Below are 57,671 nucleotides of genomic sequence, written 5' to 3'. Positions count from 1 at the left end.
TTTATGAAGTCTCTAAACGTCCCCGTTATGAAGGAACTTTTATTCATGGAAAAGAAACGGGAATATTTAAGTTTTTTGATGATACCAAAAAAGGAGATGTAATTGCTACACGCGATTTTAGTGCAAATGACGGAAGTGCTTACAATATTTTTTACGATCAGAATAAAAACAAGGTAAGTGAAGGAAAAGTGATTGGCAAAAATTACGAAGGCGAATGGAAGTATTATCATAAAGCATCCAAAATTCTTATGGCCGTTGAAAATTATAAAAACGGAAAATTAGAAGGTCCAAGAAAAGTTTATTATCCAAATGAAAAAGTTGCCGAAGAAATGACGTATGTAAACGGAAAGAAAGAAGGTATTTATAAAAAATTTGGACAAAACGGAATCATTTTAGAGCAGACAACATATAAAAATGACGAGTACAATGGTGACGCAATTTTTTATGACTCTGATGGAGTAGTAGCTTCTGAAGGTAAATTTTTAAAAGGAAAAAAAGCAGGAATTTGGAAGTTTTACGTAAAAGGTAAGCTAACTAAGGAAATAAACATGAGCGATCCGAAAAATGTCAATAAAATTTCTGAAAAAAGCGGAACCAAAAAAAATCTGCCCGAAAAAAAGCAGTAAAAAGTGCATATTCAATGAAAGGACAAAAACCTGCAATGGAATTTAATGCGTACGATGAAAAAGCATTTTATTGGACGGATGGCAAGAATGTATTTTTTCGTGAAATGGTAATCAAAAATGCTGATATTGATTCTTTTGAACATTTTCCGGGATCATGGGCAAAGGATAATAAATATTGCTATTCAGGAGCTACAAAGATAAAAGGGGCAGATGTTACCACTTTTAGTGTGCTGAATTTTGCATATGCAAAAGATAAATCTCATGTCTGGACGCTGGCAGGTCTGATTCCACAAGCTGACCCGGAAACTTTTGAAGTTTGTGACAGCGGTAAAAAATCATTAGGAATCACTTTTTATCCCTCAAATAATAATAAAAAAAACAGATTTGAATCTTTTGTGCCATACGGATTCGCTAAGGATTTAAATAATGTGTATTACTACGACTTTCAGGGTACTGCAAAGATTATAAAGCAAGCCAATGCAGCATCTTTTCAATCTTTAGATGATGGCTATTTTGGTTTTGATGAGAAGTCTGTCTTCTGTGGAAGCCGGGTACTCCCGAAAGCAAAACCGGAAACATGGAATAAATTGCAGGCAGGATATTTTTATTCTCAGGACAGCAACAGGATTTATTATTTTAATAGATTAATGAAACAAGCAGATGCAGCTTCTTTTGAAATTGTAGTTGTTTCTTCTGTATTTGAAACTCCAACCCAATATGCCAGGGATAAAAACCATTATTATTTTACTGATCAGATTTGTTCAAAAGATGATTTTGATAAATGGACAGAAGAAGAAACTGCCCAAAATCAAAAGTATATTGAGGAAAATAAAATACAATAGCTTTTATCTACTTTAGCATTGTATAAACTAATTAAAACTACTGTAATTATATAGATTTTGGCTTACCTTTGCACCCTTGTAAAAATATAAACGAGTTAAAATGAAACGTGTAGTTGTTGGACTTTCTGGTGGTGTTGATTCTAGTGTTGCAGCCTATTTATTGCAGCAGCAGGGATACGAAGTTATTGGCCTTTTTATGAAAAACTGGCATGATGATTCGGTTACAATCTCCAACGAATGTCCTTGGTTAGAAGATAGTAACGATGCCTTGTTAGTGGCTGAAAAACTAGGTATACCGTTTCAGACCGTTGATTTAAGCGAAGAATACAAAGAAAAAATCGTTGATTACATGTTCAACGAATATGAAAAAGGAAGAACTCCAAATCCTGATGTACTTTGTAACCGCGAAATCAAGTTTGATGTTTTTATGAAAATTGCTTTAAGTCTTGGCGCTGATTATGTGGCAACAGGACATTATTGCCAAAAAAGCGAAATTGAAGTTGATGGAAAACCGGTATATCAGTTAATTGCCGGAGCAGATAATAACAAAGATCAATCTTATTTTTTATGTCAGCTGTCTCAGGAACAATTGGCAAAATCATTGTTTCCGATTGGTGCCCTGACAAAACCCGAAGTACGTGAAATTGCTGCTGATATGGATTTGGTTACAGCAGAAAAGAAAGATTCTCAAGGATTATGTTTCATTGGAAAAGTGCGTTTACCTGAATTCTTGCAACAAAAACTGCAGCCTAAAGAAGGTAAAATTGTTCAGATTGATAAAAATGATCCAATTTATAATTTCGAAAAACCAGTTGGTTTAACCTTAGAAGAAGAGTTAAAAATAGAATCTCAGAAATTAAGCTATCTTCCAACAATGGGCAAAGTAGTGGGTAAACATCAGGGGGCACATTATTTTACAATCGGACAGAGAAAAGGACTTAATGTTGGCGGAACAACAGATCCGTTATTTATTATAGCTACAAACGTCGAGACCAATACTATTTATACTGGTTTGACAAGTTTGCACCCCGGATTATTTAAAAAATCTTTATTTATAGAAAAATCAGAAGTGCACTGGATTCGTACTGATTTGGCTTTAAAAACAGGAGAAAGTATGGAAGTAATGGCAAGAATCCGTTACAGACAGCCTTTGCAAAAAGCTACATTATATCAGTTTGAAGACGGAATGTACGTTCGTTTTGATGAACCTCAATCGGCTATTACTGAAGGTCAGTTTGTTGCCTGGTATTTTGGTAATGAATTAGTTGGTTCGGGAGTAATTTCTTAGCTTTATACTTTTTAAAAAGGATTCCTTTTAAAAGTATACTATGAAACACAACTACTTTATATTTATCATGCTATTGTTTTCTTCTGCGATGTTTTCGCAAGAAGATGCTTGGGTTTATTTTTCAGGTAAGCCAAACGCTCAGCAATATTTAGATGCTCCGTTAACCATGCTTTCACAGAAAGCTTTAGATCGCAGGACCAATCAAAATATTGCTTTGGATATTACAGATACCCCTGTAGAGAAATCCTATGTCGACCAAATAAAATCAAGTACAGGAATAATGATCATGGCGCAGTCAAAATGGCTGAATGCTTTGCATATTAGTGGCAGTCAGGCAAACATTAATGCTTTAAAATTGCTGCCTATAGTTAGTAAAGTAGTTTTTGCAGACAGGACATTAAATACTTCAAAAAAAGTTCCGGCTGTAACATCAAACACAAATAAAAGACTTAAAACTGCTGTTGATTATAATTACGGAAGTTCTGCAACTCAGATACAAATGCTGAACGGCCATATTTTGCACCAACAAAATTATACAGGTTCAGGTAAAACAATTGCAGTCTTAGATGCTGGTTTTCCCGGAGTCAATACAGCACAGCCTTTTGAGAACCTCAGAAATAACGGCCGAATTCTAGGAGGGTATGATTATACAACCAGAAGTGATAATTTCTATAGAGGAAGCGATCACGGAACTTTAGTTTTGTCTACAATGGGCGGATACAAAGAAAATGCCTTAATAGGGACTGCTCCGGATGCGTCTTATTACCTCTTTATCACAGAAATTGATGCCTTTGAAAATCCATTGGAAGAGTCACTCTGGGTCGAAGCGGCAGAAAAAGCAGACAGTTTAGGGGTTGATATCATAACTACATCTCTAGGCTATTTTGGTGAAAGGGATGAACCAAGATACAATCATACCTATAGCGACATGAATGGAATAACAAATTTTGTTTCGATAGGTGCAGATGCTGCTTTTAGTAAAGGAATAGTTGTTCTGGCCTCAGCAGGCAATGAAGGTGATACTGGAGAACCACATGTTGGCAGTCCGGCAGACGCCGTTTCTGTACTTGCGGTAGGCTCGGTTATGGCTTCAAAAACCAGATCAGACTTTAGTTCAGTCGGACCAAGTTATGATAACAGAATAAAGCCGGATATAATGGCAATGGGAAGCGCCACAGTGGTTTCAGGTGCTACAGGAACTATAAGAACTTCAAACGGTACTTCTTTTTCATGTCCTGTTATGGCCGGAATGGTTGCTTGTTTGTGGCAGGCGTTTCCATCAAAAACCAGTAAAGAAATCAGACAAATGGTTTTAGAATCATCAGACAGATATACAGTTCCCAATAACAATTATGGCTATGGGATTCCTAATTTTGGGGCTGCACTGGGAACAGAAAGTTTTATCTCAGAGAATGTTTTTTCGGTTTATCCAAATCCGGTAAAAAATGATCTTTCTTTTTCATTTCTTAATGAAACAGGAACAGCTAAAGTTTCTATTTATTCTGTTTTAGGACAAAAAATAATTGAAAAACAAATTACCAGCCAAAATCCAATTCTTTCTGTACAATCTTTAAAAGGCGGTCTCTATTTTTATACTTTTGATGCCGATGGTTTGTACAAAACAGGAAAGATAATCAAACAATAACTACACTTTTAAATGAATAAGATTACCCAGCTTTTTAATATAAAATATCCAATAATTCAGGGAGGAATGATTTGGAACAGTGGTTACAAATTAGCAAGTGCCGTAAGTAATGCAGGAGGATTAGGGCTTATTGGCGCGGGTTCTATGTATCCCGATGTATTACGCGAGCATATTCAGAAATGTAAAAAAGCTACAGATAAGCCTTTTGGAGTCAATATTCCGATGTTATACCCGAACATCGAGGAAATTATGACTATTGTTGTTGAAGAAGGGGTAAAGATTGTTTTTACATCTGCTGGAAATCCTAAAACATGGACTTCTTATTTAAAAGAAAAAGGAATAACTGTAGTTCATGTAGTAAGCAGCAGTGTTTTTGCCTTAAAAGCGCAGGAAGCAGGAGTTGATGCAATTGTGGCAGAAGGTTTTGAAGCTGGAGGACATAACGGCCGGGATGAAACCACAACACTGACTTTAATTCCGATGGTAAAGGAAAAAATTCAGGTTCCGATTATCGCTGCCGGCGGAATTGCAACCGGAAGAGGAATGCTGGCTGCCATGGTTTTGGGAGCCGATGGAGTACAGGTAGGAAGCCGTTTTGCCGCATCAAAAGAGTCGTCGGCACACAATAATTTTAAAGAAACTATAGTTAATATAAAAGAGGGAGATACGCAATTGACTCTTAAGGAGTTGGCTCCGGTAAGATTGATTAAAAATAAATTTTATCAGGATGTTCAGAAATTGTATGAGAAGTGCCCGTCAAAAGAAGAGTTAGTAGCCCTTTTAGGCAGAGCAAGAGCAAAAAAAGGAATGTTTGAAGGTGATTTGGAAGAAGGAGAACTGGAAATTGGTCAAATTGCCGGACTTATTCATGAAATTTTGCCTGTTGAAAAGATTATTCAGCAAATGATGAACGATTTTGAAATTGCCTGCAAAGAAAAAGCTAAATTTGAGTTTTAATAGCCCTAAAATAAATGAATACTTTACGTAACTATATATTAATCCTTTTTTTAGGACTTTGTTTTCAGCAATCTTACAGTCAGTCATATCGCTTTAAAACATCAGGTTTTAGCGTGCTGGAAAAGAATGAAAGAGGAAAATGGGGCGAATGGTCAAATCTTGATTTGGTAAATCTTTCTGTAATTCTTGATACAGATAAGCACCGAATTGTCGTGTATTCTCAGGAAATCCAACTATTTAACATTATTGAATATATAGAAAGGGAAGAAAATGATACCGATATTGTTTATTCTTTTTTGTGTAAAGACAATAATGGCAATGATTGTAAGCTTTCAATAATTACCAGAAAGAAACAGGATTATCGTAAGCAGCTTTATATAAACTATGATGATCAGATTGTTGTCTATAATATTTTTACGGTTTAACAAAACAAACCCGGCAGTTTTTTAAAAACTGCCTGGTTTGTTTTTATGCGCTATTTTTAAACTCAGAAACTTATCATCTTAGGATTCGACATCCTTTATAAACTCATCATATTCCAGATAAAACATTTCCAGGGCATGCATGTTTTCGTTGAAGAAATCAAAAATGGCATCCCAATTATTTTTATTACTAAAGCCAATTCCTTGTTTCTCAACCCAGATTCTGCTAATAGTTTTACCACTTTCTAAAGTATAATTTTTTTCGAAAACCAAATCTTTAATAAATTCCTCTTCCAGTATATTTTTTAAAGCTTCTAATTTTTCAAAATAGGCAATTCTTTTCTCATCACTTCGGTGTTCAATATCGATTAAAACCTGAGCTTTTTTATTGTCTACATAAAACTTAAAAGAGAAATCCTTAATTTTAGTATCATAAAGCACCCATTTTCGTGGATATTTTTCGGCGAAAGCCACCCAAAACTCTCTTTTCATTCTTTGTGATTCTTCTCTGCTGTACATTTATTATGGCTTTAGATTCGGGAAAACTTGTGAAAACGCGTTTTCTGGACTATATTTATATTTTATTTGAAAGTACAAAAATAAACTTTGAATATGGATTTTCAAGATTTTTTGCAATATGTTCCTAATATAATTCCGGTGAAACTGCCGGCTACTTCGGCCCACCTGAAAATGGCTCCAAAAGAACGGGCAGAGGGTTTGAAAAATTTAGATATAAACGCATTAAATCCCAGAATTGCCGCAGTTATGATGTTGCTTTATCCTAAAAACAAGGAAACACATTTGGTTTTAATCGTTCGTAATGCTTACGATGGGGTGCATTCTTCTCAAATTGCCTTTCCTGGTGGAAAATACGAAACAACAGATTCTGGTTTTGAAGAAACAGCCTTAAGAGAAACACATGAAGAAATTGGTGTTTTGCCCGAAAATATCAAAGTCATAAGGGAATTTAGCCCGATGTTTATTCCTCCAAGTAATTTTTTAGTACATCCTTTTCTGGGTATTTCATCAGAAGAACTTTCGTTTTATCCTGATGCACGTGAGGTTGCTTCAGTTATAGAATTGCCGCTTTCTGTTTTTTTGGATGATGAAATTATTATCGAAGCCACATTGTCAACTTCTTACGGAGCCAATATTCTCGTTCCTGCATTTAATATTCAAAATCATATAGTGTGGGGGGCAACGGCGATGATATTAAGTGAATTAAGAGAAGTTTTGAAAATAACTTTTGAGGAAAATCTGCAAAACCAATAAATTAACAATTTGATAATCATTACGATAACGATTTATCTTCAAAATTGCGTAAAGATTTTGCCAAATGAATAAATTTTGTATGTTTGCGACTTAACTAACAAAACACAATATAGAGCTATGGGATTGTTTAAACGAAATCCTTTCGGACATATATTATTCATCAAGAAATGGTTAATCCGTATTTTGGGTGCCATGACTCACCGAAGATATAGAGGTTTTAATGACTTACAGATTGAAGGATCTGAAATCATAAAAACGTTGCCGGATACCAATGTTTTGTTTATATCTAACCATCAGACTTATTTTGCAGATGTTGTGGCCATGTTTCATGTTTTTAATGCGAGCTTAAGCGGCCGTCAGGATAATATTAAAAACATTGGTTATTTATGGCAGCCCAAAATGAATTTGTATTATGTGGCCGCAAAAGAAACGATGCAAGCGGGATTATTACCAAGAATTCTGGCTTATGTTGGTGCTATTACAGTAGAGAGAACCTGGCGCGCAAAAGGAGTTGATGTTACAGAAAAACGTGATGTGAACCCTAATGATACCGAAAATATTAAAATTGCTCTCGAAGATGGCTGGGTAATTACTTTTCCGCAGGGAACTACAAAGTCGTTTAAGCCAGTTCGCAAAGGGACAGCCCACATTATAAAACAGCACAAACCTATTGTAATCCCAATCGTAATTGACGGTTTCCGCCGTTCTTTTGATAAGAAAGGTTTACGAATGAAAAAGAAAGGCATACTTCAGTCCTTTATTATCAAAGAACCTCTTGATATTGATTATGAAAATGATACAATCGAACAAATCGTTGAAAAAGTAGAATATGCAATTGAGCAACACCCATCATTTTTAAAAGTTATTCCGGCAGAAGAATTAAAAATACAGGAAGAACTGAATCAAATGAGACGCTGGGACTACTAAATAGTTTAGATTTCTGATTTTAGATTTTAGAGTTTAGATTTTTTGTTTCAAGTTTCAGGTTTCAGGTTTCAGGTTGAAATAGGCGTAAAAGCTAGCATCAAACCTTTGAACCTTTGTCGCTTAGAGCCTTAGTCCCTTACTTAAAAATCTATCTTTTTCAGCTCTTTATAATTTGCATATAATCTGCGTAAAAGTGTTCCGTATAATAATCTGTAAAAACACCAGAAAACACCTAAAAACGCTAAAGTTACCAAAATTAAAATTCCGCCTGTTACAAACATTGCTTTACCGTTTGTGGCTATCTTATCTCGTAAAAAGGTCATATCAGGGTTGTATACAAATGCAATGAAAAAGCTAATTATAGAACTTATCACTGCCATTCCCAAGTTGTACCAAACATAATACTGAACCGTTTTTCGTGTTTTTAAAATACTGCTCATCAGTAATTTTGTAGATTCTGTAGTAGAAATAGTCTTGTAATTTTTGTAAAAGAAATAAACAAATATCAGAACGACAACATAATTAAAGTATGTTAACACTTCCAGATAAAAAATCATTTCCGGATGTTTTATCTTAATTAACATTTCATCAGTGCTAAAAAATAAATTGGAGACTGTCCAGAATAAAATTTCTAAAATGCTTATAATCAAAATCCACTTCACGATTGAAGATGATTTTTTATGAATCATTTTATAAATTTCGGTTTCAGAAATTTGTTGAAAAGAATCGGCATTCTTTTTCCAGTCTTTTTTTAGTAAATCCAGTTCTTTCATAATAATTTTTAAGGATTTAATATTTTTTTAAGTTTCCCTTTAATTCTGTTCATTTTCACACGTGCATTCACTTCGCTGATTCCTAAGGTTTCTGCTATTTCTTGATAATCTTTGTCTTCTAAATACATAAAAACTAATGCTTTTTCGATGTCATTAAGCTGATAAACTGCTTTGTACATCAGTTTAATCTGCTCTTCCTCTTCATAATTATAGTCTACGTCTTTTACGAAATGCTGATGGCTTTCATAATCTACGGTAGATATGGTTCTTTTGGTTTTTCGATATAAGGTAATGGCTGTATTTAACGCAACACGATACGTCCAGGTCGAAAATTTACTATCGCCTCTAAATTTAGGATACGCCTTCCATAACTGAATGGTAATTTCCTGAAACAAGTCTTTATGAGCATCTTCCCCAGCAGTATATAATCTACAAATCTTGTGGATTATATTCTGATTTGCCTGCAATTGCGCAACAAATGACTGTTCTAGATTTTCGCTCATATAACTATTAGTAGTGATGAAATGATTTTTGTTACAGTTGATCTAAAGTTTTCTTGTTTTATAATAATTCAACGTTAAATCTATAAATTTACTATAACTCTCCATGCCATCTTTCTGGTTGTTTGATTTTAAAAAACTATCATAAAGAAAGTGAAAACCCTCATCAATAAAGGTGTCGTATTTTTTCCAGAAATCCTGACTTTCCTGATAATTTTTTAATACACCGGTATTTATTTGTTTTTTTAATCCCTTAAAGACCCTTTCATTTTTATATTGCCAGATTCCCATGCAATAACGCAAAGTAAAGCTGTATCCTGCATATTTATAATACAAATTATCATTTTTAACGGATGCTAAAACGCCAATAAAATTGCATTCATTTTCGCTGGCAAAACCAATCTGATGAGCCATTTCGTGAGCTGTAGTCAGTGGAAAAGTGTACATAGGCAACAAATCATTAACCTGAGCCTCATTAGTAAACGGATTTAGATAACCGCCAAATCCCATATAAGTTAAGGGAACACTGAATAATGATTTTTTTACACTCAGAACTTTGTATTTAAAATAAGGGTGTTCTTTTGCTAAGTTATCATAACCGTTTAAAATCATTTGAAAAGATTCTTTTTGATAATACGGAAAAACAATCCTCGCAGTGTCGTTTTTTGTAATCTGGTGTTGAATCTCGTTCGTTTTTACAATTAATCTTTTTGTAAAAGCTAAAAGATCGGCATCAGAATATTCCCGTTTGATTTCCATCTTTTGAAAAAGAGGTTCCCGATAATAATTAAAAGCCCAAAGGAGATGAAAGAAAAAGTAAAAAACAGAAATTTTGCCTAACATTTTTAAAAGATGATCTTTCCAGTCTGTTTTCCATGTTTTTCTGATTTTCCAAAGCCAGCTAATTACAGAAATCATTAAAACAGCATAAATACAGTCTCCTACAGAAAACGGAATTCTGCCTAAAAGGCCTCTGGAAAAATGCGAAATCCTGCTGTATAAATTGTTGCTGTAAAAGCCTTCAACAAAATCTGGAAAATACGGCAGTATTCTTAAAAAGATAATTTGAACAAGAAGGAAGAGAGGTAAAATATATTTTCGTTTCACAGTTAAATTTTTAGATACGTAAATATAAATACAATATTAACTGATTAAAAAAAGTTAGCCACAAATTCCACTAATTTTTTGATTTAATAAAACATAGGATCTTCTATAATCAAATTTTAGAGCCATTATAATTAGTACTTATTCGGGAAATTTGTGGCAAAAAAGAATTTAAACTTTGTAACTTTGGAACTCTTAATTGTTAAACTTCAAACAAAATATAATGAGTCAGGAAATAAGAAATCTGGAGCCAAAAGCACTTTGGAATAAATTTGCAGATTTAAACGCAGTTCCGCGTCCGTCTAAGAAAGAAGAACGTGTGATTGAGTTTATGAAAAACTTTGGTAACAGCTTAGGTTTAGAAACTTTTGAAGACGATATCCGAAACGTAATCATCAGAAAACCGGCAACACCGGGAATGGAAAATCGAAAAGCGATCGTCTTGCAAGGACATCTTGATATGGTTCACCAAAAGAATGCTGATACCGTTTTTGATTTCGATACTCAAGGCATTGATATGTATGTTGACGGAGACTGGGTTCGTGCCCGCGGTACGACGCTGGGAGCCGACAATGGATTGGGAGTGGCGACAATTATGGCTATTTTAGAAAGTAAAGATATACCGCATCCTGCAATTGAAGCATTATTTACGATTGATGAAGAAACCGGAATGACTGGTGCTTTAAATTTGAAAGGCGGAATTCTTCAGGGGCAGATTTTATTAAACCTTGATACAGAAGAAGATGATGAAATTGATATAGGTTGCGCAGGCGGAATTGATGTAACAGCTACAAGGACTTATCATGAAGAAGAAGTTCCGGAAGGTTCTGTTGGATATATTATTACCGTAAAAGGTCTTAATGGAGGTCATTCGGGAATGGATATTCATAAAGGTTTAGGAAATGCTAATAAGATTATGAACCGTTTGTTGTTTGATGCTTTTGAAAACTTTGGTTTACAGGTTGCTGAAATTAATGGCGGAAGCTTACGAAACGCAATTCCGAGAGAAAGTGTTGCAAAAGTGATTATTTCTGAAATGTTTGATGAAGCTTACATTTTTGATATGCAGGAAATTATCAATGATATCAAAGCTGAATATAAAACAACAGAACCAAATCTTTCTATCGAGATCATAAAATCTGATTTGCCGGAAAAAGTAATGGATTTAGGTGTTCAGGAAGGTATTATAAGAGCAATTTATGCCGCTCACAACGGAGTTTACCGAATGAGTGCTGATATGGATGATTTGGTAGAAACTTCAAATAATATAGCCAGAGTAATTGTAAAAGATGGCGAAATCCTGGTAGGCTGTTTAACGCGTTCATCTATTGAAAGTTCAAAATTTGATTTGGCTAACTCATTACGTTCTGCTTTTGAATTGGTTGGCTGTGAGGTTGAGCTTGCTGGTTCCTATCCTGGCTGGACACCAAATGTAAATTCTGAAATATTAGAAGTTTTAAAAGATATTTACGAAAAACAAAATAATGAAAAACCTAAGGTTGTGGCTTGTCATGCAGGTTTAGAATGTGGAATCCTGGGAACCAATTATCCGGATATGGATATGATTTCTTTTGGGCCGACAATTCACGGAGCGCATTCTCCGGATGAGAGAGCAAGTATCTCATCAGCTCAGAAATATTGGAAATTTGTTTTGGAAATTCTTTCGAATATTCCGGTAAAATAATTTTATTGTTCAGTCACAGTCTCAGTATTCAGTTTCAAAAAACTGCAAACTGAGACTGTAAAACTGAGATTTTAATCTCTTTTAGGAGAATTTTTCTTTTCTCTTTTTTCTTCTTTCTTTTCTTTAGCTGTTTTCAACGGTTCTTTTTTAACCGTTTTTTTAGCGTCTTGACTCTTTGCCATGATATTTAAATTTAGTTATTTCTTTTTTTGATATAAGTAAATATAACTATAATATTCTGATTTTGTTTAGAATATTACTTTAAAAAGTCACCATCAATGATTAACAGCTCTACACCTTTTGTAGTGATAGAACGGTGAGAGCTTGCATCATCAGAAACTACATACGTCATTCCTTTTGAAAGTGTAAATTTTTGACCATCCTCTAATTCGCTGATAAATTCTCCTTCCAGACAATGTACAATATGTCCTTTTTGGCACCAATGATCTGCAATATAGTTTTCAGAGTAAGTAACTTTTCGAATTCGTAAACTGCTTAATTGTAGTGTTTGCCAATAAGCAATTCCGGTTTCTCCTGAATGTTCTGTTTTTTCAATTTGACTCCAATCGATAGTTTGAAAAGGTATTGTATTCATAATTTTTCGTTTTTGGCTTGATGGATGGTTTTAAAACAAAAATCCTCAATTACTAATAGTAAATGAGGACCTTGATTTTTATTTAAAAATAATAATTAATTACGTTTTAGTACTTTATATTGTTCATAACAGGCACTGATAGCATCCATAATCTGCAAATCGTTTGCTGTTTGGATAAAAGAATCTGAATAGTTACAGCGGTGCATAATTTCAGGAATCTCATCTTTGCTTATTCCTAATAGTACAGCAACGGTTTCGCGGTCGTATTTAGATTCAAGTAAGTTTCTCACGGTATCATCTTTTTTCATTTCCTTTAGTTTCTTGAGCTCTTTTCCGTTTTTACCAAAAAAACCATAAAGGACGTCTGCAGGATTAAAAATAGACCCCAGCACTTTTCCAAAAGCATTTGGAGAATATTCTCCTGCTTCATAACCTTGCGTAAGGCCGGAAATACTGTAACGGTAATTTTCTTTAGTTGGAATTAGCTTAGAATCGACTTCAAGATAACCTGTAAGGTTAAAAGGAGCAATAACAACTTCTTCTAATGCAATTGCTTTTTCAGTAAGCTGAATTCTGGTTACTTTGTTTTTTATCCAGTCATTTGTTACTCTGATTCTTAGCGATTGAAATCCTAAGATGGAGAAATGTAGTGTATCATTTACTTGTACATCAATTTCAAAATATCCTTTTTCATCAGATCTTGCTCCTCGTACTTTATTGGTATTAATGACATTTACGCCAGATAAAGGTTGTTTACTGTTGTCGTTGATAATGTAACCTGAAACTCTTTGTGGAACTGTTGTCTCTATGTCTTGTGAAAAGCCAATTGTAGAGAATAGCATGAAAAAGAAAACTGCGAAATATTTCATATCCTGATTTAAAGCACTAAAAGTAGTAAATCAGGATTAAATATTTCGCAGTCTCCGAATATAATTATCAGAAAATTAACAAAGCAGGATATGCTGCTTTTAGTATTGAAGTAAAAAGGATTAAGGAGATTTAAATTTTGTTTGAATTACAGGACACGTCATTCAGAAGAACGTTTTATATAAAAAAAATCCCAAATTCCAAGTATGTCTGGAATTTGGGATTTTGTATTTTAAGATATTGACTTATTAGTCTCTTCTTGGTCTTCTTGGTCTTGGTGAATCACCAAAGCTTTCAGAACGTCTTGGAGCTCTGTCTGAACTTCCTTCGCTTCTTGGAGCCGAACTTCTAAAACCACCTTCTCTTTTTGGAGCAGATGAATTTCTGTCGCTTCTAAAACCGCCTTCTCTTGGAGCTGAGCTTCTGTCGCTTCTGAAACCACCTCCAGAACCTTCACGTCTTGGAGCAAAATTTCCTTCTCTTCTTGGTCCGCCAGAACTTCTTCCGCCACCAGAACGTCCGTTATGGTCACGTCTTCCGCCACCGTCATTTTTAGAAATTTCAACATTAATACGACGTCCTTCTAATTGTACGTTGTTTAATACTTCCATAACTTTGTCAGTATGTTCAGGATCAGTGTTAAAGAAAGAGAAACCTTCTTTTACATCTACTTTGAAAACGTCATCACGACCTAAGTCTAATGTCTCTTTCAAATAATCCTTAAGAGTCATCCAATCGAAATTATCTCTTGAACCGATGTTTACAAAATAACGAACTGCTCCGTTATTATTGAATTCTCTTGGTTCAGAATCAGTTCTTTCGCGTCTTTCTCCAGATTGAGCAGATATATCTCTGTTCTTTTTGTAGTAAGCAATAAAACGGTTAAATTCTACTGAAACCATTTTCTTGATCAGTTCTTCTTTTGATAAACCTTCAAGAACGTTATTGATTGCTGGTAAATAGTTGTCAATTTCGTGATCAACTTCAGTATCTTTAATTTTTGTTGCTAAGTGCAATAATTGAATTTCGCAGATCTCAATTCCAGACGGGATCGTTTTTTCTTCGAATTTTTGTTTGATGATTCTTTCGATAGAAGAAATTTTACGCAACTCACTTTTTGTAACAATTACAATAGAAGTTCCTAATTTTCCGGCTCTACCAGTACGTCCAGAACGGTGATTGTACGTTTCAATCTCGTCAGGAAGTTGGTAATTTACTACGTGAGTAATATTATCAACGTCAATACCACGTGCAGCAACGTCAGTTGCAACAAGCATCTGAATTTGTCTTCCACGGAAAGATTTCATTACACCATCACGTTGCGCCTGAGACAAATCTCCGTGCAATGCAGCAGCACTGTATCCATCTTCAATTAATTTTTCGGCTACAGCCTGAGTATCTCTTTTAGTACGACAGAAAACCACAGAGAAAATGTCCGGGTTAGCATCGGCTAAACGTTTTAAAGCTTCGTAACGATCACGAGCGTTTACTAAGTAAAATTCGTGAGAAACTGTTGCAGAACCAGAGTTCTTAGCTCCAACAGTAATTTCAACAGGGTCGCTCATAAATTGTTTTGCAATTCTGGCAACCTCTTGTGGCATAGTTGCAGAGAACAACCATGTACTTTTTTGATCAGGAGTATCAGATAAAATTGATACGATATCCTCATAAAATCCCATGTTTAACATTTCGTCAGCCTCATCAAGAATACAGTAATCTATATTTTTAATGTTAACCAAACCTCTGTTGATCATGTCTTGCATTCTTCCCGGAGTAGCCACAATAATTTGTGCTCCTCTCTTAATGTCCCTAGCTTGCTCTGTAATACTAGCCCCGCCGTAAACTGCTACCACATTGATACCTTTCTCGTATTTTGCGTAGTTTTTAAGTTCGTTGGTAATCTGTAAACAAAGTTCTCGTGTTGGCGATAAAACTAATGCTTGTGTGTTTCTATTGTCAGCATCAATTTTTTGAATTAGCGGAAAACCGAAAGCTGCCGTTTTCCCTGTCCCTGTCTGAGCCAACGCAACCATATCTGTATCTTTTTCCAATAATAGGGGAATCGCTTTCTCCTGTACTTCTGACGGATTCTCAAATCCTAGATCTAAAATCGCCTTCAGTAACGATTCATTCAATCCTAATTGTTCAAATTTATTCATATGTATTTTTAAAATAGGGTGCAAAATTACTGTTAATTATTCAGATAAACTAATGGTATTTTAAGAATTATCTATTTCTTATGATTTGATTATCAAAATGTTATCTTTAATGTAAAATCATTTTTACTGCAAATTGAATAATTTTGAAAAAAAAAGCGTCATGAAATATCAATTTTGCCTCCTAAAATGTTGTATTTTAAACAATTATTTTGTGGAGTTCAGAAAATCAATTAGTTGCTGGGTTGCCTTGGCGCGATGACTAATTTTATTTTTTATTTCTGAAGATAGTTCTGCAAATGTTTCGTTATAAGTTTCAGGCAAAAAGACAGGATCGTATCCAAAGCCGTGATTTCCAGTTTTATCAAAAGTAATTTCTCCTTTTGCAATTCCCGTAAACAAATGTTGTCTGCCTTTTATATTCAAAGCAATTACAGTCTTAAATTGTGCACTTCTGTCTGATTGGTCTTTTAGAGCCTCCAAAAGTTTGTTCATATTATCGTCGGCATTTTTTTGCTCACCTGCATAACGTGCAGAATATACACCTGGAGCGCCATTTAATGCCTTAACCTCCAGTCCTGTATCATCTGCGAAACAATCATAACCATATTTTTCCGTTACATAATTGGCTTTCAAAATAGCATTCCCCTCAATAGTGTCAGCTGTTTCCGGAATTTCTTCGTGGCAGCCAATATCAGACAGGCTTAGTAACGAAATGGAACCCTTTAGAATACTTTGAATTTCTTTGATTTTATTTAAATTATTAGAAGCGAAAACAAGTTGCATAGTGATGTATTTAAGAGAGATTATTTTAAAAACACAAATTTAGAATTCTTTTTGGAATTTGCATTTTGACAGGATTGGCTCAGAACTTTCGCTTGATTAGCGTATTCGCAATTTCTTGTAAAATTTTTAGTTTTATCAAGTACGGCTATCCTAAGATGTGATATTCCGGTGTTTTAGAATAATTTTTTTCAATACTAAAAACAACTGCAATTCCAAAAGTATAAGCCAGAATATCACTCCAAAGAAAACCTTGTCCCAGAACATATCTTCCAAAAAGTGTTTTTCTAAGTTCGATCATCCAGTTGCCTTGGTAAAGCTGCAGAAACTCAATTGTGTAACAAATCAATAAAGACAGAAATAATATCGACGTAGATTTTTTAAGGGGAAATAGTATTCTAACCAAAAAATAAATCATAACAGCATACAGAAAATCACCTGTATACAAAGGAACAAATGAAATTTTTCTGGAAAGAATTCCAAGAAAAATTGTAGAGAGAAATAAAATGAAATATTGGAGCCTGAGTTTGTTCAAACCCTTTTCAAATAGAAACATTTGTACTTTTTAGGTCAACAAAAATACAAAGATTCGAATAGGTTTACTTTATTTTATAAATTTATCAGTTCTATCAACTTCTATTTTTAATCACATGATGACAAAAATTTCTGTTTTGATTACTTTGACCTTGTTTCTGGCTGTAAATCAAAATTATGCTCAAAAAAAAGTTTCGTTTAGTATCGATAAACAACTGCAATATTGTGCAGAACAAGCAACAAAAACGTTAAAAGTAATTCCAAATGACGGGACTTCTCCAAGAACAGTTCCCAACGGAAGTAAAGAATGGAAATTTGTAAATTATAAAGACTGGACAAGCGGTTTCTGGCCGGGAGAATTATGGTATTTATGCGAGGCAACAGGAGACAAAAAATGGGAAAAAGAAGCTGATAAGTTTAGCCGGTTTTTAACACCTTTGTCTGTTAGCAAAGCCAATGATCACGATTTGGGTTTTCAGATATTCAATAGTTTTGGAAACGGGTATCGATTAACCAAAAATCCCGAATACAAAGAAATTATATTGAAAACAGCCGATACTCTCGCAACACTTTTCAATCCAAAGGTGGGTACCATTTTATCCTGGCCGCACAATAAATATGGTGGTCATAATACGATCATCGATAATATGATGAATTTGGAGCTATTATTTTGGGCTTCTAAAAACGGAGAAAATAAAAAGCTATATGATATTGCAGTAAAACATGCAGAAACCACCATGAATAATCATTTTAGAGCAGATTACTCTTCTTATCATGTTTTGATTTATGATTATGAAACCGGCAAGAAGATAAAAGGAATTACTGCGCAGGGCTACAGTGACGAAAGTATGTGGGCGAGGGGCCAGGCTTGGGCTATTTATGGGTTTACCATGGTTTACAGGGAAACCAAAGATCCAAAATTTTTAGATTTTGCCCATAAATTGTCGCGTGTTTATTTAGATAAATTAACAACAGAAGATTTAATTCCGTATTGGGATTTTAATGCTCCTGATATACCAAATGCTCCCAGAGATGCTTCTGCAGCTGCAATTGTTTCTTCTGCACTTATAGAATTGAGTTCTTTTACCAAAGACAAGGCTTTAAAAAATGAATATCAGACAAAAGCAAAAAAAATGATTGTTTCACTTTCAGATCATTATCAAAGCCGTGATGCAAATTCGGCATTTTTATTACATGCTACCGGACACAAACCAGCTGGAAGTGAAATAGATTGCTCTATAAATTATGCAGATTATTATTATTTGGAGGCTCTTTTGAGACTTCAAAAATTAAAATAATACATTAAAAAGGTTCTTAAAAAACAAAGAACCTTTTTTTATGCCAAAAAGTTAATAAACCGCTTTCATTTTGAAATCAGGTCTTGTTAAAATTCTTACAAAACAATAGTTTTTTGAAATAAGGTAAATAGTATTTAATCAAATGGTTATCAGTAAATTATTCCCTGTTTAGGTATAGGAAATGACATGAAAAAAACTTATGTTTGAGACAACAAAATCTATTAACCTAAACCAAAAACAAAAAACCTATGAGAAAAAATTACGCTAAGATTTTATTGGTTATCGTCGTTCAGCTTTTACTTATAAGCTGTCAAAACACGAAACAAAAGATCCAGAAACATGTAAATGTGTACAACAGCTCTGCTGAACAATTTAAAGGCGACAATATTACCGGTACTACAGCAAAAGGATTTTTGGCCGCGAGCAAAATTGAGATCAGAATTTTAACTGACTTAGAGCAAAATGAAACAAACAAACTTGCTGCAGGTAAAAGATTTCCTGGTTTATTATCTGAAATGATTAAGAAAGACCAGATTTCCAAAACATTAATCGAAGAAGGAGTGGCTTTCGATGTTTACTTTTTGGCCAATAACAATACAATTTTTGCCCAACACTTTATTGACAAAGAAGAATTGGCGGTTTTAGAAAACACAAACAGTTCTCCACAAAATAAAGAAACTGCAAAACTTTAACCTAAAAAAGACTGTATAGTAAATTTTAATAAAAGCAGCCTCTTTGCTCTAGTATAGAAGAGGCTGTTTTCTTTTCGTTAAGAATACTAATTATTTTGTTTTGCAGCTATCAATAAAGTATGTTTGTTGTAAAATTCTACCTAATAAATCTAAAATTATGATTAAAAAAATTACTCAAATCTCTTTTGCAATTACTATCGCATTGTTTTTAGTAAGTTGTAAAAACACTAAACAAAAAATGCAGGATTATGTAAACTCTTATAATAATTCTACTTCCCTGATGCAGGACGAAGTTATTACCCATACAAGTGCAAAAGCACTTTTGCAGGATAATAAAATCGAAATAAGAATTGATACCAATTTAGATCAAAGTGCATCAAACAAATCTATTTATAAGGACATGTTTCCTGCTTTTCTTGGTGAAACAATGAGAAAAGATCCTGCTTCGGTAGAACTAATTAATGAAGGTGTCACATTCGAAATATATTTTCTGGCAAACAACAGTACTGTTCTTGCTGAATTAATAGTTGATCGTGAAGAATTAAAAAAATTAATGGCTAAAAGCAGTGCCAATTCTTTAAATAAAGAAAACACAGATTCTGATTCTGGCAGTGAAATCCAGCAAATGCTTGCATTGATGAATCAAAATATGCCAATCGTAAATGAAGACGGAACAAAAGTATTAAAAATTGATATTAGCGATAAAAACGAACTTGTTTATAAGATTGAAGTACCAAAACAGTATTCGGAAATTCTTAAAGGGGACGGAGCAAAAGTTTTGATGAAAGAAAATATTTTGAGAAGCAGTGATTTAAAAAATATTATCGGTTCTATCAAACGTTACGGAATAACAACAATAAAATACATTTATCAGGATACCAAAGGACAACTTGTAAATGATATTATCCTGACCGAAAAAGACCTGAAGTAATCATGGATGACAGACCAGCATGGAAAACTGTCTTAGGTTTTATTGTTCCCGTTTTTTTGTTTATCAGGTTATTGTACACTTGTTCTAATACTAGTTCTAATTCGTCTAATCTTGATCTTAAAAAAAGCTTTGAAGAATCTCAGGCAATTATGAAGGAAAGTCTTGAAAGACAAAAAACTCTTGAAAGAATAATTTCAACGAAGATGTTATATTTTGATTATAAGGCTCTTGATAGTTTGTCGGTTTTGCAAAAATTGAACCATGGAATTGTAAAAGTAAAAAAAGATTCACTGGTTTATATAGCTTTGGACGGTCAGATGAAAATACCAAAGGACTATTATATCCAGAATAATCATGATGAGTTACTAAGAATTGCATTTAAATCGCCGGATAATTTGAATATTTTTATCCATGATTTTGAATCGAAAGAGGATATTGAACAAAGTTTTAAACAATTAAAAAGTGATAGCAATCTTCAAAAATATAAAGTAGAAAGTACTATAGGAGAGGTCAAAACGGTGTCATACAAAATAACCAGGGAAGATAAAAGATATAACGGTTATGCCTTATGTCTTAGGGATGACGGAATCCACACTTTTTATGAATTTGAAAGCAGCGTACTTCCAATTGATAAACTAAAAATTAGGGCTATACTTTTCCTTTCTCAAAATATGAAGGAAAAAAAGTAATCACCTTTTGATAAAAAATATCAGCCTCTTTGAATTAACAAAGAGGCTGATTTATTTAGTTTCTTTTGGTAACATTTTTTAAATTATCAGGAAAATATAATTCTGATAAATTAGTAAATTCATCTCCTCGCATGAATATATTAACATCTACATCGGCGAAGCTTTTCTTTCCTGCGGCAGCCAGAAGCTCATTTGCAGCATGCAATGTGTTTTTATGAAAATGGTAGACACGCTCCGATTTATCTGTTACAACCAAACCTTTCATAAGCATTTTGTTTTGCGTTGCAACTCCGGTCGGACACTCGTTATTGTGACAACGCAGCGCCTGAATGCAGCCTAAAGAAAACATAAAACCACGGGCACTGTTACACATATCTGCACCCAGTGCAACGGCATGCAGAATAGAATAACCTGAAATTATTTTTCCACTACCTATAATGCGTATTTTGTCCCGGATATTTAATCCGATCAAAGTCTTATTTACAAAAATCAGGGCAGGTTCAAAAGGCATTCCAACACCATCTGCAAATTCCAAAGGAGCAGCTCCGGTTCCTCCTTCGGCCCCGTCAACCGTTATAAAATCAGGATAAATGTCCTCTGCAATCATTTCGTGGCAAAGAGCCTCAAATTCGGCTGTATTTCCAATACATAATTTAAATCCGATTGGTTTTCCGTTTGACAGCTCACGCAATTGTTTAATGAAGTAAATTAATCCTTTTGAATCAGAAAAGGCAGTATGACCAGGAGGAGAAAGAATCATAGTATGTGGTTCAACCCCTCTTATCTTGGCAATAAACTCTGTGTTTTTAGCAGCTGGAAGTACCCCGCCATGACCAGGTTTGGCACCTTGCGAAAGTTTAATTTCGATCATTTTTACATTAGGAAGATTTGCTTTTTCTGAGAATTTATCAGGGCTAAAATTTCCTTCTGCATCACGGCATCCAAAATATCCTGTACCAATCTGCCATGTAATATCGCCACCGCCGGCAAGATGAAACTCTGTTAAACCGCCTTCTCCTGTATTTTGATAAAAATTTCCTTTTTTTGCACCAATGTTTATGGCACGAACCGCGTTTTCGCTTAGCGAACCAAAACTCATTGCCGAAACATTAAATAAAGACGCCAGATAAGGCTGCCTGCAATCTTTTCCGCCCACTAATACACGAGGCAGCTCTTCATTTACTTTTGCCGGAAAAATAGAATGTTTAATCCCTTCATAACCATCATGGTTTAGGTTTTGCTGGGTTCCAAAAGGTGTGCTTGAATCAATATTTTTTGCTCTTTGATAAACCAGAGAGCGTTGATTTCTGGAAAAAGGTTTTCCGTCTGTAGATCTTTCAATAAAATACTGTTGGATTTCGGGAGCGATCATTTCAAATAAATATCTGAAATAGCCTAAAACCGGAAAGTTTCGCAGGATGGCATGTTTTTTCTGAATTGCGTTATAAACACCAACCACCAATAAAATAGGTAAAACAATAACAAGTAAAAAACCGCGTCCTGAATAATAATAAACTGCGGCAACAATTAGAAACAATAAGAATCCGTAAATAAAGAATTTCTTTCTCATGTTTTTTAAAAAAATTAAATAGGTAATAAATTTGAAATTAATTGTATCTCAAGCGAACGTAAACGTGTTTGATTCCTTTTTTATCTGATTCCCTTTCGTCGATTTCCAGAATATCAGTTAATGATTTGAGCATTGGTGTAAGTTTAGAAAAACCATAATTTCGCGGATCAAATTCGGGTTTTTTCTTTACGATCAAATTTCCTACATCACCCAGAAATGCCCAGCCGTCGTCATCTTCAATATCTTCAATTGTAGCTTCAATAAGCTCAATAGTTTGTTTGTCAATTTTATGCAATGCTTTTTCAGCAGGTTTTTCAACAGGTTTTTTTACATCTGCAGTTTTTATCTTCTTTTTCTGTATAGCACCATCCAGAACTTCGATGTAGATAAATCGGTCACAGGCAACAATAAAAGAGTTTGGAGTTTTCTTTTCTCCAATACCGATAACCTTCATTCCCGATTCTCTAAGCCTTATTGCTAATCGTGTAAAATCGCTATCACTTGATACAATACAAAAACCATCCAGTTTACCTGAATAAAGCAAATCCATAGCATCAATAATTAATGCAGAATCTGATGAGTTTTTGCCAACTGTATAACTATATTGCTGTATAGGAGTAATTGCATGTTCCAGCAAAACACCTTTCCATCCGTTAGAATTCGGTTTCGTCCAGTCGGCATAAATGCGTTTAGTGGTCGGAGTTCCAAATTTTGTTATTTCTTCCATCATACCTTTTACATTACTATAAGGTACATTATCGGCATCGATGAGAACAGCTAATTTTAAATCTTTTGAGTTGCTTAAAGGCATATTAGGATATTAAAAATTTACATACTTCCAAAGGTAAAACTAAAATTGGTTTTATTATTTGCATTGTATAAATTATTCTGTTTATAAATAAGTGTTTCTTTATGAAAATTAATTAAAGATAATTTTGTCTTTAATTGCAATTTAAATATATTTGTATAGAATTTAATCATTGTATATATGTTTTCAAAAGCGTGCGAGTATGGCATTCGGGCTTCTATATTTATAGCCACCAAATCATCAGAAGGAATTCGGGTAGGAATAAAAGATGTGGCCAAAGAAATTGATTCGCCAGAACCTTTTACTGCCAAAATCATGCAGATTTTGACCAAAAACGGGATTATCGCTTCGGCCAAAGGAGTGGGTGGTGGATTTGAAGTTTCTAATGAAGCTGTGAAATCTATAAAACTAATTCAGATTGTTGATGCAATCGACGGAAACAATATATATAAAGGTTGTGGAATTGGGTTAAAAGAATGTTCTGAGATACAGCCTTGTCCTGTTCATAATGAATTTAAAAAAATACGTGAATTGCTTTTGGCAATGTTGACCAATACCACTCTCGAACAGCTTGCTACGGGCGTAAATGCCGGTGATTTTTATCTGAAAATACCAAATATAAAGGAATAAAATTTTTATAAACTAAATATATAATAATGAATAAAAAAGCCAAAATTTCAATGATAATGCTAATGGGGACTTTAGCTATTACTTCATGCGGAAAAAAAGAAACCACAACAATTGAAGAACCACAGGTAACAGAAACACCATCTGAGGAAGGGCAAAAAGCTGCCGTAAGTAATGTTTTGGTTATTGAAGGAAATGATCAAATGCAATTTAGCACCAATGAATTAAGAGCCGAAGCCGGAAAACCAATTAAGCTGACTTTAAAGCACGTGGGTAAAATCCCGAAAGAAGCAATGGGGCATAATTTGGTTATTTTGCAGGAAGGTACAGACGAAGCAGCTTTTGCCGCAAAAGCAATAAACGCAAAAGACACAGATTATATTCCGGCTTCAGAAAAAGCATCAATTGTTGCTCACACTAAATTGCTTGGTGGAGGAGAAGAAGATACAATAGAATTTACTGTAGACAAAAAAGGGACTTATAATTTTTTATGTACTTTTCCAGGCCATGTTTCTATGATGAAAGGTGTACTAATTGTAGAGTAAATATGAACTCTGATGCTTTTGGGTATCAGAGTTTTTTTATAATACAATAAAAGATAATTTTGTCTTTTATTGATAAGGAATTAATAATTTAATTTAAATAATATGGAAAATTTAAAAGATAAAACTATTGGGGCATTTGTAGCTCAGGATTTTAGAACAGCAGCTGTGTTTTCAAAATATCAAATTGATTTTTGCTGCAAAGGAAACAGAACAATCAATGAAGTTTGCGAAAAACAAGATATTGATTCAGATACTTTGCTTCAAAATGTATACGATGTTTTGCAGTCAGAAAATAATAACGGTATAGATTTTAATTCGTGGCCATTAGATTTATTGGTTGATTATATCGAGAAAACGCATCATCGCTATGTTGAAGAAAAAACAGGAATTATTCTGCAGTTTTTGAATAAATTATGCAGCGTGCACGGAGCAAATCATCCTGAGTTGTTTAAAATAAACGAATTGTTTGCAGCGGGTGCAGGAGAATTGTCCCAGCACATGAAAAAAGAAGAATTAATGTTGTTTCCTTTCATTAAGAGAATGGTAAAAACCAAAGAATCAAAAGGTATTTTGTTACAACCTTCTTTTGGTACAGTTTCTAATCCAATCGCAATGATGATGCAGGAACATGACAATGAAGGTGACCGTTTTCGTGAAATTGCAAATCTTACTAATAATTATACTCCTCCCGCAGATGGTTGTACCACTTATAAAGTAGCGTTTGCCATGCTGCAGGAATTTGAGCAGGATTTGCACAAACACATTCATTTAGAGAATAATATTCTTTTTCCCAAAGCAGTAATTTTAGAAAAAGAGTTTGCATAAAAAATAATTTTAAAAATGAATGCACCAACAGAATCAAATTAAAATTGATAACTGTTGGTGCATTTTTAATGGTAAGAAATGAAAGTATTGATTAAGATAAACTCACAAAGAAGCTGGATAATTTGTTGTCTTTTTAATTTTGTTGTTGCCGCAAGTATGGGATTATTGATGCGTTTTATCTATTTATTTCCTCTCAAAGGCATCAATTATATGTATTTGCTTCATGCGCATTCCCACGTTGCAATGCTGGGTTGGGCTTACCTGATGATGTATGTTTTAATCGTTCATTTTTTTATCCCGAAAGAAAAAAGCGATAAACCAATTTACAATCAATTATTCTGGACAACTGAATTTGCAGTTATCGGGATGATGATAAGTTTTCCAATTCAGGGATATGCTTTGTTTTCTATTGTATTTTCTACACTGCATATTTTATTGAGTTATGTTTTTTGCTGGCTGGTTTGGAGAGATTGTCCAAAAAATAAAAATGCTCCTGAAAAATTATTAATAGCTTCAATTTTATTTTTGATTTTGTCAACATTTGGAGTCTGGTGTTTGGGACCAGCGCTTAATATGTTAGGAAAACAAAGTGCTTTTTATCAGATTGCTATTCAGTTTTTTCTTCATTTTCAATTTAATGGCTGGTTTTTATTTGCGGTTTTGGCTTTGTTTATAAAACAGTTTAAAAATAAAATTGAATTAAAGAAGTTCAGAATCTTCATTGTATTGTTGATTTTAGGAACAATCTTTACTCTGGCATTTCCGATAAGCTGGTTTGTAAAAAATCAGATTTTTGAGCGTTTAAATACTTTTGGCGTTTTATTAGAGTTAATTTCTTTTGTCTTTTTCTATCAAATGCTTCGGCCTCAGATAAATCAATTTATAGCCACTTTCAATTCAGTAACCAGGATGGTTTATGCTTTAGCATTAGGGTCTTTATTTTTAAAGATAATGATACAATTAATAGTTCTTTTTCCAAATTTGGCCGAAGTTTCCCATCAAATCAGAAATTGGGTAATTGGATTTATCCATTTGACAACGCTCGGAATTATTACCGGATTTTTGTTTGGAATATTACTTCACAATAATCTCCTTCCGCGAAAAGCTTATTTATTAAAAATAGGAATAAAGTATTTTTTCTGCGGGTATTGTATTACTGAGATTCTTTTATTTCTTCAGGGAATATTCTATTTCCTGGGTAAAGGATTACTTTTTGGCTATTACGAAGCAATTTTTGGCGCCAGTATCTTTCTTGTTGCCGGGTTATTATTAATTTTGATTTCAGTGTTAAAAACAAAAACAAGGCTCGATTAATCAAAATCTCCCCCTGTTTTTCACCTAATCAACCTATTTAAATTTTTGCTGCCTCTTCATTTATTTTATTAACAGTCTGGTCATTATTTACTCCCAAACCTTCCTGTTGGTATATTAATTCTCCTTTTGGATTAAAGACACTAATGATATTAGAATGCGAAAATTCCATTGGAGAAATTTGTTTGTAATTGACAGCCAGAATAGCGGCAAATTCACGGGTATTATCTTCTGTTGATCTTAAAAAAAGCCAGGGATCATTGTCCATTTTGTTAGCAATCGCAAATGACTTAAGTTTCTGAGGAGTATCTGTAACAGGATCAATGCTTACCAAAATAAGTTTGACATTTTTTTTAGTTTTTTTATTCAGCTTTGCCTCAATATTTCTCATATCGGCCACCAATCGGGGACAGGCAGATTTGCAGGAAGTATAAATCATGACCATCACAAGTACATTTCCGTTAAGGCTTTTTAGTTCAATGTTTTTTCCATCTTGTGTAGTCCATTCAGAAGGTAAATTGTAAATCGACAAATCACTTATTTCTTTGTTTTTAAGAGCTTCGGTATTTGTTTTTTGGTTATCATTACAGCTTTGCAAAGCAAAGAGAAGTAAAACTGCAATTATTATTTTTTTCATTTAATACATTTTAAGATTAAAGCTTCGTTGTACTGGCACATCGAAAACCAAGATTGCGTGTTGAATATTGGGCTTTCAGGCTTCCTCTAAAGGCATATCGCATAAAAGCAGCATAATTCATCAAATCGGTAGCATTTACTGATGACGCACCGCAAAAAAGATTCTTGTCTGCACTTTTGTCTTTTCTGGATTCTCCGGATAAAAAAATGCTGTTAAAATCGGCCGTCCATTCCCATACTAATCCGTGCATATCATAAACGCCCCAATAATTTTTAAAGGTTTTTCCAATAGGATTTTCATACGTTTTTGATTTTTCATACCAGGATAAAATGTAACTATTAAACTCTCTTTTGGTTCTGGCGTCTGTTTTTTTCTCGTCTGCCATTGCTACATATTCCCATTCATCCATTGTAGGGAGTCTTTTTCCCTGACATTCGCAATATTTTTTTGCTGCAAACCATGAAACATTAGTTACAGGAGATTTTGGTTTTGCATTTCCAAAACCAAAATCATTTTTCCAATATGCCAGATAACTCTCGTCGGCAAATAGTCCTTTTATTTTAGATTTGCCGAACTCTGGATGTTTTTTAACGAAATTTAAAAATTCGTTGTTTGTTACCGGATACACATCTATAAAAAAGGATTTTACAAGTACAGGTTTTTTTGATGTGGCTCCGTAAAGAGGGACAAAATTGCCCTCTTGTACCGGAACCATTTTCGATTCCTGAGCTCCTAAGAATTCAATCTGAGCTAAGAAAAGAAAAATAATGTAAATGCTTTTTCGCATAATTGAGATATTAACGCAATGCTTTTACCATTTCGGGCGTAATTTCTGTTTTGTTATTTCCCCAACTGCTGTAAACGTAAGTCAGCACATTGGCTATTTCATCATCAGATAAATTTTGAGCCGGCATAACGCTGTTGAATTTTTTGCCATTTACAGTAACTTCTCCGGTTAAACCGTGTAGGATTGTTTTAATGGCTCTTTTTGAGTCTGCATTCAAATAATCTGATTTTGCAAGAGGAGGGAAGCTATTCGGGATTCCTTGCCCTTCAGATTGGTGACAGGCAAAACAAGTTGTTCCAAAAATCTGTTTTCCAATAGTTATTTTCTCTGCCAGGGTTCTTTTAGGAATTGTTGTTTTTCCTGTTGCACTCTCAGGCATTTTCTGAATCGTTCCTCCTTCAGGCAAATAAATTCCTTCCTGAATAGTTCCAGAATAGATTTTTTTATTTTCATCGCCTTCAACTTTTAAAATTCCCAGTGCACCTTTATTAAAAGCTCTAAAAATAGAGTGATCCACCATGATGAAATTTCCGGGAGTTTCTACTTTAAAATCAACAATTGCAGAACCGCCGGCAGGAATCAAAGTGGTTTGCACGTTTTTATTCATAAGTGCCCCGCCTTCAACATGAACATTATCAAAAATTTCACCAATGACATGGAAAGATGAAACCAAATTTGGCCCTCCATTTCCAACAAATAAGCGAACCGTTTCTCCAACTTTTGCAGTTAGTTCATTTCCGTTTGTCATCGAACCAACTTTTCCATTAAAAACAACATAATCAGGTGTTTCCTTAATAGCTTTATTCATATCAAAAGCCTGAAGACCTTTGGCCCCATATTCGCCCTGAGTATAAAAATCGCCTTGCATTACATAATATTCTTTGTCAACTTTAGGTAATCCGCCTTCTGGTTCAACCAGAATCAGGCCATACATACCATTTGCAATATGCATTCCAACCGGTGCAGTGGCACAATGGTAAACATAAAGGCCGGGATTTATAACTTTAAAACTAAACACTTTTTCGTGTCCGGGCGCTACCAATGATGATGTTGCACCTCCGCCGGGACCGGTTACAGCATGTAAATCAATATTATGAGGCAATTTATTATCCGGATGATTCTTTAAGTGAAATTCTACTTCATCGCCCACACGGGTTCTGATAAAACTTCCCGGAACAGATCCTCCAAACGTCCAATAAGTATATTTTACACCATCGGCCATTGTGCCTTCCTGCTCTTTGATTTCCATATTGACTTTTAACTTCATAGCAGCTCTGTTACCAATTGGTTTTGGTACCAATGGCGGTGCTGTAAGCTCAGCCTGCATTTCGCCTTGTGTTTTTATTGTAGTATAATCTGCAGTTGCTTCTTCTCTTTTACATGCTGTAAAAAGCATTAAAGAAAACATTAGAAGAAAGAAAATAGGATTGATTTTGAGTGTTTTGAAATTTCTTTTCATAATAAACTGGTTTTATTTTGTTTCTAAATTGTAAACAAAAATAAAAGACTAATTTATCTTTTATTATGATAAAAGTCATTTATGCCTTACAAAAATTGAGATATTTTAAATTCGATCTATCTTTTTTCAAGGTTAAATCTTGTTAAATAACGAGCAAAATCCAACTAAGTATTGATATGATGAGAAATTTTTAATAAAAATATTAGCCCAACTCTATTTTAGAATAATAATTATTATTTTTGCTCCCTGTTAAAATAAAATTATTACTTCAATATATTATGGTAAAAGATTTATTCGAAAGAATTCAAAACAATAAAGGACCATTAGGAAAATGGGCTTCGCAAGCAGAAGGTTATTTTGTATTTCCTAAATTAGAAGGAGAACTTGGTCCTAGAATGCAGTTTGGTGGAAAAGAAATTTTGAACTGGAGTATAAATGATTACTTAGGACTGGCGAATCACCCTGAGGTACGTCAGGCAGATATTGATGCAGCAGCCCAATATGGTGCGGCTTACCCAATGGGGGCGCGTATGATGTCTGGTCATACCAAATACCATGAACAATTAGAGAATGAATTAGCTGCTTTTGTAATGAAAGAATCTGCTTATTTATTAAATTTTGGGTATCAGGGAATGGTTTCGACTATTGATGCTTTGGTAACAAAAAATGACATAATAGTTTACGATGTAGATGCTCATGCTTGTATTATTGATGGTGTTCGTTTGCATATGGGTAAACGTTTTACCTACAAGCATAATGATCTTGAAAGTATGGAGAAGAACCTGCAGCGTGCTACAAAAATGGCAGAAGAAACTGGAGGAGGAATCTTATTTATTACCGAAGGGGTTTTTGGAATGCGTGGACAACAAGGTAAATTAAAAGAGATTGTAGCATTAAAACAAAAATATAATTTTAGATTATTAGTAGATGATGCGCACGGTTTTGGTACACTTGGTAAGACAGGTGCCGGAGCAGGTGAGGAGCAGGGAGTTCAGGCAGATATCGATGTATATTTCTCTACTTTTGCAAAATCTATGGCAAATATCGGAGCTTTTATAGCTGCTGATAAAGATATTATCGATTATTTAAAATACAATTTACGTTCTCAAATGTTCGCAAAAGCGTTACCAATGATTCAGACCATCGGATCATTAAAACGTTTAGAGTTGTTGCGTAATCACCCGGAACTGAAAGATAAATTATGGGAAAACGTAAACGCATTACAAAACGGATTGCGTGAAAGAAATTTCAATATTGGAGATACAAATACTTGTGTAACACCAGTTTATTTAGAAGGAAGTGTTCCGGAAGCAATGGTTATGGTAAATGATTTAAGAGAAAACTACGGTATTTTCCTTTCAATTGTAATTTACCCTGTAATTCCAAAAGGTATTATTTTGTTAAGAATGATTCCAACATCGTCTCATACAATAGCTGATATCAATGAAACGTTAACTGCATTTGAAGCAATTCGCGAAAAATTAGTAAACGGAACATATAAGGAAATTGCCAGCAGAACCACAGTTGACTTAGATGCCTAATTCTAGAATAAAATAGATTTCCATAGTATGGGAATTATGTAATAAAATCCATTCTTACTAAGAATGGATTTTTTTTATATTCTGCTTAAATTTATAGTAACAAAACATTAAAATTAAGTATTATGAAAAAATTATTCGCACTATCATTAATTATTACGGTTGGTCTTGTTTCCTGTAAAAAATCAGACACTGTACCGGGAGGAATTACTACTGGTGCACCAAAAACAGCCGAAAGTGTAGAACCAACAGGAAATCAATGTTATTCTTATTCTGATAATAACAGCATGGTAGATTTGAGTTTTAATGTAAATTCTCATCAGGAGGTAAATGGAACATTGAGTTATAATTTGTCTGGTAAAGATAAAAACGAAGGCATATTAAACGGAAACATGAAAGGTGATACACTTATTGCCGAATATACCTTTACATCTGAAGGAGTTTCATCTGTACGCGAAGTAGCATTTTTAAACAGAGAAGGAACATTTATCGAAGGCTACGGAGAAACGATAGAATCAAATGATAAAATCATGTTTAAAGATAAATCAAAACTTATATTTGATCAGAAAAACATACTGGTAAAAGTAGATTGTAAACCAGCACAGTAAAAAAAAATCCCTTTTTAAAAGGGATTTTTTATTTGAGACTGTTTATTGCAAATCCTTGCGGTACGTTTTTCTTTGACAGTGAATGATCGGATTAAAATTTTTCCAAAGTAAATGGATTGCATTATTTTCGGCTAATTCCGGCGTTCTGATACAGTTTTGGATTCCTTTTTCTGAAAAAGTTTTATAATATTCATCAAAAATGATTGCAGTTACACCCTTATTCTGATATTCAGGATGTACCCCAATCAGATAAAAAACTACATCTTTACTTTTTTTTCTTGCTTTTAATAAATGAAGAAAACCAAACGGAAACAGTTTTCCTTTTGCTTTTTGCAAAGCTTCTGTAAAACTAGGCATTACAATACTAAAAGCGATTAATTTATCATCTTTGTCAACCACAAATTTAATATATTCAGGGTTGATGAAACTGATGTATTTTTTCTTGAAATATTCTTTCTGGACATCTGAAATAGCAACAAAAGAGGCCAGTTTTGCATACGACTCATTAAACAAATCAAACATTTTGTCCACGTGTGGCATAATGTCTTTTGTCTTGGTAAAAGTAAGGGCTCTAAGGCCATATCTTTTTTTGATAAGTTCCTGTGCTTTTAAGAAAAATTCAGGTTTTACATTAGAAAAAGGAAAAATACTTTCTATATATTCTTTCTCAATCTGAAAGCCTAATTGCTCAAAATGCGTTACATAATAAGGATTATTGTACCAGGTAATCATAGTCCCTACCTGATCATAGCCTTCTGTAAGTACGCCAACTTTATCGAGATTAGAAAATCCCATGGGACCTTCGGCGTGCTCCAGATTGTGTTTTTTTCCTAATTCAAATACTTTTTCCAGTAAGGCTTTAGTGACTTCGATGTCATCGATAACATCAAACCAGCCAAAGCGTACTTTCTTTTTTTGCTGGTTGTTTACCTCTTCCCAATTTATAATAGCCGTAATCCTGCCAACAATTTCATTGTCTTTATACGCCATATAAAAATAAGCCTCAGCATTTTCAAAAACAGGGTTTTTAGTTTTATCAAAAGATTCCAGTTCGTCTGCAATAATTGGCGGAACCCAATATGGATTGTCTTTATATAAAGAAAACGGAAATTTAATATATTCAGTTAACTCTTTTTTGGTTTTGGCTTCTTTAATTGTAATCATTGAGATTGTATGTAAAATATACCTTTTGTAAAGGATTTAGTTATTAATTTTATTCGTATTTAGACTTACGGTTTCTTTCCTGTTCCTGATAATCTGTTTCTTTTTTAGATTTTCCGCCTTTGGTTTCTTTGGACTTCTTTTCTTTTCGGGATTGTCTCTTTAATTCTGTTTCCTGTTCCTTGTACTTACCATCATAACGCCATGAAACGCCCACTCCGCCATATAAAACAGAAGGGGTATTTTTAAAGTTTGTACTTACAGAAGCATCAACCTGTAAATTTGGGCTGATCAGATAAGCTGCTCCGCCACGCGCGATGGCATCACTATAAAAGTCGCTTTTATAACCCTGGTTTTCTACAAATCCGGACCATTTACTATTAAAGCCGTGCGTTAAAGTTAATACATATCCATAACTTGGATAATCTGTTGAGATGTAATCTGCTATAATATTAGTAACAAAAACCCATTTTCCGCCACCAAATAAATTTTGGGTTATCAAAACTACTTTTGGTGAAATACTTGCTTCCGGAGAAAATGAATACGGGTTGTCTGCACCGACAAAGTTAGCTCCTGCAAAAACAGAAACAGCAGGAATCAAAGAATGCCAGTCAAATCTGTGATTTGCTTTGTAGCTGTAAATATTTTTTGTTTTTTCGTAATTTTTAAAGGGATCGTAAATAAGGTATTTGGCACCCAGAACTGTTTGCCTGAAATTATTTTTTTTATAACTCGTATAAGGAGTATCAAAATTTTCCATTTGGTATTGTATGTCAAGTACAAACTCTAATTTTTCAAGAAATGCGCCATATCTGAAGGTCAAATCTGTACCAAGGCCACTAGCATCATAACCGAGTAAATCATGCTTTTCTTTTATTCCGTAAAAGCCAATTTCGGCCTGAATAACAGTCTTGCCAACAGCAAAGGCAGACATGGTTTCTCCTGGTCGGTTAGAATTAATTACATCGGTATATTGTGCAAAAAACAATTGAGGAACGAGTAATAGGAAAGCAATAAATAAGTTCTTAATTTTTAACATACATTTGTTTTTGGGGATTAAAAAGTAATAACGCATTTCAAATGTACATATTTTATTATTTATTTAAGATTCATATTTTATTTTTAAACAATGGATTTATTAATTTTGGAAAAAATTATACAGTTATGCAGGAAGCATCATTTTCAGGTTTGTTTAAAACTATCATGTGGGTTATAGCTTTTTACTATATTTTTAAGTTTTTGGCCAGAATCTTTTTGCCGGTATTGGTAAAAAAAGCGGTTGAAAAGGCTGGAGAAAACTTTCAGAGACAACAGCAATATAGTCAGGGTAATAACTGGCAGCATACGCGTAACAACGATGAAATAATTATTGATACAGCAAACGCAAAAAAACCTCGCGAGACCAAAAAGGTAGGCGATTATGTTGATTACGAAGAAATAGATTAAGTTTGTGTCCTAAATTAAGGATTCATCATTTAACCTAAACCAGCCAAAATTGAAAATAGTAAATAAAATCTATCCGCATGCCCTTGTTATCCTGGGCTTTATTCTTGTTTCCTTAATTTATTTTTACCCGGTTTTACAGGGAAAACAAATTTACCAATCTGATATTGCTCAATATACCGGAATGGCAAAAGAGCAAAATGATTTTAGAGCAACAGCTCATTCTGAACCATACTGGACAAATTCTGCCTTTGGAGGAATGCCAACATACCAGCTTGGAGCCAATTATCCTAATGATTTTGTGGGGAAATTAGATGATGTATTGCGTTTTTTACCTCGTCCTGCCGATTATTTATTTTTATACTTTTTAGGGTTTTACGGCTTACTTTTAGTTTTAAAAACAGATCCTTTAAAAGCATTTATAGGAGCCATTGCCTTTGGTTTCTCTACTTATTTGATTATTATCCTGGGAGTTGGCCACAATGCCAAAGCGCATGCTATTGCCTATATGCCATTGGTTATTGCCGGATTTATACTCGTATTTCAGAAAAAATATATTTGGGGAGGCTTGCTTACCATGTTTGCCGTGGCGTTAGAAGTTAATGCCAACCACTTTCAAATGACCTATTATTTATTAATTTTCTTATTGATACTTTCGGGTTATTTTGCTTTTACTTTTATTAAAGAAAAAGAATATAAACCACTATTAATTTCAATTGGAGTCTTAGCAGTTGCCGGGATTTTTGCTATTGGAGCCAATGCAACAAATTTGATGGCAACCAGCGAATATGCTAAATATAGTATACGTGATAAAAGCGAACTGACCTTTAATCCTGATGGTTCTAAAAATGAAACAACAGCAGCAATGACAACAGACTATATTACCGAATATAGTTATGGAATTGCAGAAAGTTTCAACCTTATAGCACCAAGACTTTTTGGTGGTTCAAGTCACGAAAATGTTGGTACAGATGCCAGTATGTACACCTTTATGCTTGATCATGGAGTTCCGGTAGAAGATGCAAAAGATTTTGTATCCGGAATGCCAACCTACTGGGGAGATCAGCCAATTGTTTCTGCTCCGGCTTACATAGGAGTTGTGGTTTTCTTTTTGGCAGTTCTTGCATTATTTATTGATGATAGAAAAATTAAGTACGTGTTCCTTTCAGGAGCATTGTTTACTTTATTGCTTTCATGGGGTAAAAATTTCTCGCTTCTAACAGATTTCTTTATTGAATATGTTCCGATGTATGATAAATTCAGAGCAGTTTCTTCCATTCAGGTTATATTAGAACTATGCTTTCCTGTTTTGGCAGTTATGGGGCTTCAATCATTTTTTAAAGCAAAAGACAATCCAAAATTGCAGCAAAAAGCATTAATACAAACAGGAGTTTTTGGTATTGGTGTTTTAGTGATTTTATTAGTTGCAAAAGGATTCTTTCATTTTACGGGAATGAGTGATCAAAGATATTTGGAATCTTATGGACAAGCATTTATTGATGTTCTGAAAGAAGACAGAATGAGCTTATATTCTGCAGATTTATTAAGATCAGGATTCTTTATGGTTTTAACTTTTGGAATTCTATGGTTATTTATCAAAAATAAATTTTCACAAACTACTACTTTAGTTATTGTTGGTCTTTTAATGATTTTTGATTTATTTTTTGTAGACAAAAGATATGTATCTGCAAAAGATTTTGTAAGTCCGGTACAAATTGCGGCACCGTTTCAGGAAACCCCAACAGATTCTGAAATTTTAAAAGATACATCTGTTTATCGTGTTTTTGACGTTCAGGGACAATTGCAGGGAAGATCTTCGTATTTTCATAAAACAATTGGCGGATATAGTGCTGTAAGACCTAGAAGAATGCAGCAATTAATGGATTATCAGATTAATGCAAAAAGCAATTTAGAAATACTTAACATGTTAAACGTTAAGTATGTAATTCAGGTTGACAAAGAAGGAAAAGAAATTCCGACCATAAATCCTGAAGCAAACGGAAATGCATGGTTTGTAAGCACAGTAAAACTGGTAAACAAACCAGACGATGTAATGAAAGCTTTAGACAATCTAGATACTAAAAAAGTAGCTGTTTTTAATGTTCGTGAACACGAAGGTAAATTTAGAAGCGCCCGTTTAAAGAAACAATGGGATACAACCGGAACGATAAAGGTTGTAACATACAAACCAAATTATATTAAATACAAATCTGATAACGCAAAAGATGGTTTGGCGGTGTTCTCCGAAATGTATTATAAAAATGGCTGGAATGCTTATATCGATGGTAAATTGACAGATCATTTTCCGGTTGATTATGTTTTAAGAGCCATGGAAGTTCCGGGTGGAAAACATACAATTGAGTTTAAATTTGAACCTCAGGTTGTTAAAACAGGAGGTACAATTGCTTTGGCGAGTTCAATAGGAATGTTGTTTCTTTTGATTGGCGGTATTTATTTCGAAAAATTCCGCAAAGATTCACAAAGCAATCACGGAGATACTCAAAAGAAATTTTAAATAATCTTTGCGAAACTTTGCGGGAACTTTGTGAGTCTCTGTGAAACCGATTCAATCTAAATGGAACAAAAAAAGCTCTTAATCATTACGTATTATTTTCCGCCTGCCGGAGGGCCTGGTGTACAGCGTTGGTTAAAATTTGTAAAATACCTGCCTGAATTTAATGTTCAGCCTATTGTTTATGTTCCCGAAAACCCAACCTATCCAATAGTTGATGAAGCTTTGGTTAATGAAATTTCAGATAAAGTAATTGTGCTTAAAAATAAAATTCTGGAGCCTTATCAACTGGCTTCAGTTTTCTCTAAGAACAAAACCAAAAAAATCAGTTCGGGAATTTTTCCTAATAAGAAAAAACAAAGCTTTTTGGACAAACTCTTCCTATGGGTTCGTGGAAATCTTTTTATTCCGGATGCACGTGTTTTATGGGTAAAACCTTCTGTTTCTTATCTTGAAAAATATATTAAGGAAAATAATATCGACACAATTGTTACTTCCGGACCACCTCATAGTCTACACTTAATAGGTTTAGAATTAAAACAAAAATTAAACGTAAAATGGTTTGCAGATTTTCGTGATCCCTGGACCACAATTGGTTACCATAAGTCTTTGCTGTTGTCGTCGTATGCGGCAAAAAAACATAAAAATTTAGAGTACAAAGTACTCAACACTGCTGATACTATTATTGTTACCAGTAAAACTACTAAAACCGAATTTCAGGCTATTACAAATAAGCCTATTTCGGTGATTACAAATGGCTATGATGTCGAGAATGTTGAGAAACAAACTTTAGATGAGAAATTTACCCTTGCTCATATCGGTTCATTTTTATCAGAAAGAAACCCTCTGTTTTTATGGGAATGCCTTGTTGAGCTGTTAAACGAAATTCCAAGTCTTAGAAATGATTTAGAAATTAAATTGATAGGTGCTGTTAGTCAGGAAGTACTTGATGCAATTGCAGAATTTAAACTGGGTGATTACTTAAATCTTCTGGGATATGTTTCGCATCATGAAGCAATTGCACACCAAAAGAAATCTCAGGTTTTACTTCTCATAGAAATCAATTCAGAAGATACCAAAAGTATTATTCCCGGAAAATTATTTGAATACATGGTTTCAAACAGGCCAATAATCGCTATTGGTCCGCAGGGATCTGATTTTGCAGATATTATAAAAGAAACAAATACAGGAGTATTTTTTGATTATTCTGAAAAAGCGAAACTAAAAAGTGTAATTTTGGACTTTTATAATCAATTTTTAGAAGGAAAATTACAAGCTAATGGCGTTGGTTTGCAGCAATATTCCAGAAAAAATCTAACTAAACAATTAGTGCAATTGATTAACGAATAAATTACGTAAATCAATAATCTAAACTCTGCAATCTAAAATCAAAAATGGGAATTGTCTTAAATCAATCTTTTAAAAACACCATAATTACTTATATAGGCTTTGGTATTGGAGCCATAAATACACTTTATTTATATCCCTTTTTTTTAGGGTCTACCTATTATGGCTTAACTAATTATGTAACATCCTGTGCAAACGTTATAATGCCATTATTTGCTATCGGGATGCAAAATACATTAGTGAAATTTTATTCTCAATATAAAACTGACGAAGAGAAATCACGGTTTTTATCTTTTACAGTTTTATTTCCAATGTTACTGATAATTCCTCTGTTATTAATAGGACTCGTTTTTTATGATGAAATCCTAATGTTTTTGTCAAAAAAGAATGCAATTGTAAAAAGTTATATTTGGTTGATTCCATTTGTAGGTCTTTGTATGGCCTATTTTGAAATTTTTTATGCGTGGGCCCGTGTGCATATGCATTCTGTTTTTGGTAATTTTGTTAAAGAGGTAGGTCTGCGATTATTTTCTTTATTTTTATTAATAGGTGTTTATTACGGCTGGCTTAGTGTCGAAGGATTTGTGTATGCCACTGCCGGATTATATTTATTAGCACTTTTGGTCACTATGTTTTATGCATTTAGTGTTCAGAAACCTACTTTTCAGATTACAAAGCCAAAAAACACTAAAGATATATTGGTTTATACCTTTTATATTATTTTGTCAGGAAGTGTTGCGAATTTGCTTTTGGATGGAGATAAAATGATATTGAATCAATACATGATTATTGATAACATTGCCTTTTATTCTGTAGCTACTTATATTGCTTTGGTAATTTCAGTTCCCAGCCGTGCAATGCATCAGATTGTGTATCCGATTACAGCAAAACTGATGCATGAGAATAAACATGATGAACTGAACATCCTGTATAAAAAAACATCGATAAACCTGCAGATTGTGGGAGGTTTTGTAATGTTATGTATATTTGTAAATATCAATCAGTTGTATGAAATAGTTCCTGAGGATTATCGGGGAGGCGTACCGGTTGTTTTTATGATTGGTCTGTCAAAATATTTCGATTTAATCTTAGGAAATAATAATGCTATAATTTTTAATACAAAATATTACAGGCCAGTGCTGTTTTTAGGCTTAGGGCTGGTGGTTTTAACTTTTGTTTTAAATATCATATTTATACCGCCATATGGTATCATGGGATCTGCGTTTGCTACTTTATTGTCTATAACTTTTTACAGTATAGCCAAATTACTTTTCGTGGTAAAAAAATTGCATTTATATCCTTTTACAAAGCAAAATTTATATTCATTAGCAGTTACTACAATTTTATTTCTGGCTTTTTATTTTTGGGAGTTCCCAGTCTATTCGTTAATTGGTATTGCTTTAAAATCAATTTTGGTAACCATTTTATACATCTATCTTAACTACAGGTTTAATATTTCTCCGGAAATAAATCAGGTTATAAGAGGTCTCTTTAAAAAAATAGGAATTACCATTTCTTAAGAAAATAGTTTTTTACTTCCCTATCTGGCACTAAACTCAGCTGAGCAATAAAACTTTTCAATAAATTTTTATTGAGGTTTGCATTATGTTGTTTTAATGTTTTCAGGGTTGCTGTGCTTTCTATTTAAAGGCGTTTTAAATTTAAAAATATGTTAAGTTCTTGATTACCTGCTGTAAAGATTCAAATTTTAACAGTTTTTTATTTTGTTATTAACTTAATAAAAACTAAATTTATGTGAGAATTTGACATCACTTTAATTCTTGGGATAAAAAATATCTTATAAAATGCAATAAAAGTGGTTTTATAATGTTTGTTTTAAAATGAGGTAAATGTTAATAATTGGCAAAAATTAACTAACGCCGTATTGGAATTAATTTTTAATGGTAGTAATTATGAAAAGCAATCCGCTTAGCCAGGAACAAAGTGTACAGATTTTTTCTAGTATGATATCAAATAAAGTTCGTAATGGATTTACGCTGGAGGAAAGAAATGATGAATTTCTTTTTGCTGTTCTTTCAAAAGGAGGAAAAGTTGTAAATCATGGCTTGAACTTTATTATTTGTTGCTTAACATTGGGATTATGGTCGTTTGCGTGGCTGTATCTTACAATTGAAGCATCAAAACAAAAAAAGGTATTAGTGGCAATTGATGAAGATGGATTTCCTTTCGAAGAAAGATGTCTCGTTGCTTAGAAAAAAAAACTTAGTACTAAAAGAAAACGCTCAAAATAACAGTATTTTGAGCGTTTTTTTTTGAATTAATAACAACTAATAAATTATAAATTATAATTTATCTTTTAAATAGATTCCGGTCACAGACTCTTTGACTTTTACAATATCTTCGGGAGTCCCTGACGCCAAAAGATAACCTCCGTTTTCACCACCCTCAGGGCCTAAATCCAGAATCCAGTCGGCACATTTTATAAGATCAAGATTGTGTTCAATTACAATTATAGAATGCCCTTTTTCAAGTAAAGCATCAAATGAAGCCAATAACTTTTTGATATCATGAAAATGCAGACCGGTTGTAGGTTCATCAAACACAAATAATGCTTTGTCTTTTGTGGCACCTTTCACTAAAAAAGACGCAAGTTTAATACGCTGTGCCTCACCACCGGAAAGAGTAGAAGAAGATTGCCCTAATTGTACATATCCTAAACCTACATCCTGAAGAGGCTGTAATTTTTGGGTGATTTTTGCCTGCTTATTTTTTTCAAAAAAAGCAATGGCATCATCGATTGTCATTGTCAGGACATCGTTGATGTTTTTTTCATCAAATGTTACTTCTAAAATTTCTTTTTTAAAGCGTTTACCTCCACAAGTTTCACACGGAAGCTGGACATCTGCCATGAATACCATCTCGACGTTTATAGAGCCTTCTCCTTTACATGTTTCGCAACGGCCGCCATCAACATTAAAAGAAAAATGTTTGGCCTGATATCCTCTTATTTTAGATAATTTTTCTTTGGCATAGAGATCACGAATATCATCATATGCTTTGATGTACGTTACAGGGTTAGACCTTGAACTTCTTCCGATAGGGTTCTGATCAACATATTCAATATGTTTTATTTGAGAAAATGAACCTTTTATTTCGCTAAACTGACCTGCTTTTTCGGCTGCACTTTCCAGTTTTTTCTGCATAGCAGGAAACAAAATCTTTTTAATTAAAGTACTTTTTCCGCTTCCTGATACTCCCGTTACAACAGTTAGGACATCTAATGGAAAAGTAACATTAATGTTTTTTAAGTTATTTTCTCTCGCACCAATTATTTCGATATGATTTTTAAATTTCCTTCTTTTCTTCGGTACAGCAATTTCCAGGTTGCCATTCAGGTATTTCGCAGTTAAGGATTCAGATTTTAATATTTCCTCATAAGTTCCCTGAGCCACGAGATTTCCTCCAAATGTTCCGGCTTCAGGACCAATATCAATAATCATATCGGCAGCTTTCATAATATCTTCGTCGTGTTCAACCACAATAACAGTGTTTCCTAAATCGCGAAGAGAAAGCAGTACTTTTATTAATCGTTCAGAATCTTTTGGGTGAAGGCCAATACTTGGTTCATCAAGAATGTACATTGATCCTACTAAACTGCTTCCGAGAGAAGTAGCCAGATTAATTCGCTGAGATTCTCCGCCTGATAGTGTTGAGGAATTTCTGTTTAATGTAAGGTAATCTAAACCGACTTCTGTCAAAAAAGACAAACGATTGTTGATTTCAACCATCAAACGTTTTGCAATTTGCTTCTCATATACATCCAGTTCGATGTTTTGAAAAAAAGTGACTAAATGTTTAATCGGTAAATCAACAAGATCAGAAACTGTTTTTCCATTTATTTTTACATAAGAAGCTTCTTCGCGTAAGCGTTTTCCGCGACAAGCGTGACATTTTGTTTTTCCACGGTAACGCGACAGCATGACACGATTCTGGATTTTATAATTTTTCTCTTCTAATTCTTTAAAGAAACCATTTAAACCCTGAAAATACTTATTCCCTTTCCAAATGATATCTTTCTGCTCTTCTGTTAATTCAAAATACGGTTTATGAATTGGGAAATCAAACTTATAAGCATGTTTTACCAACTCATCTTTGTACCAGCTCATACTTTCTCCTCTCCAGGGATAAATGGCACTTTCAAACACAGATAAGGAAGTGTTTGGAACAACAAGATCAGCATCAATACCGATAATGTTTCCATAACCTTCGCAAACGGGGCAGGCACCGTATGGATTATTAAAACTGAATAAATGGACGTTTGGTTCTAAGAAAGTAATTCCGTCCAGTTCAAAATTATTAGAATAAGAAAAACGTTTATCAGAATTTAATTCCTGTAAATAACAAATTCCTTTTCCTTCAAAAAAAGCAGTTTGTACAGCATCTGCCAAACGATTATAAAACTCTTCTTCTTCCTTTACAACGATTCTGTCAATAACAAGAAGAATATCTTTATTGTCTAACTGATGAAGATTTGCACCTTCAAATTCATCCAGACGCACCATTTCGTTGTTTACCAGAATACGCGCAAAACCTTGCTGTAGAAGTACCTTTAGTTTGTCTTCGAGCTGTCTTCCTTCTTCTAAGTGAATTGGAGCAAGTAAAAGCCATTTGCTGTCCAATTCCAGAGTTTTTACATCTGCCACAACATCAGTAACAGTATTTTTTTTGACTTCCTGACCTGAAACCGGAGAATAAGTACGGCCAATTCGGGCATACAAAAGTTTCATGTAATCGTAAATCTCAGTCGAAGTTCCAACTGTAGAACGGGCATTGGTTGTATTTACTTTTTGCTCAATGGCAATTGCCGGAGCAATTCCTTTAATGTATTCTACTTTTGGCTTGTCCAGACGTCCTAAAAACTGACGCGCATATGATGACAAACTTTCAACATAACGGCGTTGTCCTTCAGCATATAAAGTGTCAAATGCAAGACTGGATTTTCCTGAACCTGAAAGCCCTGTAATTACAACAAGTTTATTTCTCGGAATGGCAACAGATACGTTTTTTAAGTTATGTACTTGTGCGCCTTTAATGATAATATTTTGTTTTGGGTCGAGTGTCGAAAGGTCAGTTTGCATAAAAAAAGTCAATTTCTACAAAAGTAATCAATTTTGAATTGAGTTTTGTTAAGGATATTGTTCCAAATTTTAACAAAGTAGCAGATGATTTGAGATTTTCGTATGCATGTTTTTTTATCAAAAAGATTGTTGTATCAGTATAAAATAAGCTATTTTAGAGCAGTTTTTATATCGAATTAATACTATTATCAATTGAAATCAAAATTATATCTGCTGTTTGTTTTGGTGAGTTTCAGGATGTTTTCTCAGGAATTGCCGCCAATTGTGAAATATCCGTCGACCATCTATGGTGCCGGAAATCAAAGTTGGATGATATCTCAGGATGACCAAAACTATCTTTATTTTGCCAATAATGAAGGTCTTTTGGAATATAATGGAACGAATTGGAAACTGTATCCGACGCCGAATGAAACAATAATGCGTTCTGTGAAAGTAATTGATAATAAGATTTACACGGGCTGCTACATGAATTTTGGTTACTGGACCAGACAATCAAACGGGAAACTAAAATATACTTCTCTGAGTGATACTATTAAAAATAAAATTCTTGATGACGAACAATTTTGGAATATTCTAAAGTATGATCAGTGGATTTTGTTTCAGTCCCTGAACAGAATCTATATTTATGATACTAAAACCAAAAATTTCAAGATTATTTCGCCTAAAAATGGTGTTGTAAAATCATTTAGTACCAAGACTTCGATTTATTACCAAACTACTAATGAAGGTCTTTTTGAAATTGAAGCCGGAAGGGGAAAATTAATTTCAGACAATCCGATTCTTAAAAAATATACAATTGCGAACCTTTATTCTATTGATGACGGATTATTGATTCAAACGCAATTAGATGGATTTTATAAGTTGACAGCAACCAGTTTAACACCATTTAAAACCGATGTAGATGCAGCATTAAAATCGAGCTTTGTCTATAGCAGCCAGCGTCTTCAGAATGGAAGTTATGCTTTGGGAACTGTCTCAAACGGAATTTTTATTTTATCTGCTTCAGGAAAATTAAATTATCATATTTCGCAAAGCAAAGGTTTGAGTAATAATACAGCCTTGTCTCTTTTTGAAGATAAAGATCAGAATGTCTGGGTAGGCCTTGATAACGGAATTAATTGTATTAATCTTCAGACGCCTGTACATAGTTTTACTGATGATACGGGAGTTTTAGGCACTGTATATGCTTCAATTGTGCATGATGGCATTTTGTATGTGGGTACAAATCAGGGATTATTTTCTAAAAAATATAAAAGTAACGGCGATTTTCAGTTTATAAATGGTACAAAAGGACAGGTTTGGTCTTTATTTGTTTATGATAACACACTTTTTTGTGGTCATGATTCCGGTACTTTTATTATTGATAATACGGCAGCAAAAAATATTTTTTCCGGATCAGGAACATGGAAGTTTGAACCTGTCCCGAATGCAAAAAATCTATTATTACAAGGGAATTATTACGGAATTTCTGTTTTAGAAAAAGTAAATAACCAATGGAAATTTAGAAATAAAATACAAGGATTTGATTATTCGTCACGATACTTTGAAATCACTAATCAATTAGAAATATATGTGAGCCATGAATATAAAGGCATTTTCAGGATTCAGCCCGATAAAAATCTTTTGAAGATAAAACAAATTTTTGCCTATTCTTCTCCAAGAAAAGGAAAGAATGCAAGTCTTACACAATTTAATAATTCTATTTATTATGCTTATAAAGGGGGAATTTTCAAATTAAATTCAAAAACAAAACAATTTGAAAAAGATAAATTGCTAAGTTCGATTTTTGAGAAAGATGAATATACATCAGGAAAATTAATTGTTGATGAGTCTAACCGAATCTGGCTGTTTTCTAAAAACTATATTCATTACTTCTCAGCAAGTAAACTTAGCAGCCAGTTAAACCAAAACGTGATTCCAATTCCTGCCTCTTTAACCAATTCGATGCAGGGTTTTGAGAATATAACACAAATATCAAAATCAACGTATCTAATTGGAACTACAGACGGGTACTATATATTGAATATTGAGGATTTAAGTTTTAAAAACTATACCATTTCTATTTCTGAAATTTTAATAAACAAACAAAACGAAACGCTAAATGATGTTTCATTAAACGAAGAAGGAAGATTTAAATCAAATGAGAATAATATCACTCTAAATTATACAGTTCCGGAGTTTAATAAATATATCAACACAGAATATCAGTATTTGCTCGAAGGATTTCAGAATGACTGGAGCGAATGGAGCACTAAGGCCTCAGTGAATTTTAAGAATTTGTCGCCCGGGAAATATACTTTTAAGGTGAGGGCAAAATTTGCCAATACTATTTTGCCAAACACAGCAGTATATACATTTGTAGTTTTAAAACCCTGGTATCTCACCAATCTGGCGTGTTTTATTTATGCATTATTAATACTCATTCTGGCTTATTTTGTTAATAAGGCCTATCGAAACTTCTATCAGAAACAAAAAGAAAAATTAATCGAAGAAAATAACCTTTTGCTGGAGATTAAAGAGCTAGAAAATGAGCAGCAGTTAATGAAATTAAGAAATGAACAGCTCTCGCAGGATGTGGATAATAAAAACAGAGAACTGGCAGTTTCGACGATGAGCCTGAACAGTAAAAACGAACTTTTGGCATTTATAAAAGAAGATTTAAAAAAGAATACACAGGATGACAATAAAAATATAAAATCGGTTATCAGAACCATTAATGATAATATTACAGAGGAAGATTCCTGGAAAATTTTTAAGGAAGCTTTTGATAATGCAGATAAGGATTTCTTAAAACGAATTAAACAGCAACACCCTTTATTAACACCAAACGATTTGCGTCTTTGTGCTTATTTGCGACTCAATCTTTCATCGAAAGAAATAGCTCCTTTATTTAATATTTCGGTAAGAAGTGTTGAGATAAAAAGATATCGTTTGAGGAAAAAAATGGATTTGCAGCACGAAATCGGTTTAGTTGAATATATTTTGGCTGTATAGTAGCTTTATGAAATCGTGATTTTACCTATACATTACCACAACATTAACGTTTTATTGTACTTTTAACACTTAAATGTTAAGAAAATTAACATTTGATATTTACTGCTAAATCAGGCTTTGTTTTGCGATAAATTAAAATTTAGTACATTATTTTTATGATGTATGTTTTTTGTTGAGGTTAATTTTGGGTTATTATTAAAAGGATAAGATAAATTTAGCTTCAATAAAAACTAACTAATTATGAAATCTAAATTATTACTAATGGTATTGTTACTGTTTACATCTTTTGCGTTTTCGCAGAGTTATGATGTAACAGGGATAGTACTCGATGGTTCAGGCCTATCATTGCCTGGCGTGAATGTAAAAGTTAAAAGTTCATCCCAAAGCACAACCACTGACTTTGATGGATCTTTTAAACTAAATGGAATTCCAAAAGGAGCAACAATCGTTTTCAGTTACATTGGTTTCCAAACTCAGGAAGTCGTAGTATCAGGAACAAAAATTACTGTAAAAATGGCTGATGACGCCAAATCATTAGATGAAGTTGTCGTTATTGGTTACGGTACACAAAAGAAGAGAGAAGTTACAGGAGCTGTTTCTGTTTTAGACAGTAAAACACTTGATGTACTAAAACCTGCCAGAATTGAGCAGGCATTACAAGGAACTATTGCCGGTGTAAATGTTACCACACAGTCCGGAGCTCCGGGTGCACCATTAGATATTCGTATTCGTGGGGTAGCTACAAATGGTGAGAGCAGACCAACAGTAATAATTGATGGTTATGTGGGAGATTTAGGATTACTGAGCCCAAATGATATTGAAACAATTACTGTTTTAAAAGATGCTCAGGCAGCTATTTATGGAACTATTGGAGCAAACGGTATTATTTTGGTGACAACCAAAATGGGAAAAAAGAATTCTAAAACAAGAATTTCTTTTAACAGCTACACAGGATTTCAGGAAACTTCAAGAAAATTACCAACTCTGAATGCTACAGAATATGCACTATTATTAAATGAAAGTTATTCTAATGGAGGTAAACCACTTCCTTATCCGAATGTTAGTAATTTAGGAAAAGGTACAGACTGGCAGGATGAAGTTTTTAAGAAAGGTGTTCCGATTATTAATAATGATTTGACAATTTCGGGAGGTTCAGACAAAATTACTTATTCTGTAAGTGGATCGCATCTGGATCAGGCAGGAATTGTTGGAGGAGACAAATCAGGGTATTTAAGAAATACGGCAAGACTTGCATTAGGAGTTGATTTGAGTGATAAATTCAAATTAAAAACCAACGTAATTTATACTTACTTTACAAGAAATACATTAAACGAAAATGGTCTTGGATCTGTTTTATTTAATGCATTAAACGTTCCGGCTACGCTTAGCCCTTACGGCGCAAATGGCGAGCTTACTTTAGTGCCAAGTACTACAGGACTTGGAACAGAAATTATAAATCCGTTAGCGCAGATTGAAAACACTTATAATGATTACAATTATAAAAAACTGAATGGGAATTTTGGATTAGATTATAAAATTTTCAAAGGTTTTACCCTTTCAGGTTCAATAGGTTTTAATACATCAAACAGCGAGTCAAGAACATTTGCAAAACAAATCAGTTATGGCGGAAAAGTGTTTGATGTACAAAGAAGTTCTGTAACCCAGGGGGCAGTAAATGATAATAATTATTCATTTGACCTTTTTGGAACTTACAATACAAAAATTTTAGAAAATCATAATATTACCGGAACTGTTGGTACAACAATTTTTAAAACGTGGGGTAACGGACTTACTGCTACTGGTTTTGATGTTCCGAACAATTTATGGGAGTTTGCAGATATTTCTTTAACCAAAGGAATTTCTGAAACGCTTACCAACACATCTTACGTATATGACCAAAGAAGACTTTCTTATTTTGGAAGATTGCAATACGATTATAAAGGAAAGTATTTGTTTTCTGCCATGATCAGACGTGATGCTTCTACAAAATTTGGCCCGGGTAATAAGATAGGTTATTTTCCTTCATTTACAGGAGGTTGGGTTATTTCTGATGAAGAATTTTTTGGACAGCCAAAAGTTTTAAATTTCTTAAAATTAAGAGCGAGTTATGGTACTTTAGGAAATGACCAAATTCCGAATTTTGGTTATCTTGGAATTCTTAATGGAGAAGGATCATACGTCTTTGACGGAACTTTGAGCAATGGAACAGCAATGGGTCAAACACCTAATCCGGATTTAAAATGGGAAGAAGCCAGAAAATTTGACGTAGGTCTGGATCTTAGATTACTTAATGATAAAATATCTGTTGTTGCAGATTATTTTATTGATACAAGAAAAGATCTATTGATTCCAAATATTCCGGTTTCTGGAATTATTGGAACTGGTGCGCCAGGTGCAAGTTCACCAACATTGAATGCAGGCACAGTTAGAAATGCAGGATTTGAGTTTGCAATAGATTATAAGGAAAAATTCTCAGATGCATTTTCTATGAGTGTTGGATATAATGTGACTTTCATAAAAAATGAAGTTTTGGAGGTAAACAACGGAACCGGGTTTATTGAAGGTGGTGCATTTGGAGTAGGTCAGGCTGCACCATCCCGTATGGAAGTAGGAAAACCAATGGGATATTTTTACGGATATAAAACAGACGGAATTTTTCAAAACCAAGCCGAAATTGATGCACATCCATCTCAATTATCATTAGGAGCAAATGCTGCGCCTGGAGATATTCGTTATGTAGATGTAAATGGCGATGGTGTAATTGACACAAAAGATAAAACAAATATTGGAGATCCGGTTCCGGAAGCGACAATGGGATTCAATTTACAAATGAATTACAAAAATCTTGATTTTGCAGTTTTCACATTTGCTTCTGTAGGCAATGATATGGTTCGCAATTATGAAAGAACACTTTCTGATGCTAATCGTTTAAATTACGTATTAGACAGATGGACAGGAGAAGGTACAAGTAACTCAACTCCAAGAGTTACAACTGGTGCAACTTCAAATAATGTTTTCTCCAATTATTTTGTAGAAGATGCCTCTTACGTAAGAATACAAAATGTACAATTAGGTTATACTTTAAGTCCAAATGTGACCCAAAAAGCAGGAATTACAAAATTAAGACTTTATGTGGGTGTAAACAATCTATACACATTTACAAAATATAAAGGATTTGATCCCGGAGCTTCATTTGGTCCAGGAAATAGAGACAATGTATCTCAATCACCTATTGGAGCAGGAATTGACTATGGATTTTATCCAGTGCCAAGAACCTATTTATTGGGCTTAAACATTAATTTTTAAATTCAATTAAAATGAAAAAATATATTTTTACAAGTATAGCAGCTATAACATTACTTTCGGCCGTAACGACTTCCTGTTCGGACGAATTTGTTAATCCTGCTCCGGAATATTCTATCGATTCTGAGAATTATTTTAATTCTAAAGAAGAATATGATAATGCCCTGATTGCCACTTACGATTTACTACAATCATCGTATGTAAATGTTTTATTAGGAGAAATTGCTTCAGATAATACATTGGCAGGTGGAGAAAGCCCAACAGACGTTATTGGTTTTCAACAAATTGACGACATGATTCACACGCAGACAAACAGTAATCTAAGAGATATCTGGAACTGGATGTTTGCAGGGGTTCAGAGAGCAAATTATATTCTTGAATTTCAGAACAAAACTGATTTTGAAGGAAAAACACAATTAATAGCCGAAACACGTTTTCTTAGAGCATACTACCAATTTGAATTAGTAAAGTGGTTTGGTGGTATCCCGATGAAACCCGATGCCAGGTTTAAGCTTGGAGATGAACTTAAGATTCCGCGTTCGTCAGTTGAGGAAGTATATGCTTCTATAGAAGCTGATTTAACTTTCGCGGCAGCTAATTTATCTCCAAATGCTTCTCAAAAAGGAAGAGCTACAAAAGGTGCTGCATTGGCATTGCTTGGAAAAGCGTATTTATATCAGGATAAATTTGCTCAGGCAGCAACTGCTTTGCAAGGTGTAATTAACTTAGGTTCTTATTCATTAAAAACGGGTAGTGATTATACAAATTTGTTTGAGGATGCTGGAGAAAACGGGACAGAATCTGTTTTTGAAGTACAATACACTGATGTCGAAGGAGCAGGTTTTCCTTGCTTACAATGTAGTGAAGGTAACGTTGCTGTAGGTTTTAGCGGCGTAAGAGGGTACGACGGACCATTTTTTAGCGCAGGTTTTAGTTTTAATGTTCCTACTGCGGAAAGCGCAAATGCTTTTGAATCTGGAGATAAACGTAAGGATATCTCTATTCTGGATATCAATGCGTGGGCAGCGGCTAATGCCGATTATGACAAAGGAAACGGAATTAAGTTTGGAAAAGGGAATGAAGACACAGGCTTCTTTAACAGAAAGTACTTACCAAGAAAAAGAAATAAGGATGCCGCAGGAGATTTGAACTTAACAAATCCAAACAACTACAGAGCAATACGTTATGCTGATGTTTTATTAATGGCTGCAGAGGCTTACAACAGAGGCGGAATTGATGATGGAAAAGCCAGAGAGTATCTAAACCTGGTTAGAAGACGTGCTTTTGGTGATACAAATCATGATGTAAATCTTTCAGGAGCAGCTTTAACAGATTTGATTTTAAAAGAAAGAAGAGTTGAGCTGTTTGGAGAAGGACACCGTTTCTTTGATTTAGTAAGAACCGGACATGCAGAAGGAACAATTCCTGGCTTTACAGCAGATAAAAACGAATTATTTCCACTTCCGATTGAAGAAATTCAATTTGCTAACGGAAATTGGGCACAAAACCCTGGATATTAAAAAACTTCAATTATGAAAAAAATATATTTTATTATAAATCTTTTCGTTTTGGCCACAATAATAAGTTGTGCAAGCGATGATCTGGATGTTAACTTAGATGGTATAGCCGCACCTGGCAATGTTTCAGCTCTGACAACAGTTACCCAGGACAATACAGGAAAGGTTACTTTTTTGCCTAAAGGCGAAGGAGTAACACAATTCAAAATTAACTTTGGAGATGGAAGCCCTGAATCTGATTATATTCAGTCAGGAGGAACTGTAACACATGTTTATAAAGAAGGAGTTTACAAATCTAAAATTACCGCAATGAGCGTTAATGGAAAAACAACTGAAGTAGAACAAGACGTTGTAGTTTCGTTTAGAGCTCCGGAAAATTTAGAAGTAGTGGTTACAAATGATTTATCAGTATCTAAAAAAGTAACCGTTACAGCAACAGCAGATTTTGCCTTGTTTTATGATGTGTATTTTGGAGAACCAGGTAAACCGGACCCAATTTCTGCAAATAATGGGGCATCTGTTTCGTATACGTATCAACAGCCGGGAGTTTATACTATTCGCGTAGTATCAAAAAGTGCAGCTGTTGCCACTACAGAATACTCACAGGAATTCGAAGCAATATTAATTTTAGGACCAACTTCAGCAGCTCCAATTCCAACAAACGCGCCAAGCAATGTTATTTCGCTGTTTAGTGATTCTTTTACAAATGTACAGATGGCTACCTGGAGAACTTCATGGTCAGAAGGTGCGCAAGACGATATTACTGTTGCAGGAAATGCAGTTAAAAAATACTCAAATTTAAACTTTGCAGGTGCAGAACCAACAGCAACAATAGATGCTTCATCGATGACATACCTTCACGTTGATGTTTGGTCATTAGATTTTACAGAATTCAGAATCAAATTGGTTGACTTTGGTCCAAACGGTGTTTACGAACAAGGTGGAGATAATGTTGAGCATGAAGTTAAATTTCCAAATCTGGCAAAATCGGGTTGGGTAAGTTTAGATATTCCGTTGAGCGATTTTACAGGATTAACAACACGCAGTCATATCGCGCAAATAATATTTTCAGGAAATCCTAGCGGAAGTCATACGGTCTATATCGATAATTTTTATTTCTATAAAGAGCCGGCAGAACAAATAGCTTTCCCTTTTGATTTTGAATCTTCAACACTAACATATGGTTGGGGTGGTTTTGGAGGTGTTAACGCTTCAATTGAAACAAATCCAAATAAAACAGGAATTAATGTATCCGATAAGGTGGTTAAGATGGATAAAACAAATGGGGCACAAGTTTGGGGCGGAGCAAGTTTAAATCTCGAAAAAACTCCTGACTTTGCTCAAGGGACTAAAGTAAAAGTTAAGGTTTGGTCTCCTAAAGTAGGTGCAGATATATTGTATAAAATGGAACTTTCAACATCTCCAAAAGATGGAAACGGAAACCCAACTGTTTTTATAGAAGTACATAAGTTAACAACCGTGGCTAATGCCTGGGAAGAATTAACATTTGATCTTACTAGTGCAGCAGCTTTTAGTACAACGATTAAATATGACAGAGTAATTTTGTTTCCTGATTTTAATGTAGCAGGAGCAGGAGAAACATATTACTTTGATGATATTAAACAATCCAATTAAAACAAGAAGTCATGAGTAAAAAAATAATTTTAAAATTAGTATCCTTATTTACAATCCTCCTTATGATGGGTTGTCAAAAAGATGATTTCACTTTTGGAGATATAAATACACCAACCAATCTTAAAGTTACGGCTGAGATTATAGGTAAAACAACAGATACTCCCTATGGTGATGGCTCGGGATTAGTCAAATTTGTAGGTTCTGCAGAAAATGCAATTTCATATAAATATGTATATCCTGACGGAACTTCGGATAACTCTCCAAATGGTAAAATCACAAAACGATTTACTAAAACAGGAGTTAATAACTATACCGTAACCCTTGTAGCTTCAGGAAAAGGTGGGGTAGTTAGTACTACAACTATAGATGTTGAAGTGCAAAGTGATTTTAGCGATGATGAAGCCGTACAATTATTAACAGGAGGAACTTCTAAAAAATGGTATTGGGCAGCTTCAGAACCTGGACATTTAGGGGTAGGACCAAACAATACTGATCCTGTGAAAAATGCAATACCTGATTATTATCAAGCTGGGCCTTTTGAGAAAGCAGCTTCTCCAACAAGTAGTTGTTTATATGAAAACGTATTAACATTCTCTTTAGATGGAGATCAGTTAAAGTATCAATTAGATAATGGCGGAGCCACTTTCTTTAATAAATCTTACGGTAGCGTCGGGGGTCAAACTCTGACAGAAGATACCTGTCTTCCTTATGATGTAAGTGGAGTTAAAACAGTTTCATTGAGCCCTTCAGAATCAGTGATAATGGCAAATCCAAAACATGCAGAACAGACAAGAGGCACAACAATAAATATTTCTGGTGATGGTTTTATGGGTTATTATATAGGACAAAGCTCTTATGAAATTTTATCAATTACAGCTAACAGAATGGTAGTAAGAGCAGTAATGGGTAACGATCCTTCATTAGCTTGGTATCATACTTTTAGTACTTCCCCTCCAAATCAAAATCCTGATCCGACAACAGATTACACAAACTTAGTTTGGTCAGATGAATTCAATACAGATGGTGCACCAGATGCTTCTAAATGGGTTTATGATTTAGGAAATGGCAATAACGGATGGGGAAATAGTGAAAAACAGAACTATACTAACTCTGCAACAAATGTAATTGTAGAAGGCGGAAATTTAAAAATTACAGCCAAAAAAGAAGCTTCAGGTGGATTTGATTACTCATCTGCAAGATTAAAATCAGAAGGTAAATATGACTTTACCTATGGTAAACTTGAGGTTCGTGCAAAACTGCCAACAGGAGGAGGAACATGGCCTGCAATTTGGATGCTGGGTGCCAATTATGCAACAACAGGATTTGCATGGCCTGCGTGCGGAGAAATTGATGTAATGGAACATGTAGGGAACAGTCAGGACTTGGTTCATGGAACACTGCACTATCCAGGACGTTCAGGTGGAAATGCAAATACAGGTTCTAAAACGATTCCGAATGTTTCAACAGCTTTTCATGTATACAAAACTATTTGGTCACCAGAAGCGATACAGATTTATGTAGATGACCAGTTGATCCATACAGTTGCAAACACTACATCACTGCCATTCAATAAAGACTTTTTTATAATTCTAAATGTAGCAATGGGAGGGACCTTCGGCGGTAATATTGATCCTGCTTTTACTCAGTCTTCTATGGAGATTGATTATGTAAGAGTATATCAATAGGTTGATTAATTAGTAAAAAGTGAGAAGGTCAGTTTCGGCTGACCTTCTTAATTTAATAAATATTTAAAATAATGCCATGAACAAAATAGTTTTACTCTTATTAATCTGCAGTTTTTCATATGCACAAGAAGCAAAAAGAAAATTATTGTGGGAGGAAAATTTCAGCAAAAAAAATATAAATGAAAAGTTTTGGAATTTCGAAACAGGCGATGGCTGCCCAAATCTTTGTGGGTATGGTAATAACGAAAGACAAATTTACACCAAAACAAATCACGAGATAAAAGATGGTAATCTAATCATCGAAGCCCGAAAAGAAGGAACTAAATATACTTCTACTAAAATCACAACAAAAGGCAAAAAAGAGTTCCTGTACGGGAGAATCGAAGCCAGGGCAAAACTTCCTGTTGGTCATGGTTTATGGCCGGCATTCTGGATGCTGGGTGCCAATATTGATGAGGTGAAATGGCCAAAAACAGGAGAAATTGATATTTTAGAATATATCGGCAGAGATCCTCATATGGTATATACAACCCTGCACACACAAGACAGCCACGGTAATACCATTAATACAAAAAGAACCGAATTTCCCACTATCGAAGAAGGGTATCATGTATATGCAATAGAATGGTCTAAAGATAAAATAGAATTTTTTGTAGACAGTACTTTGGTTTATACTTTTAACCCTGAAGTGAAAAACGAAAATACCTGGCCATTTGATAAACCATTCTACATTATAGTTAATTTAGCAATAGGCGGAAATTTTGGCGGACCTGACGTAGACGATACTGTATTGCCACAAAAATTTTATGTAGACTACGTTCGAGTGTATGAATAAATACTATAAATAGTACAAAAAAAGAAGATGTAACTTGTTTAAAATAAGTAATTTATAAAGTTTATCTTCTTTTTTTAATTGTTAAAGGATACCCTGTTATTTGGCGATTTTAAGCACATTGCCAGAAAAATTTATTATTAATTTACATTATATCGTATTTTATTATTAATTATTTGTTGTTTGGATTTGCTTTTTAGAATAATTATTTGTTAAATTTGAACACATTATTAACATAACTCATAAAAAAGATAAGCCTATTATATAAAACTACTTTTAGAAAAATTTACTCCAAATTTTAAAACAGAAACTAAAAAAGTAGTTATTATGGCTGATCTGCATATTCCAGACGCTCTATTGGTTAGAAATTATGTTGAAGGCAATGAAAATGCTTTAGCAACATTAATAAAAAGGCATGAGTCTAAGATTTACGGCTTTATATATTCAAAAATTTCAGATAGAGATATTTCAAATGATATTTTTCAGGACACCTTTATCAAAGTGATCAAAACCCTAAAAAGCAATTCATATAATGAAGAAGGTAAATTTTTGCCTTGGGTTATGCGTATATCTCACAACTTAATAGTAGATCACTTTCGTAAGACCAAAAAAATGCCAATGTATAGAGAAACAGAAGAGTTTTCTATATTTTCTGTAATGTCTGATGATTCAATGACAATCGAAAACAAAATGATCTTTGATCAGGTAGAAGTCGATCTGAAAAAAATAATAGAAGAACTTCCGGATGATCAGAAAGAAGTCCTTGTAATGCGTATGTATCAGGATATGAGTTTCAAGGAAATCTCTGAAATTACGGGTGTTAGTATCAATACCGCATTAGGAAGAATGCGCTATGCGCTGATGAATTTGAGAAAAATAATTGATAAACATCAAATTATTTTAACCAACTAATACTATTTTGAGTATTAGCTCGTTATACTATTATAAAACATTTGATAGTATGGCGAAAATTTACTCTAAAAAGGCATTAGCTTCTAAAAATTTAAAACCTAAAAAAGAAGTTGTTTCTTTTTTATTAAATTACTCACAAGCACTTACGGTTGTGAAAATTGAAAATAAAAATTTTGAGATTATAGCTAATTAAACAGCCCGCTGCTTTGGTCGGATGTTTATTTCGAAAGAAAAACCAAATGGTCGTTTTGGTTGAAAGCTCACTATTTGTATGCAAATACAGGTAGTGGGTTTTTTTTTGCTTTTTATTTTTTTAATCTGGATATCAATATTTGGCATATCCAAATACAATCCTGCAAATAAAAAAATCGGGTAATTTATTGCATATTCAATTTTTAATTCTATTTTAGATAAAAATATATATTGTTTGTATAAAATCACGTACAAAAACAGTATCTATAGCAGAAATACTGTTAAAAAAGTATTTATTGTAAATCAATTTTTAAATTGTTTAACCCCTTAAAATATTTAATATGATAAAAAATTACTCTAATTAAATATCAGTTTGATAACCTTTAAATCCTTCAGGGATATTAAAGCGCAATTTTAGCTAAAAATAAGTAAATTGATAAATTTACTTCATTTGTATTTTAGAAAATATCAAATACACAGCACAACCTTAAAATTGCTTAGTAACCAATAACTATCTAACAATCAAACCTGATAACCATGAAAATGAAAATGAAAATTATACTATTATCAATAATCTTGATAAATATTTGTGGCTATTCTCAGAATGCCCAAATTAAAGAAGCTCAGAATCTTTTCGAAAAAGGGGATTCTCAGGCAGCATTAACCATTTTAAACAAAACAGAATATCTAATAATCAATGCCCCGGATGAAGATAAATCTGATTTTTACTTTTTAAAAGGAAACGTACTAAAAGATTTAGCAATTAAAAATATTGATGCAGCCAACAACTTTACGCTGGCTTCACAAGCCTATCAGGACGTATTCCTATTCGAAAACGAATCTGGTAAATTCAAATATACCATAAAGGCAAATATGGCATTAAAAGAAATGAAATCTAAGCTTGTAAATGGAGCAATGGCCGATTTTAAAGCAGGTAATTTCAAAGAAAGTGCAGCAAAAAGTTATGAAGTTTATATGTTTGATAAAAAAGACACCCTAAACTTAGTCAATGCAGCAGCTTCGTCTATAAACGCAAGAGATTACGATTCGGCAATTAAATATTACGAGCGATTAAAAAAGATCAATTACTCAGGCAAAGGAGTTCTCTACTTTGCTACAAATAAGAAAACAAAAGAAGAAGATGTTTTTATTTCACCAAAAGCAAGGCAATCAGCTATTGAGCAAGGACTTTATGAAAAACCAAGAACAGAATCTGTTCCTTCTAAGAAAATAGAAATAAACAATAATCTGGCCTATTCTTATCTGGAGAAAAAAGATTTTGCAAATGCAGAAAGAGTTTATAATTACGTCCTGGAGCTCAATCCTAATTACATTGACGCCTATATTAACCTGGCATATCTAAAGCTGCAATTAAAAAAATCCTTGGTTGATGAAATAGCTTCTTTAGGAACTACTCCAAGCGAGATGCAGAAATACGATAAACTAAATGCCCAAAAAGATGACATAGCTAGAAGTGCAATTCCATATCTTAAGAAGGCTCTCGATATCGAACCAAAAAATCCTGATGTAACCAAAACCCTATTAGGAGTTTATAGGTCGCTTGATATGACAAATGAATATAATACTCTGAAAGGAACAATGTAATTTACTTGCTGAGGTTTTCAGTTTTGAATTTCTGAGAATTGACTAGTCCTAAATAATCGATACAGATTATTAGACAAATATATTTAATTAAACACCTGTAAGAACTTTTTTTACAGGTGTTTTTCTTTTATAAG

At 33.7% G+C, this 57,671-nt stretch carries 50 protein-coding genes (1 of these 50 running past the window's edge); 33 read left to right on the top strand and 17 right to left on the bottom strand.

Annotation, left to right across the window (positions count from 1 at the left end; genetic code table 11):
- From JOD96_RS21355 to JOD96_RS21330, 6 genes are all read left to right on the top strand, one after another.
- Nucleotides 1–626, top strand: the 3' portion of a protein-coding gene (locus JOD96_RS21355) for a toxin-antitoxin system YwqK family antitoxin (protein WP_410744294.1). 121 nt of this gene lie to the left of the window's left edge; only the last 626 of its 747 coding nucleotides appear in the window; its start codon lies off the left edge, out of view; the stop codon is at nt 624–626.
- 14 nt (nt 627–640) lie between these two features.
- On the top strand, nt 641–1,468 hold the full coding sequence (locus JOD96_RS21350; RefSeq protein ID WP_209566263.1) for a DKNYY domain-containing protein: 828 nt from the start codon (nt 641–643) through the stop codon (nt 1,466–1,468).
- A gap of 100 nt (nt 1,469–1,568) precedes the next feature.
- Nucleotides 1,569–2,756, top strand: a complete 1,188-nt coding sequence (gene mnmA / locus JOD96_RS21345) for a tRNA 2-thiouridine(34) synthase MnmA (protein WP_209566262.1) — start codon at nt 1,569–1,571, stop codon at nt 2,754–2,756.
- 40 nt (nt 2,757–2,796) lie between these two features.
- Nucleotides 2,797–4,401 carry a S8 family serine peptidase gene (locus tag JOD96_RS21340; protein WP_209566261.1) on the top strand — a complete coding sequence of 535 codons (1,605 nt, stop codon included), beginning with the start codon at nt 2,797–2,799 and terminating at the stop codon, nt 4,399–4,401.
- Nucleotides 4,402–4,413: 12 nt separating this feature from the next.
- Complete coding sequence (locus JOD96_RS21335) at nt 4,414–5,358, top strand: NAD(P)H-dependent flavin oxidoreductase (RefSeq protein WP_209566260.1); 945 nt, start codon at nt 4,414–4,416, stop codon at nt 5,356–5,358.
- A gap of 14 nt (nt 5,359–5,372) precedes the next feature.
- Nucleotides 5,373–5,783, top strand: a complete 411-nt coding sequence (locus JOD96_RS21330; RefSeq protein WP_209566259.1) for a hypothetical protein — start codon at nt 5,373–5,375, stop codon at nt 5,781–5,783.
- A gap of 78 nt (nt 5,784–5,861) precedes the next feature.
- On the opposite strand, the gene JOD96_RS21325 is transcribed toward JOD96_RS21330, so the two are convergent.
- Nucleotides 5,862–6,299 carry a DUF4268 domain-containing protein gene (locus JOD96_RS21325; protein WP_209566258.1) on the bottom strand — a complete coding sequence of 146 codons (438 nt, stop codon included), beginning with the start codon at nt 6,297–6,299 and terminating at the stop codon, nt 5,862–5,864.
- A gap of 93 nt (nt 6,300–6,392) precedes the next feature.
- Here JOD96_RS21325 and JOD96_RS21320 point away from each other — a divergent pair, with 93 nt between their 5' ends.
- Nucleotides 6,393–7,052 (top strand): NUDIX hydrolase, encoded by a 660-nt coding sequence (locus JOD96_RS21320; RefSeq protein ID WP_209566257.1) that lies wholly within the window; start codon nt 6,393–6,395, stop codon nt 7,050–7,052.
- Nucleotides 7,053–7,169: 117 nt separating this feature from the next.
- Nucleotides 7,170–7,979 carry a lysophospholipid acyltransferase family protein gene (locus JOD96_RS21315; protein WP_209566256.1) on the top strand — a complete coding sequence of 270 codons (810 nt, stop codon included), beginning with the start codon at nt 7,170–7,172 and terminating at the stop codon, nt 7,977–7,979.
- A 140-nt stretch (nt 7,980–8,119) separates the two neighbouring features.
- Here the strand turns inward: JOD96_RS21315 and JOD96_RS21310 are convergent, their stop codons facing one another.
- Genes JOD96_RS21310 through JOD96_RS21300 form a run of 3 tightly spaced genes read right to left on the bottom strand, consistent with a single transcriptional unit; the run spans nt 8,120 to nt 10,359 of the window.
- Complete coding sequence (locus JOD96_RS21310; RefSeq protein ID WP_209566255.1) at nt 8,120–8,752, bottom strand: hypothetical protein; 633 nt, start codon at nt 8,750–8,752, stop codon at nt 8,120–8,122.
- An 8-nt stretch (nt 8,753–8,760) separates the two neighbouring features.
- Complete coding sequence (locus JOD96_RS21305) at nt 8,761–9,255, bottom strand: RNA polymerase sigma factor (protein ID WP_007810116.1); 495 nt, start codon at nt 9,253–9,255, stop codon at nt 8,761–8,763.
- A 42-nt stretch (nt 9,256–9,297) separates the two neighbouring features.
- Nucleotides 9,298–10,359 carry a DUF3810 domain-containing protein gene (locus JOD96_RS21300; RefSeq protein WP_209566254.1) on the bottom strand — a complete coding sequence of 354 codons (1,062 nt, stop codon included), beginning with the start codon at nt 10,357–10,359 and terminating at the stop codon, nt 9,298–9,300.
- Between the two features lie 220 nt (nt 10,360–10,579).
- On the opposite strand from JOD96_RS21300, the gene JOD96_RS21295 reads away from it, so the two are divergent.
- Entirely contained in the window at nt 10,580–12,040 is a 1,461-nt protein-coding gene (locus JOD96_RS21295; protein ID WP_209566253.1) for an aminoacyl-histidine dipeptidase, read from the top strand.
- Between the two features lie 256 nt (nt 12,041–12,296).
- Here JOD96_RS21295 and JOD96_RS21290 read toward each other — a convergent pair whose 3' ends face one another.
- The 5 genes from JOD96_RS21290 to JOD96_RS21270 all read right to left on the bottom strand — a co-directional run bounded on the left by JOD96_RS21290 (nt 12,297) and on the right by JOD96_RS21270 (nt 16,997).
- Complete coding sequence (locus JOD96_RS21290; RefSeq protein ID WP_209566252.1) at nt 12,297–12,635, bottom strand: DHCW motif cupin fold protein; 339 nt, start codon at nt 12,633–12,635, stop codon at nt 12,297–12,299.
- A gap of 95 nt (nt 12,636–12,730) precedes the next feature.
- Complete coding sequence (locus JOD96_RS21285; RefSeq protein WP_209566251.1) at nt 12,731–13,504, bottom strand: carboxypeptidase-like regulatory domain-containing protein; 774 nt, start codon at nt 13,502–13,504, stop codon at nt 12,731–12,733.
- Between the two features lie 246 nt (nt 13,505–13,750).
- A complete protein-coding gene (locus JOD96_RS21280) occupies nt 13,751–15,661 on the bottom strand; it encodes a DEAD/DEAH box helicase (protein WP_209566250.1) in 1,911 nt (636 codons plus the stop codon).
- 204 nt (nt 15,662–15,865) lie between these two features.
- Nucleotides 15,866–16,444 carry a non-canonical purine NTP diphosphatase gene (locus JOD96_RS21275; RefSeq protein WP_209566249.1) on the bottom strand — a complete coding sequence of 193 codons (579 nt, stop codon included), beginning with the start codon at nt 16,442–16,444 and terminating at the stop codon, nt 15,866–15,868.
- 145 nt (nt 16,445–16,589) lie between these two features.
- Nucleotides 16,590–16,997 (bottom strand): DUF2809 domain-containing protein, encoded by a 408-nt coding sequence (locus JOD96_RS21270; RefSeq protein WP_209566248.1) that lies wholly within the window; start codon nt 16,995–16,997, stop codon nt 16,590–16,592.
- A gap of 94 nt (nt 16,998–17,091) precedes the next feature.
- Between JOD96_RS21270 and JOD96_RS21265 the strand changes: the two genes are divergently transcribed.
- The 4 genes from JOD96_RS21265 (at nt 17,092) to JOD96_RS21250 (ending at nt 20,585) form a co-directional block, all read left to right on the top strand.
- Nucleotides 17,092–18,273 carry a glycoside hydrolase family 88 protein gene (locus tag JOD96_RS21265; protein WP_245188473.1) on the top strand — a complete coding sequence of 394 codons (1,182 nt, stop codon included), beginning with the start codon at nt 17,092–17,094 and terminating at the stop codon, nt 18,271–18,273.
- A gap of 248 nt (nt 18,274–18,521) precedes the next feature.
- Nucleotides 18,522–18,965 carry a hypothetical protein gene (locus JOD96_RS21260; protein WP_209566247.1) on the top strand — a complete coding sequence of 148 codons (444 nt, stop codon included), beginning with the start codon at nt 18,522–18,524 and terminating at the stop codon, nt 18,963–18,965.
- Nucleotides 18,966–19,122: 157 nt separating this feature from the next.
- The gene (locus JOD96_RS21255; protein WP_209566246.1) at nt 19,123–19,896 is read left to right on the top strand and encodes a hypothetical protein; all 774 of its coding nucleotides are present in this window, start codon (nt 19,123–19,125) and stop codon (nt 19,894–19,896) included.
- A 2-nt stretch (nt 19,897–19,898) separates the two neighbouring features.
- The gene (locus tag JOD96_RS21250) at nt 19,899–20,585 is read left to right on the top strand and encodes a hypothetical protein (RefSeq protein WP_209566245.1); all 687 of its coding nucleotides are present in this window, start codon (nt 19,899–19,901) and stop codon (nt 20,583–20,585) included.
- Between the two features lie 55 nt (nt 20,586–20,640).
- On the opposite strand, the gene JOD96_RS21245 is transcribed toward JOD96_RS21250, so the two are convergent.
- Both JOD96_RS21245 and JOD96_RS21240 read right to left on the bottom strand, forming a co-directional pair.
- Nucleotides 20,641–22,155, bottom strand: a complete 1,515-nt coding sequence (locus JOD96_RS21245) for an FMN-binding glutamate synthase family protein (protein WP_209566244.1) — start codon at nt 22,153–22,155, stop codon at nt 20,641–20,643.
- Between the two features lie 37 nt (nt 22,156–22,192).
- A complete protein-coding gene (locus JOD96_RS21240) occupies nt 22,193–22,966 on the bottom strand; it encodes an NYN domain-containing protein (protein WP_209566243.1) in 774 nt (257 codons plus the stop codon).
- A 177-nt stretch (nt 22,967–23,143) separates the two neighbouring features.
- On the opposite strand from JOD96_RS21240, the gene JOD96_RS21235 reads away from it, so the two are divergent.
- The 4 genes from JOD96_RS21235 (at nt 23,144) to JOD96_RS21220 (ending at nt 26,274) form a co-directional block, all read left to right on the top strand.
- Nucleotides 23,144–23,593: an RrF2 family transcriptional regulator gene (locus JOD96_RS21235; RefSeq protein WP_209566242.1), complete on the top strand. Its 450-nt coding sequence runs from the start codon at nt 23,144–23,146 to the stop codon at nt 23,591–23,593.
- A 26-nt stretch (nt 23,594–23,619) separates the two neighbouring features.
- Nucleotides 23,620–24,135: an azurin gene (gene azu / locus JOD96_RS21230; protein WP_209566241.1), complete on the top strand. Its 516-nt coding sequence runs from the start codon at nt 23,620–23,622 to the stop codon at nt 24,133–24,135.
- A 102-nt stretch (nt 24,136–24,237) separates the two neighbouring features.
- Nucleotides 24,238–24,960, top strand: a complete 723-nt coding sequence (ric, locus tag JOD96_RS21225; protein ID WP_209566240.1) for an iron-sulfur cluster repair di-iron protein — start codon at nt 24,238–24,240, stop codon at nt 24,958–24,960.
- A 78-nt stretch (nt 24,961–25,038) separates the two neighbouring features.
- The gene (locus tag JOD96_RS21220; RefSeq protein ID WP_209566239.1) at nt 25,039–26,274 is read left to right on the top strand and encodes a hypothetical protein; all 1,236 of its coding nucleotides are present in this window, start codon (nt 25,039–25,041) and stop codon (nt 26,272–26,274) included.
- A gap of 37 nt (nt 26,275–26,311) precedes the next feature.
- Here JOD96_RS21220 and JOD96_RS21215 read toward each other — a convergent pair whose 3' ends face one another.
- Genes JOD96_RS21215 through nirK form a run of 3 tightly spaced genes read right to left on the bottom strand, consistent with a single transcriptional unit; the run spans nt 26,312 to nt 29,154 of the window.
- Complete coding sequence (locus JOD96_RS21215; RefSeq protein WP_209566238.1) at nt 26,312–26,908, bottom strand: SCO family protein; 597 nt, start codon at nt 26,906–26,908, stop codon at nt 26,312–26,314.
- A 16-nt stretch (nt 26,909–26,924) separates the two neighbouring features.
- A complete protein-coding gene (locus JOD96_RS21210) occupies nt 26,925–27,695 on the bottom strand; it encodes a formylglycine-generating enzyme family protein (RefSeq protein ID WP_209566237.1) in 771 nt (256 codons plus the stop codon).
- Between the two features lie 10 nt (nt 27,696–27,705).
- Nucleotides 27,706–29,154, bottom strand: coding sequence for a copper-containing nitrite reductase (gene nirK / locus JOD96_RS21205; protein WP_209566236.1), 1,449 nt, complete (start codon nt 29,152–29,154; stop codon nt 27,706–27,708).
- A gap of 278 nt (nt 29,155–29,432) precedes the next feature.
- Here nirK and JOD96_RS21200 point away from each other — a divergent pair, with 278 nt between their 5' ends.
- Together JOD96_RS21200 and JOD96_RS21195 are read left to right on the top strand one after the other, a co-directional pair.
- Nucleotides 29,433–30,695, top strand: coding sequence for an aminotransferase class I/II-fold pyridoxal phosphate-dependent enzyme (locus JOD96_RS21200; RefSeq protein WP_209566235.1), 1,263 nt, complete (start codon nt 29,433–29,435; stop codon nt 30,693–30,695).
- A 122-nt stretch (nt 30,696–30,817) separates the two neighbouring features.
- On the top strand, nt 30,818–31,300 hold the full coding sequence (locus tag JOD96_RS21195; protein WP_209566234.1) for a hypothetical protein: 483 nt from the start codon (nt 30,818–30,820) through the stop codon (nt 31,298–31,300).
- Nucleotides 31,301–31,342: 42 nt separating this feature from the next.
- Here JOD96_RS21195 and JOD96_RS21190 read toward each other — a convergent pair whose 3' ends face one another.
- Nucleotides 31,343–32,464, bottom strand: coding sequence for a GNAT family N-acetyltransferase (locus JOD96_RS21190; protein WP_209566233.1), 1,122 nt, complete (start codon nt 32,462–32,464; stop codon nt 31,343–31,345).
- A 49-nt stretch (nt 32,465–32,513) separates the two neighbouring features.
- Nucleotides 32,514–33,500 (bottom strand): transporter, encoded by a 987-nt coding sequence (locus JOD96_RS21185; protein WP_209566232.1) that lies wholly within the window; start codon nt 33,498–33,500, stop codon nt 32,514–32,516.
- A 41-nt stretch (nt 33,501–33,541) separates the two neighbouring features.
- Here JOD96_RS21185 and JOD96_RS21180 point away from each other — a divergent pair, with 41 nt between their 5' ends.
- From JOD96_RS21180 to JOD96_RS21160, 5 genes are all read left to right on the top strand, one after another.
- A complete protein-coding gene (locus JOD96_RS21180; RefSeq protein ID WP_317195314.1) occupies nt 33,542–33,907 on the top strand; it encodes a DUF4834 family protein in 366 nt (121 codons plus the stop codon).
- A 49-nt stretch (nt 33,908–33,956) separates the two neighbouring features.
- Complete coding sequence (locus JOD96_RS21175) at nt 33,957–36,419, top strand: YfhO family protein (RefSeq protein WP_209566231.1); 2,463 nt, start codon at nt 33,957–33,959, stop codon at nt 36,417–36,419.
- Nucleotides 36,420–36,479: 60 nt separating this feature from the next.
- Complete coding sequence (locus JOD96_RS21170) at nt 36,480–37,766, top strand: glycosyltransferase family 4 protein (protein WP_209566230.1); 1,287 nt, start codon at nt 36,480–36,482, stop codon at nt 37,764–37,766.
- Nucleotides 37,767–37,810: 44 nt separating this feature from the next.
- Nucleotides 37,811–39,283: an oligosaccharide flippase family protein gene (locus tag JOD96_RS21165; RefSeq protein WP_209566229.1), complete on the top strand. Its 1,473-nt coding sequence runs from the start codon at nt 37,811–37,813 to the stop codon at nt 39,281–39,283.
- A 393-nt stretch (nt 39,284–39,676) separates the two neighbouring features.
- Nucleotides 39,677–39,976 carry a hypothetical protein gene (locus tag JOD96_RS21160; protein WP_116752127.1) on the top strand — a complete coding sequence of 100 codons (300 nt, stop codon included), beginning with the start codon at nt 39,677–39,679 and terminating at the stop codon, nt 39,974–39,976.
- Between the two features lie 90 nt (nt 39,977–40,066).
- On the opposite strand, the gene uvrA is transcribed toward JOD96_RS21160, so the two are convergent.
- The gene (uvrA, locus tag JOD96_RS21155) at nt 40,067–42,862 is read right to left on the bottom strand and encodes an excinuclease ABC subunit UvrA (protein ID WP_209566228.1); all 2,796 of its coding nucleotides are present in this window, start codon (nt 42,860–42,862) and stop codon (nt 40,067–40,069) included.
- Between the two features lie 192 nt (nt 42,863–43,054).
- Here uvrA and JOD96_RS21150 point away from each other — a divergent pair, with 192 nt between their 5' ends.
- The 9 genes from JOD96_RS21150 to JOD96_RS21110 all read left to right on the top strand — a co-directional run bounded on the left by JOD96_RS21150 (nt 43,055) and on the right by JOD96_RS21110 (nt 57,537).
- Nucleotides 43,055–45,856: a triple tyrosine motif-containing protein gene (locus JOD96_RS21150; protein ID WP_317195313.1), complete on the top strand. Its 2,802-nt coding sequence runs from the start codon at nt 43,055–43,057 to the stop codon at nt 45,854–45,856.
- Nucleotides 45,857–46,096: 240 nt separating this feature from the next.
- Nucleotides 46,097–49,162 (top strand): SusC/RagA family TonB-linked outer membrane protein, encoded by a 3,066-nt coding sequence (locus JOD96_RS21145; RefSeq protein ID WP_209566227.1) that lies wholly within the window; start codon nt 46,097–46,099, stop codon nt 49,160–49,162.
- An 11-nt stretch (nt 49,163–49,173) separates the two neighbouring features.
- Nucleotides 49,174–50,679, top strand: coding sequence for a RagB/SusD family nutrient uptake outer membrane protein (locus JOD96_RS21140; RefSeq protein WP_209566226.1), 1,506 nt, complete (start codon nt 49,174–49,176; stop codon nt 50,677–50,679).
- Nucleotides 50,680–50,691: 12 nt separating this feature from the next.
- Nucleotides 50,692–52,311, top strand: a complete 1,620-nt coding sequence (locus JOD96_RS21135) for a hypothetical protein (RefSeq protein ID WP_209566225.1) — start codon at nt 50,692–50,694, stop codon at nt 52,309–52,311.
- A gap of 11 nt (nt 52,312–52,322) precedes the next feature.
- Nucleotides 52,323–53,996: a family 16 glycosylhydrolase gene (locus JOD96_RS21130; RefSeq protein ID WP_209566224.1), complete on the top strand. Its 1,674-nt coding sequence runs from the start codon at nt 52,323–52,325 to the stop codon at nt 53,994–53,996.
- A gap of 76 nt (nt 53,997–54,072) precedes the next feature.
- Nucleotides 54,073–54,831 (top strand): family 16 glycosylhydrolase, encoded by a 759-nt coding sequence (locus JOD96_RS21125; RefSeq protein ID WP_209566223.1) that lies wholly within the window; start codon nt 54,073–54,075, stop codon nt 54,829–54,831.
- A 324-nt stretch (nt 54,832–55,155) separates the two neighbouring features.
- On the top strand, nt 55,156–55,740 hold the full coding sequence (locus JOD96_RS21120; RefSeq protein WP_209566222.1) for an RNA polymerase sigma factor: 585 nt from the start codon (nt 55,156–55,158) through the stop codon (nt 55,738–55,740).
- Between the two features lie 49 nt (nt 55,741–55,789).
- Nucleotides 55,790–55,933, top strand: coding sequence for a hypothetical protein (locus JOD96_RS21115; protein ID WP_209566221.1), 144 nt, complete (start codon nt 55,790–55,792; stop codon nt 55,931–55,933).
- A 548-nt stretch (nt 55,934–56,481) separates the two neighbouring features.
- Entirely contained in the window at nt 56,482–57,537 is a 1,056-nt protein-coding gene (locus tag JOD96_RS21110; RefSeq protein ID WP_245188472.1) for a tetratricopeptide repeat protein, read from the top strand.
- Nucleotides 57,538–57,671: the final 134 nt, after the last annotated feature.

The organism is Flavobacterium sp. 1355, assembly GCF_017833415.1.
Lineage (GTDB): Bacteria > Bacteroidota > Bacteroidia > Flavobacteriales > Flavobacteriaceae > Flavobacterium.
Note: the sequence above shows the minus strand (reverse complement) of the source record. Positions and strands in the feature narration are given on the sequence as shown.

What these genes read in the sequence shown, in the direction of transcription:
- JOD96_RS21235 (WP_209566242.1), top strand. Translation starts at nt 23,144, where the DNA reads ATGTTTTCAAAAGCGTGCGAGTATGGCATTCGGGCTTCTATATTTATA.
- JOD96_RS21220 (WP_209566239.1), top strand. Translation starts at nt 25,039, where the DNA reads ATGAAAGTATTGATTAAGATAAACTCACAAAGAAGCTGGATAATTTGT.
- JOD96_RS21200 (WP_209566235.1), top strand. Translation starts at nt 29,433, where the DNA reads ATGGTAAAAGATTTATTCGAAAGAATTCAAAACAATAAAGGACCATTA.
- JOD96_RS21195 (WP_209566234.1), top strand. Translation starts at nt 30,818, where the DNA reads ATGAAAAAATTATTCGCACTATCATTAATTATTACGGTTGGTCTTGTT.
- JOD96_RS21180 (WP_317195314.1), top strand. Translation starts at nt 33,542, where the DNA reads ATGTACATATTTTATTATTTATTTAAGATTCATATTTTATTTTTAAAC.
- JOD96_RS21270 (WP_209566248.1), bottom strand. Translation starts at nt 16,997, where the DNA reads ATGTTTCTATTTGAAAAGGGTTTGAACAAACTCAGGCTCCAATATTTC.
- JOD96_RS21250 (WP_209566245.1), top strand. Translation starts at nt 19,899, where the DNA reads ATGGATGACAGACCAGCATGGAAAACTGTCTTAGGTTTTATTGTTCCC.
- JOD96_RS21190 (WP_209566233.1), bottom strand. Translation starts at nt 32,464, where the DNA reads ATGATTACAATTAAAGAAGCCAAAACCAAAAAAGAGTTAACTGAATAT.
- JOD96_RS21280 (WP_209566250.1), bottom strand. Translation starts at nt 15,661, where the DNA reads ATGAATAAATTTGAACAATTAGGATTGAATGAATCGTTACTGAAGGCG.
- JOD96_RS21320 (WP_209566257.1), top strand. Translation starts at nt 6,393, where the DNA reads ATGGATTTTCAAGATTTTTTGCAATATGTTCCTAATATAATTCCGGTG.
- JOD96_RS21315 (WP_209566256.1), top strand. Translation starts at nt 7,170, where the DNA reads ATGGGATTGTTTAAACGAAATCCTTTCGGACATATATTATTCATCAAG.
- JOD96_RS21305 (WP_007810116.1), bottom strand. Translation starts at nt 9,255, where the DNA reads ATGAGCGAAAATCTAGAACAGTCATTTGTTGCGCAATTGCAGGCAAAT.
- JOD96_RS21210 (WP_209566237.1), bottom strand. Translation starts at nt 27,695, where the DNA reads ATGCGAAAAAGCATTTACATTATTTTTCTTTTCTTAGCTCAGATTGAA.
- JOD96_RS21115 (WP_209566221.1), top strand. Translation starts at nt 55,790, where the DNA reads ATGGCGAAAATTTACTCTAAAAAGGCATTAGCTTCTAAAAATTTAAAA.
- JOD96_RS21120 (WP_209566222.1), top strand. Translation starts at nt 55,156, where the DNA reads ATGGCTGATCTGCATATTCCAGACGCTCTATTGGTTAGAAATTATGTT.
- JOD96_RS21165 (WP_209566229.1), top strand. Translation starts at nt 37,811, where the DNA reads ATGGGAATTGTCTTAAATCAATCTTTTAAAAACACCATAATTACTTAT.
- JOD96_RS21335 (WP_209566260.1), top strand. Translation starts at nt 4,414, where the DNA reads ATGAATAAGATTACCCAGCTTTTTAATATAAAATATCCAATAATTCAG.
- JOD96_RS21285 (WP_209566251.1), bottom strand. Translation starts at nt 13,504, where the DNA reads ATGAAATATTTCGCAGTTTTCTTTTTCATGCTATTCTCTACAATTGGC.
- JOD96_RS21330 (WP_209566259.1), top strand. Translation starts at nt 5,373, where the DNA reads ATGAATACTTTACGTAACTATATATTAATCCTTTTTTTAGGACTTTGT.
- JOD96_RS21260 (WP_209566247.1), top strand. Translation starts at nt 18,522, where the DNA reads ATGAGAAAAAATTACGCTAAGATTTTATTGGTTATCGTCGTTCAGCTT.
- JOD96_RS21110 (WP_245188472.1), top strand. Translation starts at nt 56,482, where the DNA reads ATGAAAATTATACTATTATCAATAATCTTGATAAATATTTGTGGCTAT.
- JOD96_RS21125 (WP_209566223.1), top strand. Translation starts at nt 54,073, where the DNA reads ATGAACAAAATAGTTTTACTCTTATTAATCTGCAGTTTTTCATATGCA.
- JOD96_RS21170 (WP_209566230.1), top strand. Translation starts at nt 36,480, where the DNA reads ATGGAACAAAAAAAGCTCTTAATCATTACGTATTATTTTCCGCCTGCC.
- JOD96_RS21310 (WP_209566255.1), bottom strand. Translation starts at nt 8,752, where the DNA reads ATGAAAGAACTGGATTTACTAAAAAAAGACTGGAAAAAGAATGCCGAT.
- JOD96_RS21215 (WP_209566238.1), bottom strand. Translation starts at nt 26,908, where the DNA reads ATGAAAAAAATAATAATTGCAGTTTTACTTCTCTTTGCTTTGCAAAGC.
- JOD96_RS21135 (WP_209566225.1), top strand. Translation starts at nt 50,692, where the DNA reads ATGAAAAAAATATATTTTATTATAAATCTTTTCGTTTTGGCCACAATA.
- JOD96_RS21295 (WP_209566253.1), top strand. Translation starts at nt 10,580, where the DNA reads ATGAGTCAGGAAATAAGAAATCTGGAGCCAAAAGCACTTTGGAATAAA.
- JOD96_RS21130 (WP_209566224.1), top strand. Translation starts at nt 52,323, where the DNA reads ATGAGTAAAAAAATAATTTTAAAATTAGTATCCTTATTTACAATCCTC.
- JOD96_RS21140 (WP_209566226.1), top strand. Translation starts at nt 49,174, where the DNA reads ATGAAAAAATATATTTTTACAAGTATAGCAGCTATAACATTACTTTCG.
- JOD96_RS21325 (WP_209566258.1), bottom strand. Translation starts at nt 6,299, where the DNA reads ATGTACAGCAGAGAAGAATCACAAAGAATGAAAAGAGAGTTTTGGGTG.
- JOD96_RS21245 (WP_209566244.1), bottom strand. Translation starts at nt 22,155, where the DNA reads ATGAGAAAGAAATTCTTTATTTACGGATTCTTATTGTTTCTAATTGTT.
- JOD96_RS21340 (WP_209566261.1), top strand. Translation starts at nt 2,797, where the DNA reads ATGAAACACAACTACTTTATATTTATCATGCTATTGTTTTCTTCTGCG.
- JOD96_RS21160 (WP_116752127.1), top strand. Translation starts at nt 39,677, where the DNA reads ATGAAAAGCAATCCGCTTAGCCAGGAACAAAGTGTACAGATTTTTTCT.
- JOD96_RS21185 (WP_209566232.1), bottom strand. Translation starts at nt 33,500, where the DNA reads ATGTTAAAAATTAAGAACTTATTTATTGCTTTCCTATTACTCGTTCCT.
- azu (WP_209566241.1), top strand. Translation starts at nt 23,620, where the DNA reads ATGAATAAAAAAGCCAAAATTTCAATGATAATGCTAATGGGGACTTTA.
- nirK (WP_209566236.1), bottom strand. Translation starts at nt 29,154, where the DNA reads ATGAAAAGAAATTTCAAAACACTCAAAATCAATCCTATTTTCTTTCTT.
- JOD96_RS21145 (WP_209566227.1), top strand. Translation starts at nt 46,097, where the DNA reads ATGAAATCTAAATTATTACTAATGGTATTGTTACTGTTTACATCTTTT.
- JOD96_RS21240 (WP_209566243.1), bottom strand. Translation starts at nt 22,966, where the DNA reads ATGCCTTTAAGCAACTCAAAAGATTTAAAATTAGCTGTTCTCATCGAT.
- JOD96_RS21350 (WP_209566263.1), top strand. Translation starts at nt 641, where the DNA reads ATGAAAGGACAAAAACCTGCAATGGAATTTAATGCGTACGATGAAAAA.
- ric (WP_209566240.1), top strand. Translation starts at nt 24,238, where the DNA reads ATGGAAAATTTAAAAGATAAAACTATTGGGGCATTTGTAGCTCAGGAT.
- uvrA (WP_209566228.1), bottom strand. Translation starts at nt 42,862, where the DNA reads ATGCAAACTGACCTTTCGACACTCGACCCAAAACAAAATATTATCATT.
- JOD96_RS21290 (WP_209566252.1), bottom strand. Translation starts at nt 12,635, where the DNA reads ATGAATACAATACCTTTTCAAACTATCGATTGGAGTCAAATTGAAAAA.
- mnmA (WP_209566262.1), top strand. Translation starts at nt 1,569, where the DNA reads ATGAAACGTGTAGTTGTTGGACTTTCTGGTGGTGTTGATTCTAGTGTT.
- JOD96_RS21255 (WP_209566246.1), top strand. Translation starts at nt 19,123, where the DNA reads ATGATTAAAAAAATTACTCAAATCTCTTTTGCAATTACTATCGCATTG.
- JOD96_RS21265 (WP_245188473.1), top strand. Translation starts at nt 17,092, where the DNA reads ATGATGACAAAAATTTCTGTTTTGATTACTTTGACCTTGTTTCTGGCT.
- JOD96_RS21275 (WP_209566249.1), bottom strand. Translation starts at nt 16,444, where the DNA reads ATGCAACTTGTTTTCGCTTCTAATAATTTAAATAAAATCAAAGAAATT.